Genomic DNA, 48,647 nt, shown 5'->3' on the forward strand with positions numbered 1-48,647 from the left:
CCGCCCTTTACGCTCAGGTGCGCGGCATGGTCCGCGACGACCCTCCCAAGGAAACCAGCACGCATATCTTCTATGGCGAGCGGCACCATTGGGCTTGGGCCATGCCGCTGACGGAGGACGTGACCAGCCTTGGCGTGGTGCTGCCGAAGGGCGCCCTGCAGCGCGAGGGGCGCTCCCTGGAAGAGCTTTTCGTGGGCTCGCTAGACAAGGTCAACGGGATCCTTGCCGAGCGCTCGAAGCATGTCGAGCTGGCGAGCGAGGTCCATACGATTTCGAATTATTCCTACAGCATCGACAGCTTCACCGGCCCCGGTTTCCTGTGTGTCGGCGATTCGCATCGCTTCTTCGACCCGATCTTCTCCTTCGGCGTGCTGATCGCCCTGCAGGAAGCCAGGCTTGCGGCGCAGGCGATCGAGCGCAGCCTGGCCGATCCCGCCGAACCCGACCGGTTCGACGACTTCGTGGAAGCGTCGGTCCGCGCACAGACCGTGGTCGAGTACATCATCCGGACATTCTGGGAATATCCCTTCGCCTTTCTCCGGCTGGCGCATTTCACCCACCAGAGCGACATCGCGGAAATCTTCTCGGGGCGGCTCTACACGCCCGAAGTCATGGAGATCGAGGCGGTCCGGCTGATGCGCGAGATGCTCCGGCGCACCGGCCAGATCGCCGCATGAAGAAGCTGCTGGCGGCGCTCGCCGCCCGCCTGGGCCTTCGCCGGCGCGCAACGAACGTCGATCCGCTGCAGCGCAAGCTCGACCGCATGGGACTGTCCCCGGCTGCGTTCGACGCGCTGGCCGGAATGGATGTGTCCGAATTCCTGGCGACGCTGCGGCAGGTCGCAGAAGGGAAGGATAGCCCCTTCGCCGCGCTGCTCCGCCCGAGCGATGACACGGGCGAAGCGGTGGCGGTCGGTGCTGCGTCCGAGGAGGATGGCTATGCCTTCCAACGGCTCATTTCCGAGCAGTTGGTGCAGTTCCTGCTGATGCAGAAGATCGTGCGGCTCTCGCCCGGCGAGCTTGCGGGTCTCGTGCGCATCGAGGGGCTGGATCATCTCGCCGGGTCCGGCGGCGCGATGCTGGTCGGCAGCCATTTCGGGCCAGCACGGCTGGTCCCCCCGATACTCGCCATCATGGGCGTGGAGTTGACCGCGATCGCACCGATCGATTTTCAGGACCTGCTCGCCATCGAACAGCCCGACGGCCTGCGCATGCTCGAACTCACGCAATCGAGCGATCTGCGCATTCTTGCCGAAGCGCAGCGCGACCTTCGCCGGGGGCGCGTGGTGCACAGCACCGGCGACGGGCTGCGCGGCGGTGCGAAACAGGCCTTCTCCTTCCTCGGAACGCAGCGGGATTTCACCACCAGCTATGCCTTTCTCGCGCTGAGCGCCGGGGTGCCGTGTCACCCCGTTTTCATCCGCAGCGATGGCGAGGGGCGGCTCCTGCTCGAAATCGAGGGTGCCCTGCGCGGAGACCTCGAAGGCGGGGCGAGCGCGGAGAACACGGCCGGGCTGGCGCGCGACTACGTATTGCGACTCGAGCATCGCTGGCGGAGCGATTCCGGCAATGTGCCTCTCCGGTCGCTGCAGCTGATGCGCAATGGCTGGCAAAAGCACAAGGTACTCGCACCCGCGCGCAAGGGTGTGCTCGGCAGGCTCGTCCCGAATCGCAGGCCACCCTCGCGAAGCGATCGCTGGAACGCGCGCTGGTCCCGCAGCGACTTTGCCCCGTTCTGGCTCTCCTCCGGCGTGCCCGCGCCGCTCGTCGCGGCCATCGCCGATGGGCATTTCCGCCCCGGCATGCGTTTGCTCGAAGCGGGCTGCGGGCAGGGCGAAAACGCTCTCTTCGCCGCGCAGCAGGGCCTCGACGTGGTGGCGGTCGATTTCGCCGAGACCGCCATTCGCCGGGCCCGCGAGAAGCACGGGACATCGGGCCTCCGGCTCGACTACCGCGTCGCCGACATGACCCGTGCGGATACCCTGGCGGGGCGCTTCGACTGCGCTTTCGACTGCGGCTGTCTGCATGCCATGCCAGACAGTGAACGAGATGCCTATGCGCGCAATCTCGCCGTGCTGCTTGAAGAAGGCGCGCTCTTCCTGTTGCTGCACAAGCTCGAGCCAGCGCAGACACGCGAAAGCCTCGAAGCGGATTTGCGACGGCTCTTCGGCGCGGCCTTCGCCGTGATTGAAGTGGGCGATACCGATCTCGGTCATGCCGGGCATCCGCAGCCGGCCCTCGCCGTCCTCCTGCGCCGCGGCGCTGGCTGATCAGATCGGCCCGTAGCCGAGCATCCGCGCGGTTTCGCCGCACAGATCCCAGATCCATTTCTTCTGCGGGCGCAGCCACAGTCGCGTCGCGGCGCGACGCTTGCTGACCGGGATCGGCGGCATGTCGCCCGCCTCCCGACCGAGGAAGGCGAGCACGCGCTGCCGCGTGGCGGTCGGGTCGGCGCAGAGCTCCTCGAAACTGATCTCGAGGTAGCGTTCGGGGCCGAGCCTCTTGCCGAGGCGTGCCACCGGATCGACCTGGTAGTGCCAGGTGATCGCATTGCGCCGCCAGTCGGGATCGCTTGCGGCCAGTGCCGGATCGCGGCCGACCGCGCGGTAGGCGGCGGCGCAGACCGCCTCGCCGACAATGTTGTCGGTGCGCGAGGTCACGTGTGTACGGCGCAGGCTGCTCGTGACCGGATGGCGCACCAGATGGATGACCTTGGCACTGGGAAAGGCCTCGAGCAGTTCGGGCATGATCAGCATCGCCTCGGGCAGCTTGAAGCCCCACAAGGCATCGTCGGACAGCTTGCCCTCGCTGCGGATACGCTCGGCCGTCCGACGCAGCGCGGCGGTCCAGCTCGCGCGCAGATCGGGGGAAGGATTCCCGTCTGCCGCATGCTTTTCGACCGCGATCGGGTAGATCGTGTCGACCCATTCGAGCGAATCCGCCGAAACGTTGAGCTGATTCCCGAGGAACACGCCGCATTGCTGGACGATGCCCGAGATGAGGCGCGTGCCGCTGCCCCCGCGACCGGTCACGACGACGGGCGCTTGCCTCTGGTCCAGCAGACCGCCCTTGGCGGGCTCCTTCTTTGCCAACAGCGGAGTGCGGTCGTAGCCCAGTTCTTCCATCGCATCCCCGACCAGATCGAGGATAGCGCGCTCCTCGCGCGGGCCCAGCACCTGCTGCCACTTGCCGAGCGAGCTGCGATCGATCGGGCGTTCGCGGTCGAGCTCGCCCGGCCCATCGCCCTGCAGGACTTCCGCGTGGCCGACCATCGCTTCGGTAAAGGGCAGGCCGACATGCGCGGCGATACGCTCGGCGAAGGCGCGCGGATCGGCGACGCAGTCCTCGTAGCGGAAGACCAGGGGATCGAGCCCGGCGCGGGCGAAATGTGCATGCGCGGACGACTTGATCCGCCACACCAGCGCGCGCTTGAGATGCTTCGCGACCCCGGGATCCTCGAGCATGGCGATCTCATCGGCATAGGTCGCGGCGGCGACCGGATCCTGGCGGAGGAGGTGCAACTGGTTGGCGGCGATGTCGGTTCGCTTCAGCCGGCCCATCGAGGCCACCACCGCGCGCACGTCGCGCACCGGGTTGATGATCGAGACCGGTCCAGGGAGGCGCGCGATCGCCGCGTGGCTGTAGGTCAGGTTGGGCGCCTTGAGCACCAGATGGGTAATGTCCGGGTGGAGCGCGGTCGGTCGCAGCGGGCGCCGGACGATCCTCGGATCGTCGTCGCGGTATTTCTCCGCCGCCCGCGCAAGCAGGCCCGGCAGCAGCAGGTGCCGCCGCGGATCGCCCGCCAGCAGCGCGCGCGCCCAGCGCATCACCCCCTCGTCCTCGTCGAGCAGCAGCGCCTGCGGATGCGCGCCGACGATCTGTCCCACCAGCGAGGTCCCGCTGCGCTGGCAGCCGGTGACGATGACGAGATGCGGCTGCCGGTCAGTGCGGGAGGAGTTCGACAAGATGCCTCGCGATCCTGGGGGCGCCGTCGTTGGCGATACGGGCGGGCCCTGCTTCGGCGGCACGCGCCGCGATACGGGAAAAATGGTCCGCCGGGACCCGCGCGAGAGCGCGCTGGCTCTCCACGGTGACGGCGACTCCACGCTGCTCGAGCAGGTCGCCGAGGATACGCTGGTTGGGATGCGACGGCACCACGACCAGCGGCTTGCCCGCGGCGAGCGCCTGGTAGCTCGATCCCGCGCCGCCCTGCGTCATCACCGCGCGGGCGCGCGGCAAAAGGCGGCCGAGCGGCAGGATCCCCGCCTCGAACAGCCTGTGATTACCGACCCTGCGCACGGTCTCCCCCTCGCCCTTGCTGTGCACGCGGACGATGTCCTCGCAGCCGAACCGCTCGGCGGCAAGCGCGCAGAAACGGTCGTCGACGAGCTTGCCGGTCGAACCCATCGAGCACAGCAGCATGTCTTTGGCATCGGCCATGCCCTCGCCAAGCTCGCCTCCGGCTTCCCACCACACCGCCCCGCAAGCACGATAGGTGTCGGGCAGTGGTTCCGTATCGGGGACCAGCCAGGCGGGATCGGCGAGCAGTACGCGGTCCGCCTCGTAGAGATCGAAGCCGCTCGCCAGGGGAGGCAGGCCGCGCCTCGCCCGTTCGCGGCCGATCAGCCTTGCGCGCCGGCGGAACAGCTTCGTCTGGACCGTCTCCCCACGCGAGAGACGCGTCAGGAAGCCGTTGGTGACGATCGCGCGCGGGCAGTCGGGAAAGCGTGTGGTCGCCAGCCAGCGAACCGGGCAGCAGTCGTGGACGACGAGGTCCGGCTTAACCGCCTCGAAGACGGCGTCCAGCGCGTCGGCGAAGGCAGCGGCGGGGCAGTCGAGCTCGCGCTCCGGGATCGGTACGCGCCGGATCGAGAATTCCTCGTCGAAGCGCGCGACATCGAATTTCGCCGTCGCGGGGATGACGATCTCGATTCTGCAGTCGACCAGATCGCGCAGGCTGCGCGCGACAAGGGCGATTCGACCGAAGTGTCCCAATGCCGGTCCCGAAATGAACGATATGGTCGGCAAGAAGGTCTGGCTTTCGCAATCCGGATGACTGCGCTGTCCCTAATCCCCATTGTTCGTCCTGCCAATCATCCGTGAAGCCAGAGAAATTTCGACCGGGAAAGCGTGCGTAAAGCGTTTGCCCAGTTGCCAAAAACCCTATTCGCTGCGAAAGATGGTCCATGTGAGGGGGGCGGTTCGACCGAACAGGCTGGTATGGTTTCTTTCCAGATACTGCTGGCCACGCTCAACGGCGCGCGCTTCCTCGAGGAGCAGATCGAATCGCTCGAACGGCAGACCATCGGGCAAATCCATATCCTCGCCTCGGACGACGGCTCCGACGACAATACGTTGGCCCTGCTCGAGCGGGCGCGGAGCAGGTGGACCAGAGGGCGGTTCGAGATCATCTCCGGGCCCGGAATGGGTTTCGCGAAAAATTTTCGCCACCTGATCGAACAGGCCCCGCGCGATGCGGATTTCTACGCTTTTTGCGATCAGGACGACATCTGGCACGCCGACAAGCTGCAGCGCGCCGCCGAGGCCGCTGGATTGGAAGATCCGGACCGACCCTTCGCCTTCGGCAGCGCTTCCGCGCTGATCGATGCGCAGGGGCATTCGCTCGGGAAGGTACCGCGTCGTCGCGGCGGTCCCGGCATCCGCAATGCGGTGATCCAGAACATCGCCTCGGGCCACACCATGGTGATGAACCGCGCGGGCTTCGGCCTGCTGCGGGATACGGCCGCCAGCATCGGCCCGTTCCCACACGACCACTGGCTGTACCTGATCGTCGAGGGTACCGGCGGGCACTTCCACTTGAGCAGGGAACCGACGGTCTATTGGCGGCAGCACGAGGGCAATGCGATCGGTGCTCGGATCCCGCCCTTCTACAAACCTCGTCGGAGCAGGTTCGAGCGCCTGCGCCGGGGCAAGCTGCGCGGGCGGATGGTGGCAAGCATCGCGCTGCTCGACGCTTTTCGCGACTTGCTGACCGAGGATGCGAAGGAGGTCGTCGACCAATGCCGTGTGATCCACACCAGCCCCAATGTCCTGACCCGGATGAGAGTTCTCCATAGAGCGGGCCTCTATCGCACCAGCTTCACCGGACAGATCGGCTTGTGGCTCGATTTCCTCCTCAACTTCAAGGTGACACCCTCCGTCTGGGGTATTCAACCCGCGCGCATTCCGACCTAGAACCTGCGGTCAGATGGACGATTTCTCGAGTATTCCAGGCCCCGTCGCCAGGTTCGGGACGCGCCGTGGGCGGACGATCTATCGCGATCTGCGCGAGCTCCACCGTTTTCTTCCACCCGTGCGCAAGCGTGAGCTGCGGCTGATCCTCCTGCTCAGCGGAGTGGTCGCGCTGGCCGATATCGTGACCATCGGTGCATTGCTTCCCTTCCTGGCACTCATTTCCGGCGATGCCGGCCAGTCGGGCCACTATCTCGTCCGCATTGCGCTCAAGGAGCTCTCGCACCTCTCCGGACCCGACCGTTTTGCCGTCGCTTCGGCGACAGTCGTCGGTTCGGCGGTTGTGGCCGCAGCGGTGAAGACGGTGCTCTATTGGCTGAGCCAGCGCTTCGTCTATCGGACCTCGCAGGACCTGGCCGCCCAGGTGCTCTCCAACACGCTGGCCCAGCCCTATGCGTATCATCTGGCGAAGAGCAGCAGCGAACTGATCGCCACGGTCAACAAGGTCAAGTCGATCACCATGCGCACGATCGCCCCGATCATCCAGATCGTTTCGCACGTGATCACGGCGCTGGCCGTCTTCGTCACGCTAGTGGCGATCCAGCCCTATATCGCGCTGATCGCGCTCGGTGGAATTTGCGCGGCCTACCTCGCCATCGCGACATTCGTGACCGGCTCGCTGCGTTACAACAGCTCTGTGATCGCGGGCTTGCAGGCGCGCCGGGTGCAGACGTTGCAGGAAGCGCTCGGATCGGTGCGCGACGTCCTGCTCGGTCGCACCCAGGACCATTTCCTGGACAAGTTCCGCGAACTCGATCGCACCATTCTCGAGGCGCGCGCGCATGCCTCGATCATCGGCACGGTGCCGCGCTACATCGTCGAGACGGCGATCATCCTCGTCATCGTGGGGCTGGCCTATTACCTCGCGAGCGCGGGCCCGGGACTGACCGCGACCATTCCGGTGCTCGGGGGGATGATCCTCGGCATCCAGAAGCTGCTTCCCGCTGTCCAAGCCAGCTATTCGGGCTGGGCCGGGATTCGCGGCGATCACCATTCGCTGAGCGATGTCATCGACAAGCTGAAGCTTACGGTCGAGGTGGCGCCCACACCCGCCGCTCCGCAGCCGTTCGATCGCGAGATTCGCTTCGTCGATGTCGCCTTCGCCTATCCGGGACGGCGCAGGCCCGCGCTGGACGGGATCAATCTGACCATTGCCAAGGGGGCCAGGATCGGCATCGCCGGCAAGAGCGGGGGCGGGAAGAGCACCTTCGCCGACCTCGTGCTCGGCCTGCTCGATCCGTCCGCCGGGCGGATACTCGTCGACGGCGTGGCACTCGATGCGGACAATCTTCCCGCTTGGCGGTTGCGCGTCGGCCATGTGGCACAGCAGCCCTATCTGGCCGATTGTTCGATCCGCGAGAACATCGCCTTTTGCGAAGCGCCGGCGGATGTCGACGAATGCCGGCTTGCGCGCGCCATCGAAGGTGCCTCGCTGACGAGGTTCCTCGGCGAATTGCCCGATGGGCTCGATACGCCTGTAGGGGAGGACGGCGTGCGCCTGTCCGGCGGGCAGAAGCAGCGCATCGGCATCGCCCGCGCGCTCTACAAGCAGGCCGACGTGCTGGTCTTCGACGAGGCGACCAGCGCGCTCGACAGCCAGACCGAGGCCGAAGTCGTCGAAGCGATCCGGGCGATCGATTCCCACGTGACGATCGTGGTGATCGCGCACCGCCCGTCGACCATCGCCTGGTGCGACCGGGTGCTGAATTTCGAGGACGGGCGGGTGGTCGGCTGACCTTGCGTCATTTCCTGGACGACAGCAGCAGATAGCCCCACGCGGGCAATGTCACGGCGGCACCCTTGACAATGGTAACCGGCTCTCCGCTGGCGAATTCGGTATAGCCGCCGTCGGCCAGCGCGCTGGTCGGCGTCACCTTGACCGGTTCCGCCGAGAAATTGAACAGGCCGACGACCTTGTCGTCCCCTTTCGCGCGCGTCCAGGCGAGGACCTGTTGGGGCTTGTCGGTTTCGAGCTTCTGCATCACCGCGCCCCATTGCCCGTTGGCGAGCGCGGGGTTGGCCTTGCGGAAGGCGATCAGATCCTTGAGCAGCGTGCCATAGGCGCAATCCTCGCCCTGGCTCCAGTCGATCGGATCCTTTTCGAAGAAAGCCAGCCGCCTGGCGTTGCAGGCCTCCATCCCGTTGTGGACCAGCGGCAGGCCCTCGCCGGTGAAGGCGAGGGCGGTCATCGCGTCGAGCGCGGGGCCGTAATTCTCCTTCATCGTGCCTTCCCAAGCGTTCGAATCGTGGTTCTCGATATAGGTCAGCCGCATGGCCTTCCTCGGCCACAGGCTCTCGTTTTCGGCGTAGTAGCCGTAGAAGCTGGTCGCATCGCCCTGGCCATGCGCGACGCGCTTGGAGGTGTTGTGCCAGTCCCAGGCATAGGTCGCGTCGAAGGCGGCGAAATGGTAGGCGGTCTGCTGCACCTCGCCGAGCATGAAGACCGGCCGGATTTTCTCGAGCCGCGCGCGCGCGCTTTCCCAGAAATCGAGCGGGACGTAGCCGGCGACGTCGGCGCGGTAGCCGTCGACGCCAAATTCGCGCACCCAATATTCCATCGCCCCGCCGACATGCGCGCGCACGCCGGGCTGCGACCAGTCGAGATCGATGATGTCCGACCAGTCCCACCACGGGGTGGGGCGGAAATCGCCCTTCCAGTCCTTCTCATACCAGTCGGGATGCTGCTTCGCGAGGGCATTGTCCCAGGCCGTATGGTTGGCGACGAGATCGAGGATGACGTGGAAGCCCTGGGCATGCGCGGCGTCGACGAAGGCGCGGAAGTCCTCCTCGGTGCCGAACTCGGGGTTCACCGCGTAATAGTCCTGCACCGAATAGGGGCTGCCGAGGCTGCCCTTGCGGTTCTCCTTGCCGATCGGGTGGATCGGCATCAGCCAGAGTACGTCGACGCCGAGCGCCTTCAGGCGTGGAAGCTCGGCCTGCGCCGCCCGGAAGGTCCCTTCGGGCGTGAACTGCCGGGTGTTGATCTGGTAGAGCACCGCATCGCGCGACCACTCCGGATGGGTGATGGTCACCTTGTCGCGCGGTTCCCAGCCCTTCGTGGCGGGTTCGCCGGCGTTGACCGGCGCGGCACCGGCGAAGAGGGCGGCGCCCGCCAGCCCGGCGAGGATCTTACGCATCGGCGGTTTCTCCCGGTATCGTCACGCGCAACATGGCGAGGCCTGCCAGCGCCCAGCTCGCCGCGGCGAACAGCATCGTCCAGATCGGATCGGCGGGGAAGAAGGCGTTCATCACGCTGCCCATGACCGTCGCCACCAGCAGCTGCGGGACGACGATGAAGATGTTGAACAGGCCCATGTAGATGCCGAGCTTCGCCTGCGGCAGGCTGCTGGCGAGGATGGCGTAGGGCATGGCGAGGATGCTGGCCCAGGCAATGCCCTTGAGCACTTCGCACAGGATCAGCAGCTGCGGATCGCGCAGCACGAAATAGCCGAGGAAGCCGAGCGCGCCGAGCAGCAGGCAGGTCATGTGCGTGCGCGCCTTGCCGATCCGCCGCGAGAGGAACGGCAACAACACCAGCGCGGCCACGGCAGCAACCCCGTTCTGGACGGTGTAGATGAGGTTCCACCAGTTGGCGCCGGCGTTGTAGGCGGGGGTGGTTGGATCTGCGCTGCCGTAGAAATATTGCGACACGATCGGGCCCGAATAGATCCACATGATGAACAGCGAGGACCAGCTGAAGAACTGGACCAGCGCCAGCCGCCTCATCGTATCGGGCATGCCGCTGAAATCGCCGACGATGCTGGAGAGCATGTTGGCGTGCCGTCCCTGCTTCGCCATCGCAATCGCCAGCGCACTGAGGAGGCCGTAGGCGAGGAGCAGGCCGCCGAGCAGGAGGATTTCCTTCTCCAGCCCGAGCGGGCCGACCGAGAGGTTCACCGCCAGGCCGAGAACTATCCAGATGCCGGCGGAGAGATAGGTCTTGGCCGCCAGCGCGCGGACGCTGTGGCCCTCCTCGGTCTCGCGCGCGGCCTCGAAGGCGGCCATTTCCCCGGGGCTGTATTCCCTGGTCGTGACCACGGTCCAGCCGATCGCGGCGAACAGCGCGGCGGCGCCGGCCCAGAAGCTCCAGCGGACGGTGTCGGGTATCTCGCCCGCCGGGGCGACATTGCTCACCCCGAAGTGCTCGAGCAGCCAGGGGAAGATCGCCGCGACCACCGCGCCCGCGCCGATGAAGGCGGTCTGCACGGCATAGCCCGTCGCATGCTGCGACTTGTCGAGCATGTCGCCGACGAAGGCGCGGAAGGGCTCCATCGAGATGTTGAGGCTCGCATCGAGCATCCACAGCAGCGCCGCGGCGAACAGCAGCGGGGCGCCGAAGGCCGGCGCCAGCGGCATCAGCAGCAGCGCGATCGCCGCAAGCAGCGCGCCGGTCATGAAATAGGGCCGGCGGCGACCGAAGCGGTTCCATGTGCGGTCGGACAGGTGGCCGATGATCGGCTGGACGATCAGGCCGGTCAGCGGCGCCGCGACCCACAGCGCGGGCAGGTCGTCGAGCGATGCGCCGACGGTCTGGAAGATCCGGCTCATGTTCGAATTCTGCAGCACGAAGCCGATCTGGATGCCAAAGAAGCCGAAGCTGATATTGGCCAGCCCGGCGAAATTCTGGCGCGGTTTCTGCCGCAGCGCCTCACTCATGCGAAGTTCCTCGTCCCAGCCTGTGCGGGTCTTCGCGCCCGGTCAGGTCTTGCAAGTGGCAGACGCTCGCACGCTCGCGCGGCTTCGCCAAGTGCGCATACGAATACGTCGGCCTAGCGCATCGGTCCGGTCGAACCGCGCACGACCAGCCGGCCGGGCAGTTTGCGCGGGGGCGGTTCGCCGCCCTCGATCTGCGCCGTGAGCGTTTCGACCAGCGCTTCGCCGGCGCGGCGGATGTCCTGCATCACCGTGGTCAGCGGCGGGGTGGTGAGGCTGGCGGCGGGAATGTCGTCGAACCCGACTACCGCGACGTCCTTGGGCACGCTCCGGCCCGCTTCGGCGAGCGCGCGCATCGCGCCGATGGCGATGAGGTCGCTGGCGGCGAAGATGGCATCGAAGGCGAGCCCGCTGTCGATCAGCGCGCGGGCCGCGGCATGGCCCTCCTCTTCGGTGGTCAGCGCGTCGAAGCGGAGCTGCGGATCGGCATCGATGCCCGCGGCTTCGAGCGCCTCGCGCAGGCCGCGATAGCGCCCGGCGAATTCGGGATAGTGATCGTCGGCATGGCCGAGAAAGGCGATCCGCCGCCGGCCACGTTCGATCAGATGTTTGCCGGCGAGGCGGCCTGCGGCGACATTGTCGGTCCCGATCGTGACTCCGCTGGCGTCGCTGGAGACCGATCCCCAGCGGGCGAAATGCGTGCCTTGGCGCGCAAGCTGCTCCATCCGCTCGCGATATCTGGTGTAATCGCCGTAGCCGAGCAGGATGAGCCCGTCGGCGCGATGGCTGTCCTGATACTGGACGTGCCAGTCGTCCTCCATCCGCTGGAACGAGATCAGCAGGTCGAGCCCGCGGTCGGCGCAGGCCCGCGTGATCGAGCCGAGCATGGCGAGGAAGAAGGGGTTGATCATGCTCTCGTCGGGGGTCGGGTCCTCGAAGAACAGCAGGGCGATGGTGTTCGAGCGCTGGCTACGCAGCGAGGAAGCGTTCTTGTCGACCGTGTAGTTGAGGTCGCGGGCGATCTCCTCGATCCGCGCGCGAGTCTTGGGGCTGACCGACTTGTCGCCGCGGAGCGCGCGGCTGACCGTCGGTTGCGAAACCCCGGCCGCATAGGCGATATCGAAACTGGTCGGCCGACCCGTAGGCTTTCGACCCATCACTCTCTCCCGCTCGGGCAGGCCCGTGCTTTCTCGTCCCATGCATAAGAATGTGTGGGCAATTAGGCAACGCCAACCCCCTGATCGGCGAGGGTTTCCGCGCTTTCCGGGCTACTATGGCAAAATTGCCGCGGCGGGCGTTGCCGCGCAATCACATACGTATGCTCTCTTCCGCGACTTCCCGATCGGGCCGTATGCAGCGCGCAATACAGGCACATCGACGCGCTCGTCGCCTGTGGGGATTAGGACTGCGGCCCAGGCGACCAGCGAAGGAGTCGGGCCTCACGGGGAGTGAACTGAAATGGCAATTCGCAAAACCTTTTCTGCTACCATCAGCCTGTCGGCCTTCGCCGTGGCACTGGGCAGCATGGCAACCCCTGCCTTCGCGCAGGACGAGGACACCGACGAGGCGACGGAGACCGCCGAAACCACCGACGGCAACGTGATCATCGTGTCGGGCTATCGCGCCTCGCTCGAAAACGCCGTCGCCGAGAAGCGCCGGTCGGACCTGGTCGTCGAGTCGGTTTCGGCCGAGGACATCGGCAAGCTGCCCGACGCCTCGATCGCGGAATCGATTGCACGCCTTCCGGGCCTGACCTCGCAGCGCCTCTCGGGCCGCTCGAACTCGATCAGCATCCGCGGCTTCTCGCCCGACTTCTCGACCACGCTGCTCAACGGCCGCGAACAGACCACCACCGGCGACAACCGCGCGGTCGAATACGACCAGTATCCCGCCGAAGTCATCAACCAGGTCAATGTCTACAAGACCCCGATGGCCAGCCTCGTCGGCCAAGGCCTCTCAGGCACGGTCGACCTGCGCACGATCCGCCCGCTCGATGCCGGCAAGACGATTTTCTCGGTCGGCGCGCGCGGGAGCTATGCCGATCTGGGCAAGCTGAACGTCGAATCCAATGACATGGGCTACCGCGTCAACGGCCTCATCGTGACCCAGTTCGCCGACAACAAGATCGGCCTCTCGCTCGGCGCGAGCTATGTCGACGAGCCTTACCAGATCCAGGAATTCAACGCCTGGGGCTATCCGACCACGGGCGATGGCGATTTCGTCATCGGCGGATCGAAGTCCTACGTCACCTCGACCCAGCTGACCCGTCTCGGCCTCAACGGCACCCTGCAGTTCGAGATCTCGCCGACCGTCACCTCGACGCTCGACGCCTTCTATTCGGACTTCAAGGACGACCAGATCAAGCGCGGGATCGAGCTGCCGCTCTATTGGTCGGGCGCCGTCCTCCAGCCCGACACCACGGTCGAGAATGGCTTCGTCACCGCCGGGCAGTTCAACGGCGTCAAGGGCGTCGGCCGCAGTGACGTCTTCCAGCGCAAGGCGAAGCTCTATTCATTCGGCTGGAACACCGAATACGAAGGCGACGACGGCTGGAACGCCATGCTCGACCTCAGCTATTCGAAGACCGACCGCAACGAGCTGAGCCTCGAAAGCAACTGGGGCACGGGGCGCGGCAGCATCGGCGCGACCGACAACATCGGCTTCCAGAGCGGGCCGCAGGGCACGGTCTTCAGCCCGATGCTCGATTACGGCAATTTCAACACCATGCTGCTGACCTCGCCGCAGGGCTGGGGTGGCAACCAGATCGCTCCGAACGGGGATTCGATCCTCGGCGGCCAGGACGGTTACTACAACAACCGCATCATCAAGGACACCATCTGGCAGGCCCGAATGGAGGTCGAGAAGGAATTCGACGGCAATTTCTTCCGCAGCCTGCAGGCCGGCGTCAACCTCACCGATCGCAGCAAGTCGCTGGTGCCCGATGAATACTTCCTCGGCCTCGTCGCCAATACCGACGGGCTGACCAGCGTCCAGGTGCCCGAGCAGTTCCGCCTCGGGACCACCGACCTGACCTACCTCGGCCTCGGTCCGGTGATCAGCTACAACCCGCTCGATCTGCTCGACGCGGGCATCTACAAGTTGGTGCCCAACGCCTATGGCGACGTCGTGGTGAAGAGCTACTCGGTGAACGAAAAGCTGCTGACGCCCTATGTCCAGCTCAACATCGCGTCGCAGCTGGGTGGGGCCGAACTCACCGGCAACATCGGCGTCCAGGCCGCCATCACCGACCAGAACTCGAACGGCGCAACCGCGGTCTACCTCGGCCAGCTGGATGTCCCCGAAGGTTGTGCGGCGGCAGGCGAGCCCTGCGCACCCAACATCGGCGCGCAGTTCCAGAAGTTCAGCACCAGCTACACCAACTGGCTGCCCAGCCTGAACCTGTCGCTGCGTTTCGACAGCGGTTTCGTGATCCGTGCCGCCGCGGCGCGCGAGATCATCCGCCCGCGCATGGACGACATGCGCAATTCGCTGAGCTTCGGCTACCAGTTCGTCACGCTGCCCAACGGCACGACTTTCGCAGCGGTCACTGGAAGTTCGGGCAACCCGAACCTGCGCCCGTGGCTCGCCAATGCCTTCGACCTGACGTTCGAGAAGTACTTCGGCAACAAGGGCTACCTTGCCGCCCAGTTCTTCTACAAGGACCTCAAGAGCTACATCTACAACCAGGACGTGGTCATCCAGACTTCGGATCTGGCACTGGCTTCGCCGGGCGAAGACATCGTCATCGCGCCGACCGCGGTCCTCAACATTCCTATCAATGGCGAGGGCGGCAGCCTCTACGGTGTCGAAGTGGCGGGCACGCTGCCCTTCGAAACCTTCACGGCTGCGCTCGACGGCTTCGGCATCACCGGCGGTGTCTCCTACACCAAGACCAAGATCTCGCCGACGCCGGGTGCGCCCTCGGAAGACCTTCCGGGCTATTCGAAGTGGGTCGCCAACGGCACCGCCTTCTTCGAGAAATGGGGCTTCAACGCCCGCGCCTCGATCCGCTACCGCTCGACCTTCGTCGGCGAGGTTTCGGGCTTCGCGGCCAACCGTGTGCGTCGCCGCGCGGCGCCGGAAACCATCATCGATGCCCAGATCGGCTATGATTTCCAGGACGGGTCGCCGCTCGAGGGTCTGTCGCTCTTCCTTCAGGGCCAGAACCTGACCGACGAGCCCTTCGTCACCACCAACCCGGGCGACCCGCGTCAGGTGATTGACTACCAGACCTATGGCCGCCGCTTCATGGCCGGTTTCAACTACAAGTTCTGACGATGTGCCGGGGGAGCGGGGACGCCACTGTGGCCTCCCCGCTCTCACGGATTGATCCTACGAACCGAACCGGCTTCACTCGCCCGACCGCTCCGAAGCGGTCCGACCCGCGAGGAGACAGCAACCATGGCTGACGAGAACGGCTATACAATCGTCATCGTGGGCGGCGGGACCGCCGGCTGGATGAGCGCGGCTGCGCTGGCCCGCTTCGTCCCGCCGGGCCATCGCATAGCGCTGGTCGAAAGCGATGCCATCGGGACCGTCGGGGTGGGCGAGGCGACCATCCCCGCCATCCGCACTTTCAACGACGCGCTGGGTATCGACGAGGCGGAATTTCTGCGCGAGACCAGGGGATCGCTCAAGCTCGGCATCGCCTTCGAAGGCTGGGGTACGCCCAGCGGGCAATACATGCATGCCTTCGGCCCGATCGGCCGGCCGCTCGGCCTGGTACATTTCAAGGACCACTGGGCGCGCGCCCGGAGCGCGGGCTTCGCCAAGCCGCTCGCGCATTATTCGGTCAACGAGATTGCCGCGCGCACGATGCGCGCGCCCGACGGTGGGCGCGGCTCGGCGGTGCCCTATGCCTATCACTTCGATGCGGGCCTCTATGCCGGTTTCCTCCGGCGCTATGCCGAGGCGCTCGGCGTGACCCGCCGCGAAGGCATGGTCGAAGGTGTGATGAGGCGTGGCGAGAGCGGCGACATTGCCGCGATCGTGCTCGGGGACGGGACCCAAGTCGCGGGCGATTTCTTCATCGACTGCACCGGCTTTCGCGGGCTGCTGATCGAGCAGGAACTGGCCGCGGGCTATGACGACTGGAGCCACTGGCTGCCCTGCGACCGGGCGATGGCGGTGCCCTGCGCGCCCGCGGGGGGGCTGACCCCCTATACGCGCTCGATAGCGCGCGAGGCGGGTTGGCAATGGCGCATCCCGCTGCAGCACCGCATCGGCAACGGCCTCGTCTATTGCAGCGAGTTCCTGTCGGACGAGGACGCTGCGCGCCTGCTGCTCGCCCATCTCGACGGCGAGGCTCTGGGCGATCCGCGCCCCCTGCGCTTCGTGACCGGCAAGCGGCGTAAGCAATGGGTCGCCAACTGCCTCGCGGTGGGCTTGTCGAGCGGGTTCATGGAGCCGCTCGAATCGACTAGCATCCACATGATCCAGGCGAGCATCACGCGATTCCTGACGATGCTGCCACGCGGCAATGTCGATCCTGCGGTGCGGGATGAGTTCAATCGTGCCGCCGATTTCGAGCAGGAGCGCATCCGCGACTTCCTGATCCTCCACTACAAGGCTAACGGCCGCATCGGTGAACCCTTCTGGGACCGCTGCCGGGCGATGGAGATTCCCGACACGCTGGCGGCCAAGATCGACCAGTTCCGCAGCAACGGCGTCTTCCGCCAGGTGCATGAGGAACTCTTCACCGAGGACGGCTGGCTGCAGGTGCTCGTCGGGCAGGGGATCGAACCCCACAACTGGAACGCGATGGCCGACGCGCTACCCGAACCGAAGCTGCGCGAATTCCTGGCCGCGCTCGAACAGGCGGCGCTCGACGATGTCAGAAGCCTGCCTTCGCATATGGATATCCTGGCCCGCGCCATGGCCGAGCCCGAAGGAGTAGCAACGTGAGTAAACTTAAATCCGCCCTGCTGGCCGTGCCGCTCGGCGCCTTGGCGATCGCCACAAGTGCACATGCGCAGGAGGGGGCAGGTGACGCCAGTTTCCGCGCCCGCGAGCCGTCCGAGGAGATCGTCTATTTCGTCCTCCCCGACCGCTTCGAGAACGGCGACGAGGCGAACGACAAGGGCGGCTTCGGGGGTGACCGTCTCGAGACCGGCTACGACCCCACCGCCAAGGGATTCTTCCACGGCGGCGACCTCACGGGGCTGACCGCCCGGCTCGATTATCTCGAACGTCTCGGCGTCACCGCGATCTGGTTCGCGCCGATCTTCCAAAACAAGCCGGTGCAGGGCCCGGAAGGCCAAGAGAGCGCGGGCTACCACGGCTATTGGGTGACCGACTTCACCCGCCCCGACAGCCATTTCGGCACGCGCGCGGAGTTCAAGGCCTTCGTCGATGCGGCGCATGCGCGGGGGATGAAGGTCTATATGGACATCATCACCAACCACACCGCCGACGTGATTACCTATGCCCACGGCGATGCGACCAATTACGAATATCGCAGCAAGGGCGACTATCCCTATTCGACCCGTGGTACCCCCGATGGCCCGCCGATCAATCCGGGTTTCATGGGCGACGGGGACAGCTCGGAGGAGAATTTCGCCAGGCTGGTCGATCCGGGCTATGCCTACGAGCCTGTCGTTCCGGCGGCAGAGAAGGACGTGAAGGTCCCCGCCTGGCTCAACGATCCGATCTATTATCACAACCGTGGCAACAGCAGCTTCACCGGCGAGGACAGCCGCTTCGGCGACTTCTCCGGGCTCGACGACCTCTTCACCGAGCACCCGCGCGTGCGCGCCGGGATGATCGAGATCTTCTCCGGCTGGGTGCGCGATTACGGCGTCGACGGCTTCCGCATCGATACGGCGAGGCATGTCGATCCGGGCTTCTGGCAGGCCTTCGTCCCGGCACTGGAAGAGGTCGCGCACGAGAGCGGCATTCCCAACTTCCACATGTTCGGCGAAGTCTTCAAAGAAACGCCCGACAGCGGCTACATCGCCGAATACACCCGCCGCGATGCATTGCCCGCGGTGCTCGACTTCGCCTTCCAGGCGGCGATGCGCGAGCTCCTCGGTCGCGACCAGGGCACGGTGGTCCTCGCGCACATGTTCGACGGCGACGTGCTCTACGAGGGCGGGGAGGATACGGCGCGTTCGCTGCCGACCTTCCTCGGCAATCACGACATGGGGCGCTTTTCGACGCTGATCAAAGCCGACAAGCCCGAGATCTCGCAGGACGAATTGCTCGCCCGAGTCATGCTCGGCCATGCCATGATGCTGACGCTGCGCGGCAGCCCGGTGATCTATTACGGCGACGAGCAGGGCTTCGTCGGCGACGGCGGCGACCAGCTGGCACGCGAGGACATGATGCCCTCGAACACCGCGGTCTATAACGACAATGCGCTGATCGGCACCGACGCGACCACGGCGGCAAGCAATTTCGACGAGAACCACCCGCTATTCCGGCTGATCGCCGAATTCAGCGCGATCCGCCGGGCACATCCGGCGCTGACGCGCGGACCGCAAGTGGTTCGTCACTACGAACAGCGGGCGGGGTTCTTCGCGGTGAGCCGGTTCGATCCCGAAAGCGGCGGCGAATATCTCGCCGTCTTCAACACGGCGGGCAAGGAGCGCGCGGCGAATATCGCGCTTGGCTACGACGCTCGCAGCTTCGAAACGCTCGGCGGCGCCTGCCCTGCGGCGGTGACCGCACCGGGCAGCGCGGCCTTCACGCTGCCCGCCTTCGGCTGGGCGCTGTGCCGCGTCTCGGAGATCGCCGAATGAACCGCGCAGATCCGCAATCGAAACGTTCTGATACCGCAGATGCGAACCCTTGGTGGAAGGGCGCGGCGATCTACCAGATCTATCCGCGCAGCTTCCAGGATTCCAACGGCGACGGGATCGGCGACCTGCCGGGCATCACCCGGCGCCTGCCGCATGTCGCCTCGCTCGGCGTCGATGCGATCTGGATCTCGCCCTTCTTCACCTCGCCGATGAAGGATTTCGGCTACGATGTCTCCGACTATTGCGACGTCGATCCGATCTTCGGGACGCTCGCCGACTTCGATGCGCTGGTCGCCCGGGCGCACGAGCTCGGCCTCAGGGTCCTCATCGACCAGGTCTATTCGCATACCTCGGACGAACATCCCTGGTTCGCCGAGAGCCGCGCGGACAGGAGCAATCCGAAAAGCGACTGGTATGTCTGGGCCGACGCCAAGCCCGACGGGTCGCCGCCGTCGAACTGGCAGTCCGTCTTCGGCGGCCCCGCGTGGACCTGGGACGCCCGCCGCGGACAGTATTACCTGCACAACTTCCTCAACTCGCAGCCGCAGCTCAACATGCACAATTGCGCCGTACAGGACGCCATTCTGAACGTGATGCGCTTCTGGCTCGATCGCGGCGTCGATGGCTTCCGCATCGATGCGCTCAATTTCGCGATGCATGACCCCGAATTGCGCGACAATCCGCCCGCGCCGGCGACCGACAGGCCGCGCACGCGGCCGTTCGATTTCCAGCTCAAGAAATACAACATGTCGCATCCCGACATTCCCGCCTTCATCGAACGGATCCGGGCGCTGACCGACCAATACGACGGCGTCTTCACCGTCGCCGAAGTCGGGGGCGACGAGGCCGAGAGCGAGATGAAGGCCTTCACTGCGGGCGAGACGCATCTCAACTCGGCCTATGGCTTCAACTTCCTCTATGCCGAAAAGCTTACCCCCGGCGCGATCTGCGCCGCGCTCGCCGAATGGCCCGAAGACGACGGGATCGGCTGGCCGAGCTGGGCCTTCGAGAACCACGACGCGCCGCGCGCGGTGAGCCGCTGGTGGCTGCCCGAGCACCGCGACCGCGCCGCACGGATGAAGATGACGCTGCTCGCCTGCCTGCGCGGCAACATCATCCTTTATTACGGCGAGGAACTGGGCCTGACGCAGGTCGATATTCCCTTCCACCAGCTTCACGATCCCGAGGCGATCGCCAACTGGCCGCTGACGCTGAGCCGCGACGGCGCGCGTACCCCGATGCCGTGGGAGGCGGAGGCCGCGCACGGGGGCTTCACCGCTGGCGAGCCATGGCTCCCGGTGGGCGCGGAGAACGCCGCCCGCTCGGTCGAGGCGCAGGAAGCGGACGCGGAATCCCTGCTTCACCACACCCGCTCCATGATTGCCCTGCGCCGCGCCAATCCGGCTCTGCACCATGGTGCGGTGAAGCGGTGCGAAAGCGTGGGCGACCTCTTCGTGATCGAGCGCACGGGCGAGGGGCAGCATGTCCGCTGCCTGTTCAACCTCGGCTCCCTCGAGGTTGCCCCGCCCGCCGAGCTCGCGGACGGCAGCGTCCTCGCCGCGACCAACGCCGCCACGCCGGCAAACCTCCCCCCTCTCAGCGCCCTGGTGATCGAACTATGAAACCTGCCCGCATCCTTGCCGCCCTCGCGTTATTCTCGGCCGTGCCTGCGCTTGCCGAGGAAACCGTTGCCTCGCCCGACGGGGCGATCACCGTCACGGTAGACGTCAATGGCGAGGGGCGGCCCTTCTACCGCGTCGACAGGCATGGCGAAGCGGTCCTCACCGAGAGCCGCCTCGGCTTCCTGCTGACCGACCAGGACAAGCTCGAGCGCCGCCTGAAGGTCACTGGGGCGACGCGCCAAAGCCATGACGACACGTGGGAGCAACCTTGGGGCGAGCAGCGCTATGTGCGCGATCACCACAACGAGCTGACGGTCCGCTTCGAGGAGGACAGCGAGGCGCACCGCCGTTTCGGCGTCACCTTCCGTGTCTTCGACGACGCGGTGGCCTTCCGCTATGTGTTCGACGACACCAGCATGGGCGAGACGGTGAACATCGCCGACGAGCTGACCGAGTTCAACCTGGCGCAGAACGGCAGTGCTTGGTGGATCCCCGGCGGCGAGTGGAACCGCTACGAATACCTCTATGAGGAAACGCCGATCGACGCGGTGTCGGTAGCGCATACGCCGCTGACCTTCCGCATGGAGAACGGCACGCATGTGGCGATCCACGAGGCCGCGCTGGTCGATTTCGCGGGCATGTGGGTCAAGCGGACGACCGGCACCCATTTCCGGGCCACACTCGCGCCCACCGGTTCGGGCGCCGCGCGTGCCACGCGTGAGGTTCCCTTCGCAACGCCCTGGCGCACGATCCGCGTTTCGGACGATGCTGCAGGGCTGGCCGAGAGCCTTGTCGAGCTCAATCTCAACGAGCCCAACAAGCTCGGCGATGTCAGCTGGTTTCGCCCTCACAAATATGTCGGCGTCTGGTGGTCGCTCCACCTCGACGAAGAGAGCTGGGGCTCGGGACCGAAGCATGGCGCCAACACCGCCAATGTGAAGCGCTATATCGATTTCGCGGCGGAGAACGGCTTCGAAGGCGTGCTGGTCGAGGGCTGGAACATCGGCTGGGACGGAAACTGGTTCTTCAACGGCAGCGAATTCAGCTTCACCCAGGCTTATCCCGACTACGATTTCGTCGAACTGGCGCGCTACGCCGCCGAGAAAGGGGTGCCGATCATCGGCCACCACGAAACCAGCGGCGATGTCGGCAATTACGAGGCCCAGCTCGAAGCCGGGCTCGACCTGATGGCCGCGCGGGGCGTGAGGACGATCAAGAGCGGCTATGTCACCGACGCCTGCAATCTGCGCTACGTCCACGAGGACGGCAGCGAGACACGCGAATGCACCGAGAGCCAGGTCATGCAGCGCCACCACCTCAAGGTCGTGACGGAGGCGGCTGAGCGGCACATAGCGGTCAATCCGCACGAGCCGGTCAAGGATACGGGCCTGCGCCGCACCTATCCCAACTGGGTTGCCCGCGAAGGCGCGCGCGGCATGGAATTCAATGCCTGGGGTGCGCCGCCCAACGGGCCGAGCCACGTGCCGACCATGGTCTTTACCCGCCTGCTGTCGGGTCCGATGGACTATACGCCCGGTATCCTCAGTCTCGAGGGGCGCGGCCAGCCGCTGGAGATGACGATGGCGCGCGCGCTCGCCGAATACGTCCTCGTCTATTCGCCGATCCAGATGGCGGCCGACCTGCCGGAGCACTATGCCGAGCATGCCGACGCCTTCCAGTTCATCAAGGACGTGCCAACCGACTGGGCCGAAAGCCGGATCATCGCGGCCGAGATCGGCGATTACGTCGTCACCGCGCGCAAGGATCGCGATAGCGAGGAATGGTATCTCGGGGGTGGCACCGATCCGGAGCCGCGCGAGATGCCGATCACGCTAGACTTCCTCGATCCGGGAAAGCGCTATCGCGCCGAGATCTACCGCGATGCCGCGACCTCGAACTTCGAAGGGCCGACGCGGTTCGACATCGTGATCGAGCAGCGCGAGGTGGCGGCGGGCGAAACGCTCGATCTGCGCATGGCGCCGGGCGGCGGCTTCGCGGTGCGGTTCGTCCCGCTCTAGCCGCCGGTCACGCTCATGTGCCGGGCGAGCGCGGGGGCGTTCTGTCCGGCATCGAAATCGTGTCGCAGCGGCTTGCCCGCGAGCAGAAGGTCGAGTGCTTCGTCGAGCGCGGCCGCTCCGCCGGTGCGGAGGATATCGCGCAGCTCGACCTTCTGGTCATGGCCGAGACAGCCGTAGACGGTGCCCGTGGCGGTGATGCGGATGCGGTTGCAGGCGGCGCAGAAATTGTCGCTCAGGGGCGTGATGAGGCCCAGTCGTGTTCCCGTTTCCGCAACGTCGAAATAACGCGCGGGCCCTGCGGTGCGGTGCAGCGAGGGGACCAGCGTGAAGCGTTGCTCGAGCTGCTCGCGGACCTCGGAAAGCGGCAGGTGTTCTGCGCGGCGGTCGATGGCGACTTCGCCCAGGGGCATGCCTTCGATCAGCGCAAGGTCGAAGCCGCGTGTCCCGCACCAGGCGAGCAGGTCGGTGATCTCATGGTCGTTGACGCCACGCATCGCAAGCGCATTGATGCGGACCGCGAGGCCCGCTTCCTGTGCCGCATCGATCCCGGCCATTGCCTGGTCGAATGCATCGCGCCGCGTGAGCTTTGCAAAGCGCTCGCGGTCGAGCGTGTCGAGGCTGACGTTGATCCGCCTCACCCCGGCGGCGTACAGGCCCGTCGCCAGTTCCGGCAGGCGGGTACCGTTGGTGGTCAGCGTCAGCTCGTCGAGCCCGCAATCCCCCAGCCTGCCGAGGCGCTCGGCCAGATCGATGATTCCCTTGCGCACCAGCGGCTCGCCGCCGGTCAGCCGGATCCGCGTGACGCCGCGGCGCACGAGATGGCGGGCGAGCGTTTCGATTTCCTCGAAAGTGAGCAGCTCTCGTCGGGGAAGGAAATCCATCTCCTCGGCCATGCAGTAGCTGCACCGCAGGTTGCAGCGGTCGGTCACCGAAAGGCGGACATAGTCGATCCGGCGGCCGTGAGCATCGCGCATGCGCATGGCCTACACTCTGCCGCGCGCCGCCGAAACGGAAAAATCCGAGCTGCCGCCCGTTCGCCTTATCCGGCGTAGCGCATGCTGCCGAAAAGTGCGGGAAGCGGGCCGGAGTTGAGACCGCGGCCCATGGCCTCGGCGACCGCTCGGGGAAGCGAGAGCCTAGTGGCATGCGCGCGTCCTTCGCTCAGGCCGACCGCAACCTCGTAGACGCCGGTGTCGATGACGAACCCTCCGTCGCGCTCGAACCGGCCGAGCTGGCTACCGCCGATCTCGAAGGTCAGATGGCGGTTTTCCCCCGCAGCGAGCGTCACGCGCTGAAAATCGGCCAGTTCGGATGCTGTCCGGCTGCGACCCCTGGGGCGGCGCAGATAGATCTGGACGGTCTCGGTGCCGACGCAACGCCCCACATTGTGGAGCACAGTGCTCACGACTACGCGGTCGTGGCTCAGCTCGACCGTCGTTTCGCCGAGGCCGAAGTCCGAATAGCCGAGGCCGTGGCCGAACGACAGGCCGACGCCCGCATTGTCGAGCAGCGCCAGCGGCAGGCGACCCTGCGGGGCGAAGGCACCGGTGAGCACTTCGGCGATGGCCTTGCCCGACATACTGCCGAGGCCGCCGGCATGCAGGACGCAGGGCAGTCGCGCGTCGCGGATCACCGGGTCAATGGGGCGTGAGCCGAGCGTCACCAGGACGATGTTGGGATTGGTCGCCTGCAGCGCCTCGATCAAGGTCCGTTCGGCCTCGCAACGCTTCTCTACCTCGCCCAGCACGACGATCACCGTCCCTGCGCGGCGCGCGGCCTCGCTCGCCATACCGATCGCCATGCGGTCTGCATCGACCAGCGTGTTCATGCCCGGCTGGTCCTGATCGCGGCGCAGGGAAAGGCCGACCACGTAGCGATGCTGCACGCCGAGCGCTGCGAGGCCGTCGATCAGGCTGATCGCTTCGGACCCCGCCCCGGCGACGGGCAGCTTGCGGTCGGCCGCGGCCTGGCCGACGATCAGGATTTCGCCGGAGTCCCTGTCGAGCGGCAGCAGCGCGGGGTTGTTGCGCAGCAGGGCGATCGAATGGCGTGCGGCGTCGAGCGCAACGACGCGCGCTTCCTCTTCCGAGGCGGTCGAAGTGAGCGGCGCGCGGGGCGCCTCGGTGTGGAAGAGACCGAGATCGTACTTGGCCCCGATGATCCGGCGAACGACGTCGTCGAGCTTCCGCGGGGCAATCCGGCCATCCGCCACGGCAGCAAGAAGGGGTTCCAATGTGAGGCCGCCAGAGAGCGCCCGGTTTGGATCCTGACCGGCCGCACGGGCCATGTCGGCCCATTCGGCCAGGTCGATCCCTCCGAAGCCCCCCGGCCAGCCGATGGATAGTTTCGGGCCATCGCCGGGTTCGTCCTTGTCGAGTGCGGTCGCCGGAAAGGGCCCGAGCGCGACGCTGGCGGGCGCCGCCTCGCGCAGGACCTGCGCTGCGAGGCGCAGCTTCTGCGCAAAGCGCTCGTCGATGCGCCGCGGTGTCCAGGAGGGATGGTCCGCTTGCAGGCACGCGAGCACCCCGATTTCATCCTGATCCCAGAACTGCAATCCGCGCACCATGGCCGAGGCAAGATGGCCGGCGAGCATGACCGAGCTACCCCAGCTGGACTCAAGGTCGTCTTCGCCCGCTCCGTCGCTCAGCACCACCTCTGGGCCGAGCAGCCAAGTCTTGCCCCGGTCGCGTGCCTCGGCGGCGATCTGCCGGGCGGCGCGTTCGACCATTTCGGGCGACCAGCTGGTCGCCAGCGCAAGGGGGCTGGGCATGACGACGGCGCTTCCGCGCCCGGGCGCATCGGCCAGCAAAAGGGGGATGCCCAGCCGTGATTCCTCGATCGCGAGGCGTTGGAGCGTGGCGAGGCGGTCGGCAGGGCAGGTACCGGTAAGGCCGCCCACGAGGCCGCGGCGCACCCGCTCGTGTAGGGCGCCATCTGCTGCCTCGCCCGCCGGAGCGGGGACGAGCGCAATCTGACCGACCTTCTCCTCCGCCGTCATGATGGCGAGAAGGTCTTCGATAAAACGCTCGCGCTCGGCGGCGTGATCGGGCGGATGACGGACCATCGAGCGGCAAGTTTTCCGCAGATTGGTAAACATCCGGTTTGAATTGAGTTTTTCGTCGTGCAGACAGGCCGCCCGGACGCATTCGAGAGTAGATTTACAGATATAAAAATATCTTTATATGCTCTTTGCACGATGCGTACCGAGACCGTCTTCCGCTCGCTGGCCGATCCGACGCGCCTCAGGATCATGCGCCTGCTCGGCTCGATGGAGCTGGCTGTGGGCGAAGTGGCGCAGGTGCTCGGGCAGAGTCAACCGCGCGTCTCCCGCCATATCGGCATCTTGTGCGACGCCGGCCTCGCCGAACGCCGGCGCGAGGGCAGCTGGGTGTTCCTGAGGGCGCGTGCCAATGCCAGCGAAGCCCCGCCGCTCTGCGCCGCGCTCGGGAGGCTGCTGGTCGAGGCCGAGGCCGCCGATCCGGAATTTGCCGAGGAATGCGAACAGGATCGCCGCAAGCTCGCCGAAATCCGCCAGCACCGCGAAAGCGAAGCGCAGGCCTATTTCGCCGAACACGCGCACGACTGGGACGAATTGCGCAGGCTGCATTCTTCCGACGAGAAGGTGGAGGCGGCACTGGCCCGCGCGCTCGGACAAGAGCCGCTCGGCCGCCTGCTCGATATCGGCACCGGGACCGGGCGTATGGCCGAACTCTTCGCCGAACGTGCCGAGCGCATCGTCGCGCTCGACAAGAGCCTCGCCATGCTCCGCGTTGCCCGGGCCAAGCTGCAACACCTGCCGACGGAACGGGTCGAGCTGGTGCAGGGCGATTTCACCTCGCTGCCCTTCGCGGCGGCGAGCTTCGATACCGTCCTGTTTCATCAGGTGCTGCATTTCGCGCAGAACCCGGGCTCGGCGCTTGCCGAAGCAGCGCGGGTGACGCGGTCCGACGGTCGGATCGCGATCGTCGATTTCGCGGCCCATCAGCATGAAGAACTGCGTGACCGCCACGCGCACGCCCGGCTCGGTTTCGGAAATCGCCAGATGGTGGAGCTGTTGGCCGAGGCCGGCTTTGCGGGCGACGACCCGGTTGCTCTCGAAGATGGCGAACTGATCGTGAAAATATGGGTCGCGCAGCGGCGCGGCGAAAACAGGAAGGCAGCCCCGTGAGCCCCACGCTTGACCAGATGCGCGAAGCGCAACGCGCGCTCGAGACGCCGCTGTTTTCGGGCTTGCCGGGCGATATCGAGGTGAGCTTCGAATTCTTCCCGCCCAAGAACGAGAAGATGAACGAGACGCTGTGGCACAGCGTCGAAACCCTGGCGCCGCTGGGCCCGCGCTTCGCCAGCGTCACCTACGGGGCGGGCGGGACGACCCGCGAGCGCACGCACCAGCAGGTCGTCCGGATCCAGAACGAGGCGCATATTCCCGCCGCAGCTCATCTGACCTGCGTCGAGGCGACCCGCGAGCAGGTCGATGAGATCGCCCGCCATTATTGGGAGGAAGGCATTCGCCACATCGTCGCCCTGCGCGGCGATCCGCCCGACGGGTATTCGAAATACGCGCCACATCCGGGCGGCTATGCCAATGCCGTCGAACTGATCGCCGGACTGAAGCGCATCGCCGACTTCGAGATTTCGGTCGCCGCCTATCCGGAAGTCCACCCGGATTCGCCCGATCGCCAGGCCGACCTGGACAATCTCAAGGCCAAGTTCGATGCAGGGGCGACGCGGGCGATCACGCAATTCTTCTTCGACCCGCAATGCTTCTTCGACTTCCGCGACAAGGCGATCGCGGCGGGGATCGACGGTGAGATCGTTCCCGGTGTGATGCCCGTGCTGAGCTTCGCCGCGGTCCAGCGGATGAGCGGCCTGTGCGGTACCGCGATCCCGCCCTGGATGGGAGGACTGTTCGAGGGGCTCGACGAGAAACCCGAGGCGCGCCAGCTGGTGAGCGCGACCATCGCCGCCGAACTATGCCGCCGCCTCTATGCGGGCGGGGTGCGCCAGTTCCATTTCTACACACTCAACCGCGCCGAGCTGAGCTTTGCCATATGCCATATGCTCGGCCTGCGTCCCAAGGCCTGACCATGTCGAAACGTGAAGACTTCGAAGCTGCCGCCGCGCAGCACATACTCATCAAGGACGGGCCCTATGGCACCGAGATTCAGCGCGCCAGGCTCGCACCGGAAGACTACGCTGGCGATACCGGGCTGGCGCAGGACCAGAAGGGTAACAACGACCTCGTCAATCTGACCCAGCCGCAGGTCATCCGGGCGATCTGCGACACCTATATCCATGCCGGTGCGCATATCCTCGCCACGAACACGTTCAATGCCAACCGTATCAGCCAGGCCGATTACGGGGCTGAAGGCCTGGTCCGGGAGATCAACCTCGCCGCCGCGCGGATCATTCGCGAGGCGGTCGACGAGGCCAGTGCAAGGGATGGTGTCCCGCGGTTCGTGGCGGGCGCTGTCGGTCCAACCAACAAGACGCTCTCGCTATCGCCCGATGTCGAGGACCCGGGCTTTCGCGAGGTCGCCTTCGACGAGATCGTAGAAATCTACCGCGAGCAATGTGCGGCGCTGATCGAGGGTGGGGCGGATTTCGTCCTGATCGAGACGGTGTTCGACACACTCAACTGCAAGGCCGCCATCATGGCGGTCAAGCAGCTCGAGCGCGAACTCGGGCGCGATATCCCGCTGATGATCTCGTTGACGCTCACCGACCTGTCGGGACGCAACCTCTCGGGGCATACGGTGGAGGCGTTCTGGTACACGGTGCGCCATGCAAAACCGCTGACCATCGGGCTCAACTGCAGCTTCGGCGCCGAACAGCTGCGCCCGCATGTTCAGCTGCTCTCGGATATCGCCGATACCTATCTGATGGCCTATCCCAACGCCGGCCTGCCCAACGATCTGGGCGAGTATGACGAGCTGCCCGACACCACCGCATCGCTGGTGCGCGTCTGGGCGCAAAATGGGCGCGTCAACGCGCTCGGCGGCTGCTGCGGATCGACGCCCGACCATATAGCCGCCATGGCGAAGGCTGTCGCAGGGCTTGCCCCGCGCCGGTTGCCCACTGTCGCTCCCGACATGCACCTCGCCGGTCTCGAACCTTTCACGATTGCAGCCTGATACCATGTCCGATCTCACGACTGCCCGCTTCGTCAATATCGGCGAACGCACCAATGTCACCGGCTCGGCCCGGTTCAAGAAGCTGATCCTCGCCGACGACTACGAGAGCGCGGTCGAGGTCGCGCGCGACCAGGTCGAGAACGGCGCGCAGGTGATCGACGTAAACATGGACGAAGGTCTGCTCGATGCCGAAAAGGCGATGACGACCTTCTTGAAGCTGATTGCCGCCGAACCCGACATCGCCCGCGTCCCGGTGATGATCGACAGTTCCAAATGGACGGTGATCGAGGCGGGGCTCAAATGCGTATCGGGCAAGCCGATCGTCAATTCGATCAGCATGAAGGAGGGCGAAGGGGCCTTCCTCGAGCATGCCCGGAAATGCATGGATTACGGGGCCGCCGTAGTCGTGATGGCCTTCGACGAGACCGGCCAGGCCGACACCCGGGAGCGCAAGGTCGAAATCTGCGCCCGCGCCTACGACCTGCTCATCGGGATCGGCTTCCCGCCCGAGGATATCATCTTCGATCCCAATGTCTTCGCCGTGGCCACGGGAATCGAAGAGCACGACCGCTACGGACTGGATTTCATCGAAGCGGTCCGGGAGATCAAGCAACGTTGCCCGCATGCCAAGACCAGCGGCGGCCTGTCGAACCTCAGCTTCAGCTTCCGCGGCAACGAAACCGTGCGCCGCGCAATGCACTCGGTGTTCCTCTTCCACGCGATCCCGGCCGGGCTCGACATGGCGATCGTCAACGCCGGCCAGCTCGACGTCTACGACCAGATCGACGCCGAACTGCGCGAGGCCTGCGAGGACGTGATCCTGATGCGCCGTCCGGACGCGACCGAGCGACTGATCGAACTCGCCGAAAGCTATCGCGGCAAGAGCGCGGCGGACCAGAAGGCGGCCGAGGAATGGCGTGGTTGGGACGTGAAGCGCCGTCTCGAACACGCGCTGGTCAAGGGAATCGACGCCCATGTCGTCGCCGATACCGAAGAAGCGCGCGAGCTCGTCGCCGCTTCGGGCGGGCGCCCCATCGAGGTTATCGAGGGCCCGTTGATGGACGGCATGAATGTCGTCGGCGACCTGTTCGGCAGCGGCAAGATGTTCCTGCCGCAGGTGGTGAAGTCCGCGCGCGTGATGAAGAAGGCGGTCGCGCACCTCATCCCCTTCATCGAGGCGGAGAAGGTGGCGAGCGGGCTGGCCGACCAGTCCAAGGGCAAGATCGTGATGGCGACGGTGAAGGGCGACGTCCACGACATCGGCAAGAACATCGTCGGCGTGGTCCTGCAGTGCAATGGCTACGAGGTGATCGACCTCGGCGTCATGGTGCCATGGGCGCAGATCCTGCAGGCGGCGAACGAGAATGGCGCCGACATGATCGGGCTCTCCGGCCTCATCACTCCCTCGCTCGACGAGATGGTCACCGTGGCCCAGGAGATGCAGGCTGCAGGCCTGAACATGCCGCTGCTGATCGGCGGCGCGACGACCAGCAAGGTCCACACCGCGCTGCGCATCGACCCGGCCTATGACGGGCCGGTGATCCACGTGCTCGACGCGAGCAGGGCGGTCGGCGTCGCCAGCCGCCTGCTGTCCGACACGCAGCGCGACGAGTTCGTCGCGAGCACCGCCACCGAATACGTCAAGGTGCGCGAGGCACGCGAAGGCAAGGCGCAAAGCGTCCTGCTCAGCCTCGAGGAAGCGCGCGCGAATTTCTTCGACGCCTATCTCAGCGACAAGGCCGCGCCGCCCCTCAAGCCGGGGCTTCATGTATTCGACGACTGGGATCTTGCCGATCTCCGCGACTATATCGACTGGACGCCGTTCTTCCGGGCCTGGGAGCTCCACGGCACCTACCCCAAGATCCTCGACGACGAAGTGGTCGGCGAGACCGCACGTCAGCTCAAGGCCGAAGCCGATGCCATGCTCGACCGGATCGTCGGCGAGAAATGGCTCACCGCGAAGGGCGTCGCGGGGTTCTGGCCCTGCGCCCGCGATGGCGACGATGTCACCATCCACGATGCCGAGGGCGAAACCCACACCGTGCTATCTTTCTTGCGCCAGCAGGTGAAGAAGAGCCGCGACCGGGCGAATATGTGCCTCGCCGATTTCATCGATCCGGCGGGCGACTGGATCGGCGGCTTCGCGGTCGGCATTCACGGAATCGAAGAGCATTCGAAGGCCTTCCTCGCCGATAAGGACGATTATTCGGATATCCTGCTGAAGGCGCTGGCAGACCGTTTCGCCGAAGCCTTCGCCGAGCGGCTCCACCAGCATGTCCGCACCGACCTGTGGGGCTATGCGCCGCAGGAACAGCTCACCAACGAGGCTCTGATCAAGGAAGAGTATCGCGGTATCCGCCCGGCGCCCGGCTATCCCGCGTGCCCCGACCACAGTCTCAAGCCGATCCTCTTCGACCTGCTCGATGCCGGGACGAACACCGGGATCACGCTGACCGAGAATTTCGCCATGTATCCCACCGCGGCGGTGAGCGGCTTCTATTTCGGCCATCCCGAGGCGCAGTATTTCGGCGTCGCAAGAATCGGGCGCGACCAGCTGGAAGACTATGCGCGAAGGCGCGGAGTCGATATCGCGACCGCCGAAAGATGGCTTCGCCCCAACCTCGACTGAGCACCCTGCCGATGGGAAGGCTGGTAGCCATCGGCGGCACCGTGCTGCTGGCGGCCTATCTCGCGCTGTTCCTTACGGTTCGCGCCGATCTAGCGTTGATGGAACGGCTGTGGTTCCTGCCCGGCGTCGGCGTGATCGGGGCGATCATCGCCAACACCTCCGGGACGGGTGGCGGGGTCGTTTTCGTGCCGGTCTTCAATGCCCTGCGCGAATGGGGCGTGATGGACCTGCAGCCGCTGCAGGTGGTCGGCGTGTCCATGTGCATCCAGGCGTTCGGGATGACCATGGGAGCCTTGCGTTGGACCGACCGGCTCTACCACCAGCCTGCGCCCGAACCGCTCCATGCACTGGTCTCCCCGCGCGATTTCTTCATCGTGGCGCTTGGCGTCCTGGCGCTTTCGCTCCCCGCCATGCTGCTGACCCAGCGCTTCACCGATTTCGACCAGCATGCGGTGCTGATGGGCTACAAGGCCTTTTCAATTCTCCTGGGCATCGCGCTGATCGCCTCGACCTGGACCGTCAACCTCGCGCGGCCCGAGCGTGACAGGATCGAGCGCATCGACCTCGCGGTCCTGTTGCTGCTGGCCGTTCCGGGAGGGGTGCTGACCGCCCTCTTCTCCGTCGGCGTGGGAGAACTCGTCGCGCTCTACCTCTTCATCCGCCACTATCCCGTGCTGCTGTGCACGGGCGCAGCCTGCCTCATCTCCTCGGTAAGCGTGATTGCGGGCGCCCTCTGGCATATTGAGGCTGGAACCATCCGGTGGGAGGTTGTGCTGCTCGCCGGACCGGCCGCGGCGCTTGGCGGGTTCCTTGCGCGCCCGATAGCCTTGTGGCTCGGCGCACGGCGGCTGAAGACGCTCGACGGGAGCTGGATCGTACTGTCGGCCTGCTACCTCCTCTGGCTCAACTGGGGATGATTGACTTGGTGGGCGGGGGCAGGGCATCCCAACGCCATGCGCAAAGCCCTGCTCGCCGCTGCCCTCTCGCTCGCCGGATGCACCACCATTGCGGGGCCTGATCCGGCGAAGCCGGCTGCGGTCGCCGTCATGTTCGACCGCGAGACTGCGACACCCACGATCGTCGAGGGGCTTGCCGATCGCGAGACCGGCCGGGCCGTCGAGGCGAACGACCCGGTGCGGATCGCCAGCATCTCCAAGCTGGTCATGGCGTTGACGACACTACGGCTGGTCGACGAAGGCAAGGTCGATCTCGACATCGACGTGTCGAACTATCTCGGCTGGCCGCTGCGCAATCCGCGTTTTCCGGCGGCGCGCGTGACACTGGGGCAACTGCTCCGGCACCGCTCGGGCCTGCGCGACGATGCAGGTTACGTCATCCCGCTCGGCGAGAGTCTGCAGGCCAAGCTTGCCGATCCGCAGGCCTGGTATGCCGATGCGCCACCCGGCGAGGCACCTTTCGAATATGCCAACCTCGGCTCGCCCGTGGTGGCGACGGTGCTCGAGGCGGCGAGCGGAGAGCGCTACGACCGGCTGGTCGAGCGCGCGGTGTTCGCACCGCTCGGCATCGAGGCATGCCTCAACTGGATCGGATGTTCGCGGCAGCACGCCGGGAGGGCCGTCATCCTCTACCGCAGCACGGGCGAGGTGGCGCGCGACGATGCCGCCGATCGCCCGCCCCACTGCACGATCCCGGTTGCCGAGGGCCAAGCCTGTTCCCTCGAGGACTATGTGCCCGGCACCAACGCCTCGATCTTCTCGCCGCAGGGCGGGGTGCGCATCGGCATGATGGACCTGGCGAAGCTCGGGCAAGCATTGATCCAGACGTCGCGGCCGGGCGTATTTTCCGGACGCGTGATGGCCGAACTCATTTTCTCGATGATGGCGACGCCGACAGATGCGGATTTCTTCTGCGGCTATGGCGCCGGCATCCAGATGATCGAGGTACCGGGGCACGGTTGCAACGATACGCTGTTCGGTGACGGGCGCCCCCGCATCGGCCACGCGGGCGAAGCCTACGGCCTGCGCTCGGGCCTGTGGATGGACGTGGAGGGTGGTCGCGGCATGGCCTATTTCGTCACCGCCGTGCCCGAGCCCGTCGAGGAAGACAGCGGCGGGTTCGCCCCCGAAGAGGTTGCGCTCGTGCACCGTGCACTGGCGGCGTCCGATCAATGAGCGAGGTCGGCGCCGAACTCGACGTCGCGTGCCTCGAGGAGTTCTGGGCGAGCCACGTCGAAGGAGCGATGAAGCTCGACGAGAAGGTCGTCAAACTGCTGCTCGACACACTCGGCCTCGGCAACCAGCAGGCCTATCGCAAGCTGATCCTCGAACGGCCTTCCTTTCCCGAGTTCACCCGCTGGATTGTCGAGACGGCGGGCCTGCCCGACCCCGTGCTGCTCGACCGCTTCCATGCCTGGCTCTACGAGATCGAGCCCGGCGAGGAAGCGAAGGCCCGACTCGCCGCGATCAAGAACGCCGAAGCAGTATTCGACGAAGCGGCGCTGCGCCACTGGGACGAGCACGGCTATGTCGTGCTGCCCGACGCCATCGGCGACGACGAAATCGCCGCCGTCCGCGAGCTCGTCTGGGCGGAAGTGGGCGGTACACCGGACGACCCCGACAGCTGGTACCACCCGCGCGAAGACGGGATCATGGTCGCCCGTTTCCAGCATCCCGCGCTGGAGGCGGCGCGTCGTTCGCCGCGCATCGCCAAGGCCTTCGCGCAATTGTGGGGCAGCGAGAACCTGTGGTGCACGATCGATCGCCTGGGCTTCAATCCTCCCGAGCGGCCGGGTCACCAATTCGCGGGGTCCGACCTGCACTGGGACGTCAGCCTCGCGCAGCCGATCCCCTTCGGGACGCAGGCCGTACTCTACCTCGTCGACACGAGCGTGGACATGGGCGCCTTTCGCTGCGTGCCCGGCTTTCACAAGCGGATCGACGAATGGCTGGACGACATGGGACCGGCTGCCGACCCGCGCGCGGTCGACCTCCATGCCGGGCAGCACCACGTGGCGGGCCGCGCTGGCGATCTGGTGATCTGGCGGCAGGACCTGCCGCACGGCGCCAGCCCCAACCGGTCCGACCGGCCGCGACTGGCGCAATATCTCAACTTCTATTCGCCCGATATGATTATCCACCAGCGTTGGCGCTAAAAACCGGGGGCAGGCGGATTGACGCCCCCATCGCTTTCGCGCAGGGCATTTCGTGTCGGCGGCGGAAGCGATTCTGCCGCGGGCGCGCACGGGAGAGACCGGCTGGCGATGTCCATCCGGCGCCGAAGGAGCAACCGCCCCGGAAACTCTCAGGCCCAAGGACCGTGCGTTGCCATCGACACTCTGGAAAGCGTCCCAGGCCGTTCGCGCCCGGGGCCACCGAAGGGGTAAGCGCGCTCATCTGCGCGCCAGTCTCTCAGGTTTCCCGACAGAGGGGGCATGGATTTTCGCCGCTCCGGCCACGGGGCCGCCATGCTGTCGGGATTTTTGATGAGCGACCAGGAAGACTTCGAAGAGCCGGAAATCGAAACGCTGCCGCTCGATGCGTGGCACCGCCGCAAAGGCGCGCGCATGGTGCCTTTCGCCGGCTACCACATGCCGATCCAGTTCGAAGGCATCGTCGCCGAGCACAATTGGACGCGCAGCCAGGGAGGCCTGTTCGATGTCAGCCACATGGGCCAGCTGATGGTCTCGGGCGAGAAGGCGGCCGAGGAGCTCGAGAAACTGCTCCCCGGAGCGATCGCCTCGCTCAAGCCCGGCAAGGTGCGCTATTCGCTGCTCATCGACGAGGAAGGTGGCATTCTCGACGATCTCATGGTCACCAATGCCACGCCGTGGGTCGAGGGTGACGAAGAGGAAGGTGTCGAAGGGCACTGGGGCGAGCCGGCCTACTACCTCGTCGTCAACGGCGCGACCAAGTGGGACGATATCGGCCATCTGCGCGAGCATCTCGACGACGACGTGACGCTCACCCACATGGACGACCAGGCGCTGGTCGCGCTGCAGGGCCCCAATGCGGCGACGGCGCTCAACCGCGTGATGCGCAACGTCATCGACGACATGGTCTTCATGGAAAGCGTCACGCATGATTTCGGCGAATGGCCGCTGCGCATCACGCGCTCGGGCTATACCGGCGAGGACGGCTTCGAAATCTCGGTTCCGGCGGAATTCGCCGAGTCCCTCGCGGACCGGCTCTGCGCCGAGATCGAAGTGCGCCCGATCGGCCTCGGCGCGCGCGACAGCCTGCGCCTCGAGGCCGGCCTGCCGCTCTACGGCCACGACATCACCACCGAGACCGACCCGGTTTCCGCCGACCTCGGTTTCGCGCTGACCAAGAAGCGCCGGGAGGAAGGCGGCTGGATGGGCCACGACAAGGTGATGCAGGTGCTCGACAACGGCCCGGCGCGAAAGCGCGTCGGTCTCGCCATCGAAGGGCGCATGCCCGCCCGCGAAGGCGCTCTCGTCTACTCCGGCGACACGCAGGTCGGCCGCATCACCTCGGGCGGCTTCTCGCCCACGCTCGAGCGGCCCATCGCCATGGGCTACGTCGACACCGCTCTGACCGAAGAGGGAACCGATCTCGAGGTCGAGGTTCGTAACAAGAGACTGCCAGCGAAGGTCGCCAAGCTGCCCTTCGTGCCCCATCGCTATCACAGAGGGAAATGATCGAAATGGCCCGTTATTTCACCGACGAGCATGAATGGATCGACGTCGAGGGCGACACCGCCACCGTCGGCATCACCGATTACGCGCAAGGCCAGCTGGGCGACATCGTGTTCGTCGAACTGCCCGATGTCGGTACCGTGATCGACAAGGGCAAGGACGCGGCCGTGGTCGAAAGCGTCAAGGCGGCCAGCGACGTCTACGCCCCGATCAGCGGCGAAGTGATGGAAACCAACGGCGCTCTCGAAGACGATCCGGCGCTGGTCAACACCTCGCCCGAGGAAGGCGGCTGGTTCTTCAAGATGTCGATCGGCGACACATCGCAGTTCGACGGCCTGATGGACGAAGCCGCCTACAAGAGCTTCTGCGACGGTCTTTGATGGCTCTTCGCCCCAGCGCAGGCTGGGGCCTCCTTCGGCCAAGCGCCGCATTGCATGAGGTCCCAGCCTTCGCTGGGACACATAAGGGACTGACATGCGCTACCTACCCCTGACCGATACCGACCGTTCGGCGATGCTGGACGTGATCGGCGCGCCCGATGTCGATGCGCTGTTCGTCGACGTACCCGAAGAGGCCCGGCTCAACGGCCCGATCGAGGGCCTGCCGATGCACGCCAGCGAGATGGCGGTCGAAAAGCACATGCGGCGGCTGTCGAAGAAGAACCTTGCGGCGGCCGATGCGGCATTCTTCCTCGGGGCGGGGGCCTACAAGCATCACATTCCCGCCTCCGTCGACCACATCATCCAGCGCGGCGAATTCCTGACCGCCTACACGCCCTACCAGCCCGAAATCGCGCAGGGCACGCTGCAGATGCTGTTCGAGTTCCAGACGCAGGTCGCGCGCCTCTATGGCTGCGCGGTGGCGAATGCCTCGATGTACGACGGCTCGACCGCCTGCTGGGAAGCGGTGGCGATGGCCGGGCGCGTGGCGCGCGGCAAGAAGCGCAAGGTCGTGCTCTCGGGCGCGCTCCACCCGCACTATGCCGAGGTCGTCAGGACCATGGCCAAGTTCACCGACGACGAGATCGCCGGTGCCCCGCCGAGCCTGACGGCGAAGCCAGACGATGACGGCCTCATCGCGCGGATCGATGAGGATACGAGCTGCGTTGTGGTGCAATATCCCGACATTCTCGGCCGCCTGCCCGATCTCGCCAAGATCGCCGCAGCGGCGCACGAGAAGGGCGCGCTGCTGATCGCGGTGAACACCGAACCCGTTGCGTTGGGCGCTGTGACCTCGCCGGGCGAACTCGGCGCCGACATCGTCGTCGGCGAAGGCCAGGCGATCGGCGTCGGGCTGCAGTTCGGCGGACCCTATCTCGGCCTCTTCGCGGTGCGCGAGGAAAAGCATGTCCGCATGATGCCCGGCCGTCTTTGCGGCGAGACAGTGGATGCGGAGGGCAAGCGCGGCTTCGTCCTCACGCTCTCGACCCGCGAGCAGCACATCCGCCGCGAAAAGGCGACCTCGAACATCTGCACCAATTCGGGCCTCTGCGCGCTCGCCTTCAGCGTTCACATGACGCTGCTGGGCGAGAAGGGCTTGCGTCGGCTGGCGATGGAAAACCACCGCCTCGCCTGCCACGCCGCCGACCGACTGGGCAAGGTGCCCGGCGTGACGGTGCTCAACGACAGCTTCTTCAACGAGTTCACCCTCCTGCTCGAAGGCGATGCCCGCGGCATCGTTCGTGACCTGACCAAGCGCGACATCCTCGCGGGCGTCTCGCTCGGCCGCCTGTTCCCCCACAACGACCGCCTCGCCAACGGCCTGCTCGTCGCGGTCACCGAAACCACCACCGAGGAGGACGTGGAAACGCTCGCCTCCGCGCTCGAGGAGGTGCTGGCATGAGCAATCCCAACGCATCGGGCTGGAAGCCCGGCACCCCTGTCGAAGGCCATAACGCGATGAGCGGTCCCGACACCGCCACCGGTAACCGCGCGCTGATGCTCGAAGAACCGCTGTTGTTCGAGATCGGTCATGTCGAGACCACCGGCGTCGATCTGCCTGAACCCAAAGGCGGGGCCAACCGTCTCGGCAGCTTCGACCGTAAGGCTGCCATCGGCCTGCCCGGCCTCTCCGAGCCCGAGACCGTGCGCCACTACACCCGCCTGTCGCGCCAGAACTACGCGATCGATCTGGGCCTCTTCCCGCTCGGCTCGTGCACGATGAAGCACAACCCGCGGCTGAACGAGAAGATCGCGCGAATGCCCGGCTTCGCCGACGTCCATCCGCTGCAGCCGGTCGATACGGTGCGCGGCGCGCTCGAGGTTATCAACGAACTGGCTTTCTGGCTGATCGACCTTACCGGCATGCACGGCGTGGCGATGAGCCCGAAGGCGGGCGCGCATGGCGAGCTGTGCGGTATCCTCTGCATCCGCGCCGCGCTCGAAGCGCGCGGCGATGCGCGCGAGGTCATCCTTGTTCCCGAGAGCGCGCATGGCACCAATCCTGCCACCGCCGCCTTCGCCGGCTACAAGGTCGAGGACATTCCCGCGACGCCCGAGGGTCGCGTCGATCTCGAAGCCCTGAAGGCTCGGCTCGGCCCCGACGTCGCCGGGGTGATGATCACCAATCCGAACACCTGCGGGCTGTTCGAGCGCGACATGAAGGCGATTTCCGACGCGGTTCATGCGGCGGGCGGCTTCGTCTATTGCGACGGAGCGAACTTCAACGCGATCGTCGGCAAGGTCCGCCCCGGCGACCTCGGCGTCGACGCGATGCACATCAATCTGCACAAGACCTTCTCCACCCCGCATGGCGGCGGCGGACCGGGCTCGGGGCCGGTGGTGCTGTCCGAAGCGCTCAGCCCCTATGGCCCGCTGCCCTTCACCGCGCGCGACGGCGATGGGGTGGTCCACCTCGTCGAGGAAGAGAACGCCGCCGAGTTCGAGCACACCAGGGCCTTCGGCCGGATGACCGCCTTTCACGGCCAGATGGGCATGTTCTCCCGCGCGCTGGCCTATATTCTCAGCCACGGCGCCGACGGGTTGAAGCAGGTCGCCGAGGATGCGGTGCTCAATGCCAATTACGTGCTGCGCAGCCTCGAGGACGTGCTCGAGGCGCCCTTCGGTCCGAGCGGGCCCTGCATGCACGAAGCACTGTTCAGCGATAAGGGTTTCGCCGACGGCCTCTCGACGCTCGACCTCGCCAAGGCGATGATCGACGAGGGCTACCATCCGATGACCATGTATTTCCCGCTGGTCGTCCATGGCGCGATGCTGGTCGAGCCGACCGAGACCGAGAGCAAGGCGGCACTCGACCAGTTCATCATGGCGCTGCGCAGCGTGGCGGAACGGGCAAAGGCGGGCGACGACAGCCTCAAGACGGCGCCGCATTACGCACCGCGTCGCCGGCTCGACGAGACGCAGGCGGCGAGAAAGCCGGTGCTGGCGTGGAATGATCCCGACATGGCGTGATGCGAAGAGGGGTTGCGAGCTTGCGCGACTGCTCTAGAAGCACCGGATAATACAAGAAAAACGGGTCGTTCGATGCGCCGCAGGGAGGCGGGGATTGGACGAGGACAGGGGCGATAATCTACTGATCCGCGGCTGGCGCAATGTGCGCGAGGCCGGGCCGCGTCGGCTTGCCCTTACCGCCGCGCTGGTCATCGTTGCGCTCTTCGTCGCGCGCTACAGCTGGGACATTCCGTGGCAGGCGATCCCGGCATCGATGCGCACCGAAGGCGCCGAGCGGACCGACATGAAGACGCCTGGCACGGGCGATGCCGAGCGGGCACTCTACGATCTGCGCAGCTCGCTGCTGGCGGAGAAGATCGAACAGGACGATCGCATCACAATGGTCGTCTATGACGACCAGACGCTGATCAATGCGCGCAAGCGCTCGCCGCTCGATCGCGGCATGCTGGCGCGGGCGCTGAGCGTGATCGACGAGATGCACCCCAAGGCCATCGGGCTCGATATCCTGTTCGACCAGCCGCAGGACGAGGATGCCGAACTGCTCGCGACGCTGCGCGCGATGAAAACGCCGACGCTGGTCGGCTACGCCAATTTCGCCACCAACGAGAACGACATCGTCTACGACCAGCAGGTCTATCTCGACCAGTTTCTCGCGCAGCTCGAAGGCAGCAATGCCAGGCCCGCGAGCATCCGCCTCGACAACACCCACGGCGTGACGCGCAAGTGGCCCAGCATCGAACCCGATCTGCCGCCGGTCCTCGGCCGGGCGATGTTGCGCGCGGCGGGGGAAGGCGACAAGAGCTTCCCCGGCTACGAAGGCTCGCTACGCTACCGTCACCCCGCGTTCGAGAACGAACCCATGTACGGACGCCTGCAGATCGACAATTTCCTCGATCCCGTCCTGATGGAAATTCCCGAAGTCCGCGCCATGCTGCGCGAACAGATCGAAGGCCGCTATGTCCTCGTCGGCGGCGACATCATCGACTACGACCGCGTCCAGACCACGTTGTCGAGCGTGATCGGGGAGAACCCCGCCGGGCTGCGCGTTCACGCCGACATGATCGCGCAGATGCTCGATGGCGACCGGCGCCCGCAGGTGTCCGACCTCACGCTGTGGCTGATGGCGCTGCTCGTGGTCACGACCGCCGTGCTCACCGGCCTGCTCGAATGGGGCAGCTGGCGCATCTACCTGCTGCTGACAGGGCAGTTCGCCACCTTCATCGGCGTGCCTTTCGTCCTCGAATGGCAGGGTGTCGACACGCTCGGCGTGCCCGCGGCGGGCTGGCTGCTCGGCTGGATTATCGCCTTCTCCGCGGTCGTCTCGGCCGCGCGCGCGAGCGGCGCGGTGCAGCGCAACTTCGCGCAAGGCGCGCTGGGCAAGTACCTGCCGCGCGAAATGGCGCAGGAAATCCTCGACAATCCGCAGCTCCTTTCGCTCCACGGCGAGAAGAAGGAGCTGTTCGTGCTGTTCTCCGATCTCGAGGGCTTCACCAAGATGAGCCATGCGATAGAGCCGGAGATGGTCGCCAAGTTGCTCAATCGCTATCTCGACCTGCTGTCCGACGTGGTGCTCGACCATGGCGGGGTGATCGACAAATTCGTCGGCGATGCGGTGGTCGCTTTCTGGGGGGCGCCGATCGCCCGCCCCGACGACGGCGAGCGCGCGGCGCGCGCCGGTTATGCACTGTGGCAGGCGGGCGAAGCGTTTCGCGAAGAGGTCGCGGCGATGGACGCGGGGCTGCCCAAGATCGGCAAGACGCGTGTCGGGCTGCACTGGGGCGAGGCGGTGGTCGGCAATTTCGGCGGCGACAACCGCATCCAGTACACCGCGCTGGGCGACAGCATGAACACCGCCGCACGGCTCGAAGCGGCCAACAAGGCGCTCGATTCGAGCGTCATGGCGAGCCGCGAGTTCGCCGAGCGTTCGAACCTAGACTGGTGGCGCCCGATGGGTCGCGTGGTCCTGCGCGGCCGGGCGAAGCCGGTCGAGCTGATGGAGCCCGCGCCCGACTTTCCCGACGAAGACCGCGAGCGTCTGGCGCAAGCATACAAGCTGTCGCGCGAAGGCGATGCTAGCGCTGTCGATATCGTCCGCGACGTGGCCGGCCGTCATCAGGCTGACCGCGCGCTCGAAAACCTGTTATATCGCATGCAGAATCTCGGTGAGGGAGCAGCTTATGTCCTCGGTTAAGGCACTTTTCGCAAAGGGTGCGATCGCGATCGCCGCCATCGGCTTTCTCGGCACGGCGGCGGCGCAGGCCGGGGTGGTGGTCAAGTCGAGCGGCCCCTCGGCTGGCACTTACCCTGTCGGCAAGAAGCTCGAAGATGCCGCCAGCGTCACGCTCAAGAGCGGTGACAGCATCACCGTGCTGACCGACAGCGGGACGCGGGTCATCACCGGCCCGGGCACCCACCGCGTGGGCGAGCGGGGCGCGAGCAAGCGGACGGCCTTCGCCATGCTCACTCGCCAGCGCTCGGGCGCGCGGGTGCGGACCGGGGCGGTGCGTGGCGGGGCGGCGGCCTCGTCCAGCAATCCCAATTTGTGGAACGTCGACACCAGCAAGCCGGGCAAGGTCTGCCTGCCCGCGGGCGATGCGGTCACCTTCTGGCGCCCTGCCGTCGAGGGCGAGGAGACCTGGGTGCTCGGATCGGCGGTGTCCGATTTCCACGTCCATGTGAAGTTCGGCGACGGCGATGCCACCGCATCGCTCAATGCCGAGGAATTGCCGCTGTCGCAGAACCGCCTCTACGATCTGTCCGGACCGGCGGGCGGGGCCAAGCAGCGGATGGAATTCGTCGCTCTGGCCAGCATGCCCGACAATGCGGAAGATCTGGCGGTGATGCTGGCCGAAAACGGCTGCACCGGCCAGCTCGACCTGCTGAGCGACAAGTTGTCGAACTGACCGGAACCGGTGGCCCCGCGGGTACGGGGCATGGGGGCTGCCGCAGGGGGGCGGCGGCGCGGAGCACGCGACGGGGGAAAGCCAATGGAACGCCGGGCAGCAGGCTGGCATGGGGGGTGGGGCCAAGCGCTTCGCATGCTGGCTTTCGCATTGCTCGTGGTGTTCGGCACACTTGCCGCCATCCCCTCCGGTCCTACCTCCGCAAGCGCCAGTTCCCCGGGAGCGCGCTACGAAGGCGTGGCGACCTGCGCGGGTTCGACCTGCCACGGGCGGTCTGAAGGCAATGGCGCGGTCGTGCGGCAAGACGAGATCGCCAGCTGGCAGGAGCCGTCGTCGGCCAGCGGCGCGCATAGCCGCGCCTATTCGGTCCTCGCCAGCCGGCGGGGGCGGCAGATCGCCGAGACCTTGGGGCTGGGCGCCGCTACCTCCGCGCCCGCCTGCCTCGGCTGCCACGCGACCTTCGTCCCGCAGGCGCAACGCGGCGCACGCTTCCACACCAGCGACGGGGTCGGCTGCGAAAGCTGTCACGGCGCGGCCGAAGGTTGGCTGCAGGTTCACTACGAGAAGGCCGCGAGCCATGCCTCCAATGTGCGCGCGGGGCTGGTGCCACTGGAGAACCCGCAGGTTCGCGCGAAGATTTGCCTCGATTGCCACTATGGCAGCAGCGATACCGGCCAGTTCGTCACCCATTCGATGATGGCGGCGGGCCATCCGCGAATTTCCTTCGAGCTCGATCTCTTCTCCTCGCTTCAGCAGCATCACGACGAGGATGCCGACTATGCTCGCCGCAAGCCGCGCACCGAAAGCGTGCGTCTTTGGGCCGTGGGGCAGGCCGAAGCCGTCGCCCGCGCCACCGATCTCTTCGCTCGTCCCGCCTTCGGGATGCGCGGCATGTTCCCCGAATTCTATTTCTACGACTGCCATTCCTGCCACCGCCAGATCACCGACGGTCCCGCTCGGCGGCTGACCTTCGAGACCAATCCGGGGCGACCGATCCCCTTCGGCAATCCGCCGTTCAACGATGAGAACATCATCATGCTGTCGACCGTATCCGGCACGCTGGCACCCGAAGCTGGCGCGAGCTTCGCCTCCGCAAGCCTCGATTTCCACCGGGCGATGGGGCGCGACCGGGCAAGCGCGCAGCAGGCAGCCGTCACGCTGCGCGAACGCGCGCAGGCGCTGTCGAATGCCCTGGCTGCGCGCTCTTGTGGGGGCGACGATACGTATCGGGTGATCGCGGCCATCGCCTCGAAGGCGACCGCCCCGCGGTTCACCGATTATGCCGGATCGGTGCAGGCCGTGATGGCGGTCGATACGCTGCTCAACGCGCTGGTGCGCGAGCGGCGCGTGACGGTGGGGGCGGCGGCGGGAATCCGCGCCAACGTCAACCGCGCCTATGCCGCCGTGGCGGCACCAGAAACCTATCGGCCCGCCGAATTCCGCAGCGCGCTCGCCAGTGCGGCGGGTGCCATCGGGAGTCTGCAATGACGACGCGGCGCAGGGCGTTCGCCTGCCTGCCCGGCTTACTTGCGCTCGCACTGGTCGCCTGTGGCGGAGGGGGCGGCTCTTCGGGCGGTGGAAGCGGCGGTACGCCGACACCCACTCCGACGCCTGCGCCGACCTCCGGCGGGCGCCTTTATGCCGATCCCGCCCAGCGAGCGCTTACGGCGGGCGACGTCCAGCAGATCATCGCCCAGGCGGCGGGGGAGGCGCAGGCGCGCGGACTGTCCGCGACGATCGCCGTCGTCGACCGGGTGGGCAATGTGCTCGGCATCTTCGCGATGACCGGGACCCCCGCGAACACCCGGATCAGTCGCCGGACGATTGCCGGACAGGCTGCACCGGGCGAAGAAGTCGGGCTGCAGGGCATCCAGGTGCCCACCGCGGCCGCGGCGATCGCCAAGGCGATAACCGGAGCCTATCTGTCGAGCGGCGGCAATGCCTTCTCCACCCGCACGGCCAGCCAGATCGTGCAGGAACACTTCCCTCCAGCGCCGAGCACCCTCGGGCTCGAGAGCGGCCCGCTGTTCGGGGTGCAGTTCAGCCAATTGCCCTGTTCGGATCTGTCCACCCGGATGAGCGACGGGATGATCGGCCCGCAGCGTTCGCCGCTCGGTCTCGCCGCCGATCCGGGTGGCTTCCCGCTCTACAAGGACGGTGTCGTGGTAGGCGGCATCGGCGTCGCCGGCGACGGCGATTACGGGCTCGATCCCAATATCCTCGACCGCGACAACGATGCCGAGGAGTTCGCCGCACTCGCCGGAACGCAGGGTTTCACACCTCCGCGCGATATCGAGGCCGACCGCATCCCGGTCGATGGAACCAGCCTGCGCTACCGCGATGCCTCGGCCTCGGATATCGGGCCGCTCCAGACCAGCTTCGGGGCGGTCAACGGCCCCCTTGGCGGGCTCGTGGGGGTGTTCGGCTACAACAACGGTACGATCAGGGCCGGGGTAGCCTATGGCACGGCCGCTTCGGGTATTCGCCGCAGCTCGTCGAGCGAGTTTGCCAATCCCGATGCCTATATCCTCGTCGACGGGGCGGGCAATCCGCGCTTTCCCGCACGTGGGGGCACGGATGGGGCGAGCGTCGCCCAGCCGCTTACCCTCGCCGAAGTGCGCGCGGTGCTCGAAGAGGCCTTTGCCGTTCTCAGCCGGGCACGCGCACAGATCCGTCGTCCGCTGGACAGCCGGATGCAGGCGAGCGTGAGCTTGGTCGACACGCATGGTCAGGTCCTCGGTATCGTGCGGTCGCCCGACGGCCCGATCTTCGGCACCGACGTCTCGCTGCAGAAGGCGCGCACCGCGGCCTTCTTCTCGAATCCGGTGGCAGCAGCGCAGTTGCAGGCCGCAGGGCCCGACGTGGCGCGATACGTCCAGCGCGTGCGGAGCTTCCTCGGCAATCCCTCCGCGCTGACGGGGACGCATGCCTTCGCCGACAGGTCGGGCGGCAATCTGTCGCGCCCCTATTTCCCCGATGGCGAAGTGGGCGACGTGGCGGGACCGCTCTCGGTCGAACGGCCCGGCCAGTTCAGCCCCTTCATGACCGGGCTGCAGACCGATCTCGTCATCCCCAATCTCGTCCAGCATCTCGGCTTCGTGCTGTCTGGCGGCGCCAATCCCGATACGCCCCGCGGTTGCACGCAGGTCCCCGATGCGCCGGGTGGCGGCAAGCGACTGGCAAACGGCATCCAGATTTTCCCCGGCTCGGTGCCGATCTACCGCGGCAGCGAGCTGGTCGGCGGGATCGGGGTGTCGGGCGACGGGATCGACCAGGACGATATGGTCAGCTTCCTCGGGCTGCATAATGGCGGCCAGCGGGCAGGCGGGATCGGCAATGCCCGGGTCGATATCCGGGCCGACAGGATCGTGGTCACGGTCAACGGGCGCAACGTCCGCCTGCGCTTCGTCAACTGCCCCTTCGCGCCCTTCCTCGACGACCCCAAGCAGAACGTCTGCGAGGGACTATGATGGGTCCGGTCGCGCTTGCCCCTCTGGCGCTGTTCCTGGCCGCGCAGGCGGAGCTTCCGCCCGAGCCGCAGGCCGAACGGCAGCCAGTGGTCGAGCCCGAGCCCGCCGAGCCGCCGCCGGTCGACAAGGAGATCATCGAGGGGCGCCGTCGGCCCGACTATACGGCTCCACTGCCCGAAGAAGTCACCCAGACCAACGAGGGCGCGGTGCGCGCGCCGCCGCCGGAAGCCTTCCCCGTCGATCAGGTGCCGATCCCCGATCGCTGGCGGCTGATCGAGAGCCTCGGCGTGGTCAAGGAACGCTGGTGGGATCCCTACAACCAGAATACCTACAAGGGCGACCGGCCGATCAATCCCGAGAAGGTGAAGTGGCTGCCGATTACCGGCGACGACTGGTTCTTCGTCGTCAACGGGGTCAGCGACACAGTATTCGAGCCACGCACCTTCCCGATCCCCGTGGGCGTGCAGACGACCGAGCGGCCCGGGAGCCTCGACGTCTTCGGCAAGGATGCGAGCTATGTCCTCTCGCAGACCTTCATCGTCGGTGCGGCGCTGCTCAAGGGCAGCACCGCCTACAAGCCGCCCAACATCGAATACCGCGTCACGCTGGCGGCGAACTTCAACTATGTCGACGTGCCCGAGCGGCGTGTGCTGTTCGTCGAACCAAGCAAGCCCACGCACCGCTTCGACCATTTCGTGGGCGTGCAGGAAGCCTTCGTCGACTATCACTTCCGCAACGTTTCCGATCGCTACGACTTCGACAGCGTGCGCATCGGCATCCAGCCGTTCCAGGCCGATTTCCGCGGTTTCCTGTTCAACGACAACCAGCTTGGCGTGCGCTTCTTCGGCAATCGCGACAACAACCGCTTCCAGTACAATTTCGGCGGTTTCTGGCGACTGGAGAAGGATACCAACAGCGGGCTCAACGCGGTGTTGCAGACGCCGCGCGACGATTTCGTGTTCTTCGCCAACGCCTACCGGCAGGATTTCCTGATCCCCGCGCTGACGAGCCAGCTGACCTTTGTCTGGAACGCCAATCGCGAAGCCGACGACATCCAGATCGACGACAACGGTTTTCCCGTACGTCCGGCCCTGCTCGGGACGCTGCGCGGGCGCGACTACGATGCGTTCTACATCGGCTACAATGCGGACGGGCGGATCGGGCGCGTGAACCTGACGGGCAGCGCCTATTACGTCTTCGGCGAGGATCGCAATTCCTTCTTCACCGACCGGCCCGCCGACATCAGCGCCTATTTCGCCGCGGTGGAAGCGAGCTACGACAAGGACTGGATGCGCTTTCGCCTCTCGGCCGCCTACGCCAGCGGCGACGGCGATCCCTATGACGACACCGAAACCGGCTACGACGCGATCTTCGAGAACCCCGTCTTCGCAGGGGCCGACACCTCGTACTGGATCCGCCAGACGATCCCCTTCGCCGGCGGCGGCCGGGTGATCAGCGTCAACGGGCGCAACGGCATCCTCAATTCGCTGCGCAGCTCGAAGGAGCAGGGGCAATCGAATTTCAACAATCCCGGGCTGATGCTGCTTGGGGCGGGTGCCGATTTCGACCTCACGCCCGAACTGCGCCTCTCGGCCAATGCCAATCACCTCTGGTTCGAGAACACCGCCACGCTGCAGGCGCTACGCAACGAGGGCTCGATCCCCAAGTCGATCGGCTGGGACCTTTCCGCCGCTGCGATCTGGCGACCCAAGGCGACTCAGAACATCGTCTTCCGCCTGTCGGGCGCGGCGCTGGTCTCGGGCAAGGGCTTCGACGACCTGTTCACGTCCCTCGGCAATCCGGGCACCTATTATTCGGTGCTTGCCAATGTGATCCTGAGCTACTGATGCGCGCGTTCTCCCGCCTCCTGCTCGGGCTCGCGCTCATGCTCCTGGCAGGAGCGGTGGGACTGCGCGCGGCGGAGGAGGAGAAGCCGGTCGAGCGCGACTACAGCCTCGTGACCGCTGAAGCAGCTCCGCGCATCCAGACCGAGGAGGCAATGGCGGCCAAGTCCGAAGGCTGCTTCTCCTGCCATGTCCGCACCGACCAGCCGACCATGCACGAAACGCCTGCGGTCCGCCTCGGCTGCGTCGACTGCCACGGCGGCAATGCCAGCGTCATGGGCAATAGCGAACTACCGCATGACGATCCGGCCTATGTCGCCGCGCGCAATGCCGCGCACGTCCTGCCGAAATATCCCGAAAGCTGGCACTGGCCCTCCTCGGCCAATCCGAAGGCGAGCTACGCGCTGCTCAACAAGGAAGACCCGGTCTTCATCCGCTTCGTCAATCCCAGCGACTATCGCGTGGTGCGCGAGGCCTGCGGTGCCTGCCATATCGAGACGATCGAGGCGGCCGAGCGCTCGATCATGGCGACCGGCGCGATGCTGTGGGGCGGCGCAGCATACAACAACGGCATCCTGCCCTTCAAACGCTACATCGTCGGCGAGGCCTACACGCGCGAGGGCGAGGCGGCGAAGATCGAGAGCCCGGGGGCGCCCGTCGCCAGCGTCACCGAGAAGCAGGAGGCGCGCGGCGCGCTGGCGGCGCTTTACCCGCTGCCGACCTGGCACGTCATTCCGCCCGGCGACATCTTCCGCGTGTTCGAGCGCGGCGGGCGCAACATTGCCAGCCAGTTCCCCGAGATCGGCCTGCCCAACCCGACCGGCAGCATCCAGCGGCTGGAGGAGCCGGGCCGGCCCGATCTGAAGCAGTCGAACCGCGGACCTGCCACCGGTCTGCGCGTCGCGATCCCCGTGCTCAACATCCACAAGACCCGCCTCAACGATCCCTTCATGTGGTTCATGGGCACCAACGACCAGCCGGGCGACTATCGTCATTCGGGCTGCGCGGGCTGCCATGTGGTCTATGCCAACGATCGCGAGCCGCGACACTCGCTGATCTATTCGCAATACGGCCGCGACGGGCAGAGCGTGACGGTCGATCCGACGATAGCCTCGCTCTACGAAGGCGCGCGCAGCGATGCGCATGGCGGCGGTCATGGTGCGGTGAAGAAGCCGGGACACGACGACCACGAAGGGGGTGCCGAGAAGGAAAAGGGCCATCCGCTGCGGCACAGCTTCACCCGCTCGATACCCACCGCACAGTGCATGAATTGCCACATGCACCAGCCCAACATCTTCCTGAATTCCTACCTCGGCTACACGATGTGGGATTACGAGAGCGACGCGCCGCATATGTGGC

The 48,647-nt window shown here is 66.2% G+C and carries 32 protein-coding genes, 1 pseudogene and 1 riboswitch (1 of these 34 only partly in view); of the genes and pseudogenes, 26 read left to right on the forward strand and 7 right to left on the reverse strand.

Translation table 11 applies throughout. The features are described 5' to 3' along the window. Together ACN4E0_RS11965 and ACN4E0_RS11970 are read left to right on the forward strand one after the other, a co-directional pair. Positions 1–677, forward strand: partial view of an NAD(P)/FAD-dependent oxidoreductase gene (locus ACN4E0_RS11965; protein ID WP_419568127.1) — the 3' portion only. It extends 583 nt beyond the left edge of the window; the window shows 677 of its 1,260 coding nt (coding positions 584–1,260); its start codon lies off the left edge, out of view; its stop codon occupies positions 675–677. After that, positions 674–2,269, forward strand: a complete 1,596-nt coding sequence (locus ACN4E0_RS11970; RefSeq protein ID WP_419568128.1) for a methyltransferase domain-containing protein — start codon at positions 674–676, stop codon at positions 2,267–2,269. The genes ACN4E0_RS11965 and ACN4E0_RS11970 overlap by 4 nt, the downstream gene beginning before the upstream one ends. Here ACN4E0_RS11970 and ACN4E0_RS11975 read toward each other — a convergent pair whose 3' ends face one another. Both ACN4E0_RS11975 and ACN4E0_RS11980 read right to left on the reverse strand, forming a co-directional pair. Beyond that, entirely contained in the window at positions 2,270–3,964 is a 1,695-nt protein-coding gene (locus tag ACN4E0_RS11975; RefSeq protein ID WP_419568129.1) for a sulfotransferase family protein, read from the reverse strand. Continuing rightward, positions 3,942–5,027 carry a glycosyltransferase gene (locus ACN4E0_RS11980; protein WP_419568131.1) on the reverse strand — a complete coding sequence of 362 codons (1,086 nt, stop codon included), beginning with the start codon at positions 5,025–5,027 and terminating at the stop codon, positions 3,942–3,944. Before ACN4E0_RS11980 ends, ACN4E0_RS11975 begins: the two co-directional genes overlap by 23 nt. 192 nt (positions 5,028–5,219) lie before the next feature. Between ACN4E0_RS11980 and ACN4E0_RS11985 the strand changes: the two genes are divergently transcribed. Beyond that, positions 5,220–6,194, forward strand: a complete 975-nt coding sequence (locus ACN4E0_RS11985; RefSeq protein ID WP_419568132.1) for a glycosyltransferase — start codon at positions 5,220–5,222, stop codon at positions 6,192–6,194. A gap of 13 nt (positions 6,195–6,207) precedes the next feature. Continuing rightward, on the forward strand, positions 6,208–7,986 hold the full coding sequence (locus ACN4E0_RS11990; protein ID WP_419568133.1) for an ABC transporter ATP-binding protein: 1,779 nt from the start codon (positions 6,208–6,210) through the stop codon (positions 7,984–7,986). 7 nt (positions 7,987–7,993) lie between these two features. On the opposite strand, the gene ACN4E0_RS11995 is transcribed toward ACN4E0_RS11990, so the two are convergent. From ACN4E0_RS11995 to ACN4E0_RS12005, 3 genes are all read right to left on the reverse strand, one after another. Continuing rightward, entirely contained in the window at positions 7,994–9,388 is a 1,395-nt protein-coding gene (locus ACN4E0_RS11995; protein WP_419568135.1) for an alpha-amylase family glycosyl hydrolase, read from the reverse strand. After that, positions 9,381–10,907 (reverse strand): MFS transporter, encoded by a 1,527-nt coding sequence (locus ACN4E0_RS12000; RefSeq protein ID WP_419568137.1) that lies wholly within the window; start codon positions 10,905–10,907, stop codon positions 9,381–9,383. Before ACN4E0_RS12000 ends, ACN4E0_RS11995 begins: the two co-directional genes overlap by 8 nt. A gap of 113 nt (positions 10,908–11,020) precedes the next feature. Continuing rightward, positions 11,021–12,061, reverse strand: coding sequence for a LacI family DNA-binding transcriptional regulator (locus ACN4E0_RS12005; RefSeq protein ID WP_419568139.1), 1,041 nt, complete (start codon positions 12,059–12,061; stop codon positions 11,021–11,023). A gap of 301 nt (positions 12,062–12,362) precedes the next feature. On the opposite strand from ACN4E0_RS12005, the gene ACN4E0_RS12010 reads away from it, so the two are divergent. The 5 genes from ACN4E0_RS12010 to ACN4E0_RS12030 all read left to right on the forward strand — a co-directional run bounded on the left by ACN4E0_RS12010 (position 12,363) and on the right by ACN4E0_RS12030 (position 22,283). Continuing rightward, positions 12,363–15,179, forward strand: a complete 2,817-nt coding sequence (locus ACN4E0_RS12010) for a TonB-dependent receptor (RefSeq protein ID WP_419568141.1) — start codon at positions 12,363–12,365, stop codon at positions 15,177–15,179. A gap of 126 nt (positions 15,180–15,305) precedes the next feature. Next, a complete protein-coding gene (locus ACN4E0_RS12015) occupies positions 15,306–16,808 on the forward strand; it encodes a tryptophan halogenase family protein (protein ID WP_419568143.1) in 1,503 nt (500 codons plus the stop codon). After that, a complete protein-coding gene (locus ACN4E0_RS12020) occupies positions 16,805–18,643 on the forward strand; it encodes an alpha-amylase family glycosyl hydrolase (protein WP_419568145.1) in 1,839 nt (612 codons plus the stop codon). The genes ACN4E0_RS12015 and ACN4E0_RS12020 overlap by 4 nt, the downstream gene beginning before the upstream one ends. Next, on the forward strand, positions 18,640–20,265 hold the full coding sequence (locus ACN4E0_RS12025; protein WP_419568147.1) for an alpha-amylase family glycosyl hydrolase: 1,626 nt from the start codon (positions 18,640–18,642) through the stop codon (positions 20,263–20,265). The genes ACN4E0_RS12020 and ACN4E0_RS12025 overlap by 4 nt, the downstream gene beginning before the upstream one ends. After that, entirely contained in the window at positions 20,262–22,283 is a 2,022-nt protein-coding gene (locus ACN4E0_RS12030; protein ID WP_419568149.1) for a glycoside hydrolase family 97 protein, read from the forward strand. The genes ACN4E0_RS12025 and ACN4E0_RS12030 overlap by 4 nt, the downstream gene beginning before the upstream one ends. On the opposite strand, the gene moaA is transcribed toward ACN4E0_RS12030, so the two are convergent. Together moaA and ACN4E0_RS12040 are read right to left on the reverse strand one after the other, a co-directional pair. Continuing rightward, complete coding sequence (gene moaA, locus ACN4E0_RS12035) at positions 22,280–23,257, reverse strand: GTP 3',8-cyclase MoaA (RefSeq protein ID WP_419568151.1); 978 nt, start codon at positions 23,255–23,257, stop codon at positions 22,280–22,282. The two genes, ACN4E0_RS12030 and moaA, sit on opposite strands and share 4 nt — an antisense overlap. A 65-nt stretch (positions 23,258–23,322) precedes the next feature. Continuing rightward, complete coding sequence (locus ACN4E0_RS12040) at positions 23,323–25,347, reverse strand: glycoside hydrolase family 3 C-terminal domain-containing protein (protein ID WP_419568153.1); 2,025 nt, start codon at positions 25,345–25,347, stop codon at positions 23,323–23,325. A gap of 132 nt (positions 25,348–25,479) precedes the next feature. Between ACN4E0_RS12040 and ACN4E0_RS12045 the strand changes: the two genes are divergently transcribed. The 17 genes and pseudogenes from ACN4E0_RS12045 to ACN4E0_RS12125 all read left to right on the forward strand — a co-directional run. Further along, the gene (locus ACN4E0_RS12045; protein WP_419568154.1) at positions 25,480–26,451 is read left to right on the forward strand and encodes an ArsR/SmtB family transcription factor; all 972 of its coding nucleotides are present in this window, start codon (positions 25,480–25,482) and stop codon (positions 26,449–26,451) included. Between the two features lie 17 nt (positions 26,452–26,468). Next, a complete protein-coding gene (gene metF / locus ACN4E0_RS12050) occupies positions 26,469–27,368 on the forward strand; it encodes a methylenetetrahydrofolate reductase [NAD(P)H] (RefSeq protein WP_419568180.1) in 900 nt (299 codons plus the stop codon). A gap of 2 nt (positions 27,369–27,370) precedes the next feature. Beyond that, positions 27,371–28,417 carry a homocysteine S-methyltransferase family protein gene (locus ACN4E0_RS12055; protein WP_419568155.1) on the forward strand — a complete coding sequence of 349 codons (1,047 nt, stop codon included), beginning with the start codon at positions 27,371–27,373 and terminating at the stop codon, positions 28,415–28,417. Between the two features lie 4 nt (positions 28,418–28,421). Further along, complete coding sequence (gene metH / locus ACN4E0_RS12060) at positions 28,422–31,046, forward strand: methionine synthase (protein WP_419568157.1); 2,625 nt, start codon at positions 28,422–28,424, stop codon at positions 31,044–31,046. A gap of 11 nt (positions 31,047–31,057) precedes the next feature. Then, positions 31,058–31,963 carry a sulfite exporter TauE/SafE family protein gene (locus tag ACN4E0_RS12065; RefSeq protein ID WP_419568159.1) on the forward strand — a complete coding sequence of 302 codons (906 nt, stop codon included), beginning with the start codon at positions 31,058–31,060 and terminating at the stop codon, positions 31,961–31,963. Positions 31,964–31,999: 36 nt separating this feature from the next. After that, positions 32,000–33,178, forward strand: a complete 1,179-nt coding sequence (locus ACN4E0_RS12070) for a serine hydrolase domain-containing protein (RefSeq protein WP_419568160.1) — start codon at positions 32,000–32,002, stop codon at positions 33,176–33,178. Next, entirely contained in the window at positions 33,175–34,158 is a 984-nt protein-coding gene (locus ACN4E0_RS12075) for a phytanoyl-CoA dioxygenase family protein (protein ID WP_419568162.1), read from the forward strand. The genes ACN4E0_RS12070 and ACN4E0_RS12075 overlap by 4 nt, the downstream gene beginning before the upstream one ends. A gap of 79 nt (positions 34,159–34,237) precedes the next feature. Then, positions 34,238–34,333, forward strand: a riboswitch (glycine riboswitch). A 155-nt stretch (positions 34,334–34,488) separates the two neighbouring features. Further along, entirely contained in the window at positions 34,489–35,664 is a 1,176-nt protein-coding gene (gene gcvT / locus ACN4E0_RS12080; RefSeq protein ID WP_419568163.1) for a glycine cleavage system aminomethyltransferase GcvT, read from the forward strand. A 5-nt stretch (positions 35,665–35,669) separates the two neighbouring features. Beyond that, entirely contained in the window at positions 35,670–36,041 is a 372-nt protein-coding gene (gene gcvH / locus ACN4E0_RS12085; RefSeq protein WP_419568165.1) for a glycine cleavage system protein GcvH, read from the forward strand. 94 nt (positions 36,042–36,135) lie between these two features. Then, the gene (gcvPA, locus tag ACN4E0_RS12090) at positions 36,136–37,503 is read left to right on the forward strand and encodes an aminomethyl-transferring glycine dehydrogenase subunit GcvPA (RefSeq protein ID WP_419568167.1); all 1,368 of its coding nucleotides are present in this window, start codon (positions 36,136–36,138) and stop codon (positions 37,501–37,503) included. After that, entirely contained in the window at positions 37,500–39,071 is a 1,572-nt protein-coding gene (gene gcvPB, locus ACN4E0_RS12095) for an aminomethyl-transferring glycine dehydrogenase subunit GcvPB (protein WP_419568168.1), read from the forward strand. Before gcvPA ends, gcvPB begins: the two co-directional genes overlap by 4 nt. Positions 39,072–39,165: 94 nt before the next feature. Further along, complete coding sequence (locus ACN4E0_RS12100; protein ID WP_419568170.1) at positions 39,166–41,262, forward strand: CHASE2 domain-containing protein; 2,097 nt, start codon at positions 39,166–39,168, stop codon at positions 41,260–41,262. After that, positions 41,249–41,974 carry a hypothetical protein gene (locus tag ACN4E0_RS12105; RefSeq protein WP_419568172.1) on the forward strand — a complete coding sequence of 242 codons (726 nt, stop codon included), beginning with the start codon at positions 41,249–41,251 and terminating at the stop codon, positions 41,972–41,974. The genes ACN4E0_RS12100 and ACN4E0_RS12105 overlap by 14 nt, the downstream gene beginning before the upstream one ends. A 135-nt stretch (positions 41,975–42,109) precedes the next feature. Continuing rightward, positions 42,110–43,462, forward strand: coding sequence for a multiheme c-type cytochrome (locus tag ACN4E0_RS12110; protein WP_419568174.1), 1,353 nt, complete (start codon positions 42,110–42,112; stop codon positions 43,460–43,462). Further along, positions 43,459–45,444, forward strand: coding sequence for a hypothetical protein (locus ACN4E0_RS12115; protein ID WP_419568176.1), 1,986 nt, complete (start codon positions 43,459–43,461; stop codon positions 45,442–45,444). The genes ACN4E0_RS12110 and ACN4E0_RS12115 overlap by 4 nt, the downstream gene beginning before the upstream one ends. Then, positions 45,441–47,291, forward strand: a complete 1,851-nt coding sequence (locus ACN4E0_RS12120) for a hypothetical protein (protein ID WP_419568178.1) — start codon at positions 45,441–45,443, stop codon at positions 47,289–47,291. Before ACN4E0_RS12115 ends, ACN4E0_RS12120 begins: the two co-directional genes overlap by 4 nt. Continuing rightward, positions 47,291–48,647, forward strand: a pseudogene (locus tag ACN4E0_RS12125) (hypothetical protein); the annotation flags it as partial. The gene ACN4E0_RS12120 and the pseudogene ACN4E0_RS12125, both read left to right, overlap by 1 nt.

It is taken from the genome of Qipengyuania sp. (genome assembly GCF_048550555.1).
Lineage (GTDB): Bacteria > Pseudomonadota > Alphaproteobacteria > Sphingomonadales > Sphingomonadaceae > Qipengyuania.

Excerpts from the sequence above, each read along its gene's own strand:
- ACN4E0_RS12105 (WP_419568172.1), top strand. The coding sequence starts at position 41,249 with ATGTCCTCGGTTAAGGCACTTTTCGCAAAGGGTGCGATCGCGATCGCC.
- ACN4E0_RS11995 (WP_419568135.1), bottom strand. The coding sequence starts at position 9,388 with ATGCGTAAGATCCTCGCCGGGCTGGCGGGCGCCGCCCTCTTCGCCGGT.
- ACN4E0_RS12000 (WP_419568137.1), bottom strand. The coding sequence starts at position 10,907 with ATGAGTGAGGCGCTGCGGCAGAAACCGCGCCAGAATTTCGCCGGGCTG.
- metH (WP_419568157.1), top strand. The coding sequence starts at position 28,422 with ATGTCCGATCTCACGACTGCCCGCTTCGTCAATATCGGCGAACGCACC.
- ACN4E0_RS12075 (WP_419568162.1), top strand. The coding sequence starts at position 33,175 with ATGAGCGAGGTCGGCGCCGAACTCGACGTCGCGTGCCTCGAGGAGTTC.
- moaA (WP_419568151.1), bottom strand. The coding sequence starts at position 23,257 with ATGCGCGATGCTCACGGCCGCCGGATCGACTATGTCCGCCTTTCGGTG.
- ACN4E0_RS12110 (WP_419568174.1), top strand. The coding sequence starts at position 42,110 with ATGCTGGCTTTCGCATTGCTCGTGGTGTTCGGCACACTTGCCGCCATC.
- ACN4E0_RS11985 (WP_419568132.1), top strand. The coding sequence starts at position 5,220 with ATGGTTTCTTTCCAGATACTGCTGGCCACGCTCAACGGCGCGCGCTTC.
- gcvT (WP_419568163.1), top strand. The coding sequence starts at position 34,489 with ATGAGCGACCAGGAAGACTTCGAAGAGCCGGAAATCGAAACGCTGCCG.
- ACN4E0_RS12025 (WP_419568147.1), top strand. The coding sequence starts at position 18,640 with ATGAACCGCGCAGATCCGCAATCGAAACGTTCTGATACCGCAGATGCG.
- ACN4E0_RS12120 (WP_419568178.1), top strand. The coding sequence starts at position 45,441 with ATGATGGGTCCGGTCGCGCTTGCCCCTCTGGCGCTGTTCCTGGCCGCG.
- ACN4E0_RS11990 (WP_419568133.1), top strand. The coding sequence starts at position 6,208 with ATGGACGATTTCTCGAGTATTCCAGGCCCCGTCGCCAGGTTCGGGACG.
- ACN4E0_RS11970 (WP_419568128.1), top strand. The coding sequence starts at position 674 with ATGAAGAAGCTGCTGGCGGCGCTCGCCGCCCGCCTGGGCCTTCGCCGG.
- gcvPA (WP_419568167.1), top strand. The coding sequence starts at position 36,136 with ATGCGCTACCTACCCCTGACCGATACCGACCGTTCGGCGATGCTGGAC.
- ACN4E0_RS12015 (WP_419568143.1), top strand. The coding sequence starts at position 15,306 with ATGGCTGACGAGAACGGCTATACAATCGTCATCGTGGGCGGCGGGACC.
- ACN4E0_RS12070 (WP_419568160.1), top strand. The coding sequence starts at position 32,000 with ATGCGCAAAGCCCTGCTCGCCGCTGCCCTCTCGCTCGCCGGATGCACC.
- ACN4E0_RS12055 (WP_419568155.1), top strand. The coding sequence starts at position 27,371 with ATGTCGAAACGTGAAGACTTCGAAGCTGCCGCCGCGCAGCACATACTC.
- ACN4E0_RS12030 (WP_419568149.1), top strand. The coding sequence starts at position 20,262 with ATGAAACCTGCCCGCATCCTTGCCGCCCTCGCGTTATTCTCGGCCGTG.
- gcvPB (WP_419568168.1), top strand. The coding sequence starts at position 37,500 with ATGAGCAATCCCAACGCATCGGGCTGGAAGCCCGGCACCCCTGTCGAA.
- ACN4E0_RS12010 (WP_419568141.1), top strand. The coding sequence starts at position 12,363 with ATGGCAATTCGCAAAACCTTTTCTGCTACCATCAGCCTGTCGGCCTTC.
- ACN4E0_RS12005 (WP_419568139.1), bottom strand. The coding sequence starts at position 12,061 with ATGGGTCGAAAGCCTACGGGTCGGCCGACCAGTTTCGATATCGCCTAT.
- ACN4E0_RS12065 (WP_419568159.1), top strand. The coding sequence starts at position 31,058 with ATGGGAAGGCTGGTAGCCATCGGCGGCACCGTGCTGCTGGCGGCCTAT.
- metF (WP_419568180.1), top strand. The coding sequence starts at position 26,469 with ATGCGCGAAGCGCAACGCGCGCTCGAGACGCCGCTGTTTTCGGGCTTG.
- ACN4E0_RS12045 (WP_419568154.1), top strand. The coding sequence starts at position 25,480 with ATGCGTACCGAGACCGTCTTCCGCTCGCTGGCCGATCCGACGCGCCTC.
- ACN4E0_RS12115 (WP_419568176.1), top strand. The coding sequence starts at position 43,459 with ATGACGACGCGGCGCAGGGCGTTCGCCTGCCTGCCCGGCTTACTTGCG.
- gcvH (WP_419568165.1), top strand. The coding sequence starts at position 35,670 with ATGGCCCGTTATTTCACCGACGAGCATGAATGGATCGACGTCGAGGGC.
- ACN4E0_RS12040 (WP_419568153.1), bottom strand. The coding sequence starts at position 25,347 with ATGGTCCGTCATCCGCCCGATCACGCCGCCGAGCGCGAGCGTTTTATC.